The following is a 57,671-nucleotide window of genomic DNA, read 5'->3' as shown; positions in this document are numbered from 1 at the left end:
CGCTGCGAGCGATGCTGTCGGGGTCCTGCTGTGGCGCCGGGCCGGCAAGGGGCACAGGGAATGTCAGTGTCGGCGCGGGCAGGGTCGGGTCGAGTTTTTCCGTGCCGAATTCCTCCAACAGCAGCAGTTGCTGGGTATAGGGCTGCGCCCCGAACAATGGGCTGGGCTTGCCGTTGGTGGGGATTTTGAACGAAGTTTGCAGGCTGGGCGGCAGCACGTTGTCGGCGCGCGGGGTATTGCGGTCACCGTACGCGCCGTTGGGCAGGGCAATCGCGCCCTGGTTGGTCGACGGCATTGTTTTCAATGCTTCCAGCGCTGCCGCAGGGTCGGCGGGCGGATTGGTATACGCCGAGGGGTCCGTCGGTGGCGGCTGGCTGACATCGTCGAGCGGCACGGCATTGGCGGTGTTGAGAGTAAGGAGCATCGCACAGGGCAAACTTGACCTGCGCAGCAAGTCGATGGAATTGCATGGTGGTTTTGCGCGTTTCATTTTTCACCCCTCGCGTGATGCCCCGCCGTCTCCATGTTTGGGACGACAGCTAATGCGGTTACAAGGAGCGGAGCAACAAACGAGCCACTACAGCAGCGCGAAGAAAAAGTTCAATTTTATTGACTGGCGGCTGTGAGTGTGACAAGTGATCGTAAAACAGGGTGGGTGATATTCCTCAAATACGGTTGAAACTCCCCGTTTATGGTGGGTGTAGTGCCCCGGTTATGGGAATGGAGTTGCCCGTTTTCGACAGTGCAAAATCAGCGCCAGAGCGTTGAGAGTGGTTCAGTGGGAGGGTGATGAGCGGCGGGATTTGATGAATCAGAGTGACCCGGAAGTGGGGAGCCGGTCGGCCATCATTTGGCGCGACCGGCCGACCGGCGAACTTCAGTTGGTGACCAGCAGTTCCGGGCCAAGGTAATTGTTGATCTGGTCGATATCGTCGTCGCCAAGACTGCCCACCGAAGACGCCAGGCGTAGACGCGACATCAAATAGCGCAACTTGGCCTCGAACAGATCGTGACGCGCAACGAAGAGCAACTCTTCGGCGTTGAGGACGTCCGAGTTGGTACTGGTGCCGCCTTCCTTGAAGCCCTTGCGTGTCGAAGCCAGTGAGCGCTCGTTGGACTCCACGGCCCGCTTCAGCGCATGAATACGTTTGGCGCCGCTGTGTATGCCGGCATACTCGCGGGTGGTTCCGGAGATGACTTCCTGACGCGTGGCGTCGAGCTCGTCCAGGGCCTTGTAACTATTGGCGCTGGCTTGGCGTGCCAGCGCGCTGGTACCGCCACCGCTGTACAGCGGGAAATTGACTTCCAGCCCGATTGAGCCGTAGCGGTTGCGTTGATTGAGCTCGGAGATTGATTGGCTATCGCCCGCGGTGTAGCCAGCGACGAAATCCAGTGTCGGCCAGTGGCCAGCCCTGGCGCGCTTCACTTCTTCTTCAGCGAGGTTGCTGCTATGACGGCGCGCATGGATCAGCGGGCTATCGGTCTGAGCCTTGATCAGCCAGTCCTGCAGGTTGCTCGGCAGTAGCGGTGGTGTATCGAAGCCCGGACGCAAGGTGATCAGCGATTCGGGGGTTTCTCCGATGTGCTCCTCAAGCTTGCGGCGCGCATTGATCAGGTTGTCCTGAGCTTCGATCAGCTCGGCTTCGGCGAGGTCGCGGCGAGCGAGCGACTCGTCAATGTCGGTGACGGTGCCGGCCCCCAGCTCCATGCGCCGTTTCGCCGAAGCGAGTTGCTCATCGAAGGCGCTCAGCTTGGACTTGGCGAGGACGATGGTTTCGCTGGCCAAAAGCACGTCGAAATAGCTTTCGGCGAGGCGCACCGCGGCGTCCTGACTCTTGGCATCGAACACCGCGACGCTGTAGTCGGCTCGCTGATTACCTTGGCGGTACTCAGCCATTTTCTGTTTGTTGAACAGCGGCTGGCGCAGGCGCACGTTAGCGCCCTTGGAGTCGTAGTCCAGATCCCTTTCGATGCCGCTCTGGCGCTGGGTACCATTGACCTTGTTGTCGTAGGCCGAGGCACTGATTTGCGGCAGCAGGCCGGCCTGGCCGATGGCGCGGTTTTCCAGGCCGGCCTGTTTTTCATGTACGGCGGCGCGGTAGACGGGGCCCTGGTACTGCAACAGATCCCAGGCTTGTTTGAGGTCCATGGCGGTGGCCGGGAGGGACAGCGCCAGCAGGCAGAAGAACAGGCAATGACGGTCCATTTCATTGTTCCTTGAAGGAGCTGTCGACACGCTCGAGCATTGGTTTGAGGAGATAGCTCATCAAGTTGCGTTCGCCGGTCTTGATGGTGACGCTGGCGGGCATGCCGGGACGAATGTGATTGCTGCCAAGCAGGCTCATGCCATCGGGCGTGACTTCTACCTGAGCCAGGTAAAACGGTTGCTTGCTTTCCTCGTCGAGCAGGCGGTCGGCGGAGACGGTCTTCACGCGGCCAGGGATGTTGGGCGTCTGGGCATGGTTGAAGGCCGGGAAGGCAATGTCCACAGCCAGGCCGGGGACCATCTTGTCGATGGCCTGTACGGGAATCATCGCGTCGACCTGCAGCGGTTCGTTGTCCGGAACGATTTCCATGATTTTGAAGCCGGGCTGAATGATCCCGCCGATGGTCGCAATGCTCAGTGACTGGACCATGCCATCGATGGGCGAGCGAATCACGGTGTGGGTCACTTCATAGTCCAGCGCACGCAAGCGGTCGGCCAAGGTGGTGTTTTCCTTGGCGGTGTCGGTGAGCTGCGATTCGACCTCCTTCTGGTAATCATGCTGGCGCTGCAGGATGCGCAGTTTGATTTCGGTGGTCTGGCTACGTATGCGAGCGATGTTATTGAGGTTCTCGGCCTGGCCGGCGGAGAGGTCGGCATTGCTGCGTTCCAGCTCAAGCAGTCGGTTGCGCGGCACGTAGCCTTCGGCCGCCAGCACTCGGGTGCCTTGTAGTTCCTGGTTGAGGAAGTTGATCTGCGAGGCGCGGGCGCCATAGACCTGCTGCAGACCCTTGAGCTGCACCGCCGACGCTGCGAGATTTTCCTGCAGGATGCTGATTTCGCCAGCGAGGCCGGCGCGCCGGGTATCGAGCAAGCGTTGTTGCAGATTCATGGCGGCCACCAGGCGGTGGTCGTTCCCGAAGCGCTTGAGCAATTCGGGGTCGTAGGTCACGACATCGCGACCGTCACGTTCCGCTTCCAGGCGGTTTTCCACTGTCTTGCTGACGATGTACTGGGCGCTGACTGCACCCTGTTCGGAAACGGCACGCAGCGAGTCGAGGCGAACCACCTCCTGGCCTTTTTTCACAGCATCGCCTTCGCGAACAAGAATGGCCTCCACGGTGCCGCCGCTCAGATGCTGCACGGCTTTGCGATTGCTGGTGACTTTTACCGTGCCTGTCGCTACCACGCCGGCATCCAGCGGCGCCAGCCAGGACCACAGGAGGAAGCCGCCGAAGCCGGCGAGCACCAGCCAAATGCCCCAGCGCATGGGTTTGCCGACGTCCAGATCCACCTCGTTTCTGGGATCGGTACGAATCATCTCGATGTGTTGGTTCATTTGCATGATCGGTCACTCCCGTGCTTTGACGGAGGCCAGCGGAGTCGACGCGCCTGCAGGCATCACATTGGTCTTGCGCAGCGCTGCGAATACTTCGTCACGTGTGCCAAGCATCTGCACGCCGCCGTCGCGCAGCATCAGCACCTTATCGACGGCGCAGAGCACGTTGGGACGGTGGGAAATCAGAATGACGGTGGCGCCACGGCCCTTGAGTTGGGCCAGCGCATCGACCAGGGCCTTTTCACCGACGTCGTCGAGGTTGGCGTTCGGCTCATCCAGCACAATCAGATTGGGCTCTCCATACAGCGCGCGGGCCAGGGCGATGCGTTGCTTCTGGCCACCGGAAAGCGGGCTGCCATCGGTGCCCAGACGGGTCTCATAACCCTGCGTAAAACGCAGGATCATCTCGTGCACGCCAGTCGCTCTTGCGGCGCGGATGACCGCGTCGCTGTCCACTTCGCCAAAGCGCGCAATGTTGTCGGCGATGGTGCCCTCGAACAGCTCCACATCCTGCGGCAGGTAACCGAGCCAGGGACCAAGTTCACCCTTGTTCCAGGTGAATATGTCCGCGCCGTCCAGGCGCACCTTGCCGGCCTGTGCCGGCCAGACGCCGACCAACAGCCGGGCGAGGGTGGATTTGCCCGAGGCGGATGGACCGATAATGCCAAGGCTTTCGCCGGGTGAAAGGTTGAAGCTCACCCCGCGCAGAATCGTGTTGCTGGTGCCGGGGGCACCGGCATACACATTCTCCACCGCCAGCATGCCAAGCGGCCGCTGCAGCGACATGCTGGGTGGCCGGCGCGGAAAGTCTTCAAGCATCTCGTTGAGCCGGCCCCAGGCCGAACGGCAACCGAGCAGTTGTTTCCACGACGCGATGACTTGTTCCACCGGGGCCAGCGCTCGGCCGGTGAGGATCGAGCAAGCAATCATCATCCCGGGGGTGATCTTGCCTTCGATCGCCAGCAGTGCGCCGGCGCCGAGGATCAGCGATTGCAAAGTGATACGCACGAAGCGCCCGGTGCTGCTGATCAGGGCGGCGCGGTCGGAGGCCAGGGTCTGCATTTCCAGGATGCGCAAATGGCTTTGGTACCAGCGCTTGCCAATCGACGGCAGCATGCCCATGGCCTCGATGACCTCGGCGTTGCGCAGGTTGTTGTTGGCGTAGCAGGCGGAGGAGAGGGCGGCCTGATTGGCTTCGGCCAGCGGCTTCTGCGTCGCCTTTTCGGTGAGATAAGCCAGGAACACCAGAATCAGCGAGCCGATCAGGGTGATCAGTCCGAGTAGTGGGTGGATCAGATAGGCGACCAGCAGGTACATCGGCGTCCAGGGCGCATCGAAAAAAGCGAACAGGGCATTGCCGGTGAGGAACTGACGAACCTGCGACAGATCTTGCAAGGCCTGGGCCGGATTACCTCCGGCGCGGCTCAGGTTGCGCTCGAACGCAGCCGTGAAAATGCGTCGGTTGAGGTCCATGTCGAGGCAGTTGCCGACCCGGATCAGCACGCGGGTGCGGACCAGTTCCAGGGTGGACATCAGCAAGAACAGTCCTATCACCAGCAAGGTCAACATCGTCAACGTTGTGACGTTGCGACTGACCAGGGCCCGGTCATAGACCTGCAGCATGTACACGGCTGGCGTCAACATCATGACGTTGATGATGCCACTGAACCCTGCCAGCGAATAAAAACTGCGACGCAGGCGAAAAATCGCGTCGGCCAGTTCGGAGCGGGTACTCGAGAGCTTGTTCATTTGATAGTCCCTCACCGAAAAACCGGTTTTGCTTGCGGCAAGCAGCAGCAGCAAATGTTGTGGCAAACCATAGATGTAGTTGCAAGCGCGTCTCGTTGACACAAGCTGTAGCGCTCCTGGAAAAGTTCCCTAACTTTTTACGTTTACAAGCAGCAGCGTAGGTGGCGTTTGTCTCTCTAGCGATACAGTTTTAAATAACATTTCGCTCTAGCAGTTCTTATGAATCTCTATATCCCGTTCAAGAACAGTAAGTTGGCATGTCAAATGCCAATCGTCGTTTTTTGCGTCGTAATATTGACAGCGCATTGCTATGGAACTTTAGTCATGTTCAAGGGCGCCCGTCTGAAGCCTGCCATCGCTTCGAAAGTGCAAGGCACGGTGGCCCTGAAGGAGCACGGCATGTCGATCATTTCGTTCTGTAGCACCGTGACGGAGCTGTTCAGGAAGTTCGCTTCGACTTCCCGATTCCATGGCCCACCAGTGGCTCGGAATCGCTCTGCCTAATCGCTCAGCGAGCAATTCATCCAGCGAATTCCAGGCGCGCATTCACCGGCGCAGGGGACGGCTTTGCCTGCCCCACGCCTGCTCTCGCCAGACACTGAAACAACGAACTGCGCAAGCCAGCACGTGACTTGGCGCGGGAGGATTTATTCGTCCCGAGCCTTTCCCATATAGATCGAGGGCAATCGAAATGGCCAATTTCAACAAGTCGGACCTGGAATTCATCCTCAAGCAAATCTTCATCGCAGAAGCGCATGCCAACGGCACCAGCCTCAGTGATTTACTACCCAACAGTCAGGTGCCATTCGGCCTGCGAACCGTCGATGGCAGCTACAACAACCTGGTCGCCGGGCAAAGCGAGTTTGGCGCTGCGGACAATTCCTTCCTGCGCTTGCTTGATGCTTCGTATCGAGCGGCATATGCCGGGACAGGGACGGTGGTCGACCCGCAGCCACGGATCATCAGTAACCTGATCAACGACCAGACCGCCAACAACCCGGCCGCGGTTGCGGCGAACGGAGGTGCCAACCCGGTGATCAGCCCCGGTCTGGATGGCGTGTTCGGCACGGACGACGACAAGGAAGTGTTCTTTATCCCCAACGAGTCGCCGGACGTCGGTCTGACCGCCGGCTTTAACTCGTGGATGACCTTCTTCGGCCAGTTCTTCGACCACGGCCTCGACCTGGTCAGCAAGAGCAGTACCGACATCGTGTTTATTCCGCTGCAGCCGGACGATCCGTTGTTCATACCGGGCAGCCCGACTAATTTCATGGTGCTGTCACGAGCAGTGCGTACGGCCGGCGCGGACGGAATAAACGGCACTGCCGATGATGGCCAGCCCAATACCACCTCGCCATTCGTAGACCAGAGCCAGACCTACAGCTCGCACCCGTCGCATCAGGTGTTTCTGCGTGAGTACGTCCTGAACGCGGCAGGTGACCCTATTGCAACGGGGCGCTTGATTACCAACCGCGATCTCGGCGCCGATGGCAAGTTCGGCACTGCCGATGATGGCGACGGCGAAAGTGGCGGCATGGCGACCTGGGCGGTGGTAAAAGCTCAGGCCCGTGACATTCTCGGCATCAACCTGACCGACATTGATGTGCACAACGTGCCGCTGCTGGCAACTGATGCCTATGGCAACTTCGTCCGGGGGCCGAACGGTATGCCGCAGGTGGTGATGCGCACCAGTAACGGTGCCGACGGTATTGCCGGGACGGCTGATGACATCACGCAATTGGTCGAAGGCAATCGGGATGCTCCGATCAGTCTGGCCAGCGCCGTAAGCACCGGGCATGGTTTCCTCGACGACATCGCCCACAATGCCGCGCCGGTCGTCGTCGGTGGGGTTCTGCAGGCGGATACCGACGCCGATGTCGGCAATGCGCAGCCCGTTGGTGCGGGCGGCAAAAACCTGACCTATGACAACGAACTGCTCGACGCCCACTACATTGCCGGCGACGGCCGGGCGAACGAAAACATTGGCCTGACCGCCGTGCACCATGTGTTCCACTCCGAGCACAACCGCCTGGTCCAGCAATCCAAGCAAACCATCCTGGCCGCCGGCGATCTGGCGTTCCTCAATGAGTGGCTGGTGGACGACGTCGCCACAATGCCAACGACGCTCGCCGAAATCTCAGCCTTGGTGTGGGACGGCGAACGCCTGTTCCAGGCCGCCAAGTTTGGCACCGAGATGCAGTACCAGCACCTGGTGTTCGAGGAGTTCGGGCGTTCCATTCAGCCGCAGATCGATGCATTCCTTGCACCCAACGGGTATGACACCTCGATCAACCCGGCCATCCTCGCCGAGTTCGCCCACGTGGTGTATCGCTTCGGTCACTCGATGTTGACCGAGACCGTCGATCGTTTCGACCCCGAATTCAATCCGCTGCTCACTGACCCGAACAACCCGGACTCTCAAATGGGTTTGATCGCGGCCTTCCTCAACCCGCTGGCGTTCGCCGGCAGCGGGGCCACTGCGGACGAAGCGGCAGGAGCGATCATTCGCGGTGTGACCCGCCAGCTCGGCAACGAGATCGACGAGTTCGTCACCGAAGCGTTGCGCAACAATCTGCTCGGTCTGCCGCTCGATTTGCCGGTCCTGAACCTGGCGCGTGGTCGCGACACTGGCATCCCCACGTTGAATGAGGCGCGGCGTGAGTTCTACCAGTCAACCGGCGACAGCCAACTCAAGCCGTACATCAGTTGGGCTGACTTGGCAGACAACCTCAAGCACCCCGAGTCGTTGGTTAACTTCATCGCGGCCTACGGCACGCATGACACAATTACCGCGGCGACCACGCTGGCCGACAAACGCGCTGCAGCCTTGGCGCTGGTTTTCGGTGGTGCAGATGCGCCGGTTGACCGCCTGGACTTCCTCAACGGCAACGGTACCTGGGCCAACGTAACGAAGGCCGGCAAGGATGGGGTGCTGGGTACTGCAGACGACCTGACGGGTGTGACGATCACGGGTGTCGACGACATCGACTTCTGGGTCGGTGGCCTCGCCGAGCAGAAGATGCCGTTCGGCGGCATGCTCGGCTCGACGTTCAACTTCGTGTTTGAAACCCAGATGGAGGCGTTGCAGGACGGCGACCGCTTCTACTACCTGTCACGCACCGCTGGCCTGAACTTCGGCACCGAGCTGGAAAACAACTCCTTTGCCAAGCTGATCATGCTCAACACCGATGTGACCCACCTGTCGAACACCGTGTTCCTGACGCCTACGTACACCCTGGAAGTGAATCAGGCCAATCAGTTCACCGGCCTGGGCACCAACGGCGGCGCCGACCCGACTGGCGGCCTGATGATCAACGGCGTGGAAATCGTGCCACTGGTGATCCGAAACAACCCCGACACCGTTGGCGCGGACAGCAATTATCTGCAATACACCGGTGAAGACCATGTTGTCCTGGGCGGCACCGCCGGCAATGACATCCTCATCTCCGGTGACGGCGATGACACCCTTTACGGTGACGGTGGTAACGACCGTCTCGAAGGGGGCGCCGGGAACGATGCGGTACTGGGCGGCGCGGGCGACGACATCATCACCGACTCGTTCGGTGACAACCGCCTGGAAGGCAATGCCGGCAACGATGTGATCGTGGCCGGTAGCATGCTGGCTGGAGGCAATCTGATCCTGGGCGGCGATGGGCAGGACTTCATCGTTACCACCGAAGATGTCAGCACCACCTTCGGCGGGCAGGGCGACGATTTCATCCTGGGTGCCAAGACCAACCTGCCAGCCACCGGCAACGAAGGCGATGACTGGATCGAAAAGGGCACCCAGGACGGTGCGCCTGGCGATAACGCCTCGCCCTTGCTCAACGACGATGTGATCGGCAACGACATCTTTATAGGGGGTGCTGGCTTCGACGAAATGATCGGGGAGGGTGGCGATGACATCTTCGTCGGCAGCGATGCCCAGGACAATATGGACGGCATGTCCGGTTTCGACTGGGTGACCCACAAAAATGACAGGATCGGCGTCACCGTTGACCTGACCATGGCCACGCTGGCTCAGCCACACGGCAACGCGCCAAACCAGAACAACGGGCCGTTCAATCCGGTCGGCGCATCGCCGGCCTCGATCCTCGACCGGTTTGCCGAGGTCGAAGGCTTGTCCGGTTCGAAATTCGGCGATGTGCTCAAGGGCGATAATGTCGATGCGGCCACCATCATCGACCACGGTGGCACCACCGGTAGCGCGCTGACCAATGTGGCGTTGATTCGGGGACTGGCTCAGCTTCTGCAGGATGCCGGTTTGCCGACCACCGGCTTTGCCACCGGCAACATCATCCTGGGTGGCGACGGCAGTGACTTGATCGAAGGTCGCGGGGGCGATGACCTGATCGACGGCGACAAATGGCTCAACGTCAGGATTGCGGTTTATGAGCCTGGAGATGTCAACCATACCGGTCCAGAGATCGCCAGTTTCGACAGCATGGTCGACATGATCCCTTTCATGCTGGACGGTACCTATAACCCGGGCCAGCTCAAGGCGGTGCGGGAAATCCTGCCCGGGACCTCGACGGGCGGGGCGGCTTTCGATACCGCCTTTTACTCCGGCGTCCAGTCCGAGTATGTGGTGACACGGGACGATCGCGGCACGGCCAGCCTGGCGGACGATGTCTGGACGGTGACCGATACCGAAGTGGGTCGCGACGGCGTCGATACCCTGATGCATATCGAGCGCCTGCAGTTCGCCGATACCCAGCAAGTGCTGGTGCCGGGGCTTAATGCGCAACCCGTTGGCAGACCGACCATTGCCGATGGAAACGGCGGGGCGATTACGGTGGGCGACATGCTGACCGTCAGCGTGGCCGGGGTGACCGATGCCAACAATGTCGGGGGTACTCTGAACAATTCTTCAGTGTCCTACTACTGGCAGTTCGAGGCCGATCCAGGCACTGGCGTGTTCGAGGACATCATCCTGCTACCTGCCGGTGACCTGGCGTTCCAGAGTGCGGACGGCACCTCGTTCAAGGTCTCTCCAGATCTCGCCGGGTTGTCGTTGCGGGTCAAGGCGATCTACCAGGATGGTCATGGCACGACAGAAGTGGTGTTCTCGCAACCGACTGCCGTGGTCGCTCCCGGCGCCCCGGTTGTGCCGGTGGCGCAGGCACCTGTCGTCGATGCGACAGCGGGCGGTGAGGGCCTCAACATGGTCCGCTCCGACCTCAACTTCATTCTTGATCAGATCAAGATTGCCGAGGCTGACGCGGCCGGTCAGGACATCCTCTCGTTGATCCCGAATATCCGCGCACCCTTGGGCTTGCGTTCGGTCGATGGATCGAACAACAACCTGCTGAACCTCAATGGCATCAACAACACCCAGTATGGTGCTGCCGATAACGTCTTTCCGCGGCTGACCGATCCGGTGTTCAATCCGGCCGAAGGTGCTCCTGCCGGATTCTTCGGTCCCGGCTCGCCGGCCATCCCGGGATCGTCCTATCAGCAAACCAGCGGGGCTGTGTTTGACTCGCAGCCGCGCACCATCAGTAATCTGATCGTCGACCAGACGTCGAACAACCCGGCGGCCTATGCCACGGCTTACGACACGGGGGCGGACGGTGTGCTCAATTACGGCGTGCCGAACAATGATGACGTGCTCAAGGAGGGTGTGCGGATCGTCGCCAGCCCTGGCATGGATGGTCAGTTCGGTACTGCCGACGACCACGATGTGTACCTGTTCGAAAACACCACCGCGGATGCGGGATTGTCCGCGCCGTTCAACGCCTGGATGACCTTCTTCGGGCAGTTCTTCGACCATGGCCTGGACCTGCTCACCAAGGGCGGTTCGGGCACCGTCTACATTCCACTGCAACCGGATGATCCGCTGTATGTACCCGGCGGCCACACCAACTTTATGGTGCTGACCCGCGCGACCAACCAGCCCGGGGCGGATGGCGTGCTCGGCACGGCCGACGATGTCCGTGAGCACACGAATACCACCACGCCGTTCGTGGACCAGAACCAGACTTACAGCTCGCACCCCTCGCACCAGGTTTTCCTGCGCGGTTATGAGCTGACTGACAATGGCCCCATCGCGACCGGCAGACTGATCACTAACCGTGACCTGGGGACGGACGGCAAGTTCGGGACTGCAGACGACACCGAAATCGGTGGCATGGCCACCTGGAAGGTGGTCAAGGCGCAGGCCAATGACATTCTGGGTATCCGCCTCACCGATGCCGATGTCGATAACTCTCCGTTGTTGGCAACCGACGCTTATGGCAACTTCATCAAAGGGCCAAACGGCTTCCCGATGGTTGTGATGAAAGGGGCTGACGGTCTTGGCGGCACGGCTGATGACGTTCTGGTCGAAGGCAATCCGCTTGCTCCCGTCGACCTGACCAATGCGGTGCGCACCGGTCACCAGTTCCTCGCCGACATTGCCCACAATGCAGCGCCGGTGTTCAGCAGTGGCGTGCTCGTACCTGACGCGGATTCCAACATTGGCAACGCAGTGCCGGTCAATCCGCAGACCGGGGCCAACCTGGCCTACGACAACGAGTTGCTGAATGCGCACTACATCGCCGGCGACGGCCGGGTCAACGAGAACATCGGCCTGACTGCCGTGCATGCGATCTTCCACGCCGAGCACAACCGGCTGGTAGCGCAGACCATGGACACCGTGCTCGATTCGGCTGACGTGGCCTTCCTCAACGAGTGGCTGCTCACGCCTGTCAGCGCGTTGCCAGCCAACCAGGCTGAAATCGATGCGCTGGTGTGGAATGGCGAGCGCTTGTTCCAGGCGGCCAAGTTCGGCACCGAGATGCAGTATCAACACCTGGTGTTCGAGGAGTTTGCACGGACCATCCAGCCCAGAGTCGACCTGTTCTTCGCACCGACCCAGGTCTATGACGTCGACCTCGATGCCTCGATCGTCGCCGAGTTCGCTCATACCGTGTACCGGTTTGGCCACTCGATGCTGACCGAGACCGTCGATCGCTACGATGCCGATTTCAACGTGGTGGGCGATCCGAACAGCGCTGATCCCGATCAGCAACTGGGCTTGATCGCAGCGTTCCTCAACCCGTTGGCGTTCGCCGCCAGTGGCGTGACGCCAGAGGATGCGACCAGTGCGATCATTCGTGGGGTGACTCGGCAAGCCGGTAACGAGATCGACGAGTTCGTGACCGAGGCGCTGCGCAATAACCTGCTCGGCCTGCCGCTCGACCTGCCGGCGATCAACATCGCCCGTGGCCGCGACGTGGGGATTCCCTCACTCAACGCGATCCGCCGCGACATCTACAGCCAGACCGGTGATACCCAACTCAAGCCTTACACCAGCTGGGTCGACCTGGTGCAACACCTCAAACATCCGGAGTCGTTGATCAACTTCATCGCGGCCTATGGCACGCATGGCACGATCACGGCCGCGACCACTCTGGAAGCCAAACGCGCTGCTGCCATGGCGCTGGTATTTGGCGGTACGGATGCGCCGGCTGACCGTATGGACTTCCTCAACAGTACTGGCACTTGGGCCAACGTGACGCGTGCCGGCAAGGACGGGGTGCTGGGGACTGCCGACGATCTGAAGGGTGTGACCGTCACAGGCGTCGATGCCATCGACCTCTGGATCGGCGGCCTGGCCGAAGAGAAAACGCCGTTCGGCGGCATGCTCGGCTCGACCTTCAACTTCGTGTTCGAGAACCAGATGGAAAAACTGCAGGACGGCGACCGCTTCTATTATCTGGAGCGTACCTCCGGCCTGTCGATGAATGCCGAGCTGGAAAGCAACTCGTTCGCCAAGCTGATCATGGCCAACACCTCGGCCACGCACTTGCCAGGCCTGGTGTTCTCGGACCCGGGGTTCTATCTGGAAAGGGACCAGAGCAAGCAGTTCAACGATGGCCTGGGCAACGCCGATCCACTGGGCGAGAACGGCGAGCAGGTGGTGTTCCGCGACAACCCGCTGACCGCAGGGCCGGACTCCAACTACATCAGGTACACCGGTGATGAGCACATCGTACTGGGCGGCACCAACAACGCAGACATCCTTATCGCCAGTGAAGGCGATGACACTGTCTGGGGTGACGGCGGCAACGATCGCATCGAAGGGGGTGACGGTAATGACCAACTGCGCGGTGGCGCCGGCGACGACATCATCAGCGACCGCGGTGGCGACGATAACATCCAGGGTGGCGACGGCAACGACGTGCTGCACGGTGGTAATGGCGTCAACCTGATCATCGGCGGGTTCGGCAATGACTTCATCGTCACCGGCGAGGACGCTTCCGAGGCCATTGGTGGCCAGGGGAACGACTTCATCCTGGGCAGCAAAGCCAACGAACAGGACATGGGTAACGAAGGCGACGACTGGATCGAGAAGGGCACCTCGGACGGTGCACCTGGCGACAACTTCGACCCGCTCGGCAACGACCCTGTCATCGGCCACGACGTGTACATCGGCGCTGGCGAAAACGACAAGTTCAACGGCGAAGGCGGCGACGACATCATGGTCGGCAGTCTCGGCCTCGGTGACCGCTATATCGGTGGTTCCGGCTATGACTGGGCAACCTTCAAGGATCTCGCCCAAGGCGTGTCCATCGATTTCACCGACCGCTTTTTCGATGTACCTCCGGTGCCGGGCTCGGGTGCCTCGGCGCTCGTGCGTTTCGACATCATGGAAGGGTTGTCGGGTTCGGCGCACGGTGACTTCCTGCGTGGCGATAACGAAGACGCAACTTCGCTACCCGGCGCAGGAGCGACCGGCAGTGTGCTGACCAACATTAACCTGATCAACGGCCTGGCTGATCTGTTGCCAGACGGAGCGACGTTCTTCGACGGCGGCAATATTATCCTCGGTGGCAGCGGCAGCGACCTCATCGAAGGTCGCGGTGGTGACGACATCATCCATGGGGACAAGTGGCTGAACGTACGCATCAGCGTACGGGCAAACGCTGATGGTACTGGCCCGGAAATCGCCACGTTCGACAGCATGGAGCCGATGGTGCCGTTTATGCTGAACGGTACTTACAACCCAGGCCAGCTGGTCATCGTGCGGGAGATTCTGACCGGCAATGACCGCTTCGACACTGCGGTGTTCTCTGGCAATGCGTCGGAATACCTTGTCGAAGTCCAGGGCGACGACGTTATCGTGACCGACTTGGTGGCGGGGCGAGATGGCGTCGATCGACTGACGGGCATCGAGCGACTGCAGTTCTCTGACCAGGCGCAGGCATCCGGAGTGGGCACTGCCTTGAACGAAGGCCCATCGGGTCATCTGGCGATTCTCGACGATGCTACCGGCCTGCGTGACGATACGCCTGTTGCCGGCCAGTTGCTGCGCGTCAGCAATCGGTCGGTACACGATGCGGACAACCAAAGCCTGGCCAATCCAACCGGCGCGGTAACCGGTGCGGTGGCTTACTACTGGCAGGTGGAAAACATCCCTGGCACGGGCATCTATGAAGACATCACCGTTGTCGCTGCCGGCGAAGCTACAAGGGCGACCGGCACCACTTACCGGGTGGCGGATGATATAGCGGGCCTGAACATCCGCGTCCGGGCGGTATATCAGGATACCAAGGGCACACTGGAGATCATCGACTCGTCGGGGAACAGTACACCGACCGCAGGGCCGACCATAAATGGGCTTTTGGTGCAGAACCAACTGTTGACCGCTGACCCGTCGAGCATCATCGACATTGATGGTCTCAGCAATCCGCAGTTCACCTACCAGTGGCAGGCCACCAATGGGGTGAGCTTCGTCAACATCGTCGGCGCCACCGGTAACACCTTCACGCTGGGCCAGGACCAGGTCGGCGATCAGGTGCGCGTGGTGGTCAGTTACGTGGATGACTTCGGTGTGGCCGAAAGCGTCGCGTCCGACCCCTCGGACCCGGTGGCCAACGTCAACGATGCACCGACAGGCGCGTTGCTGATCAGCGACACGACGCCTGAACAAGGGCAGGTGTTGACCGCGCTGACTGCCGGGATTGCCGATGCGGACGGGTTGGGTACCTTCAGCTTCCAATGGCAGCAAGGTATCGGCACTTCCTTCACCAACATCACCGGCGCGACCGCTGCGACCTTCACCCCGGGTCTGTTGCAGAGCAATCTGCAACTGCGGGTGATCGTGCGCTATACCGATGGCTTCGGCACGCTGGAGTCGGTGACCTCTGCGGCGACCGCAGCGGTTACGGTGCCGCTCGGCCTTGTGCTGCTAGGTACCGCTTTGGCGGACACCCTCACCGGCGGCGCGGGTGCCGATGTGCTGCTTGGCCTGGGCGGGAACGATACGCTCAATGGTCTGGCCGGTATTGACCAGCTGTTTGGCGGCACTGGCAACGACATTCTCAACGGCGGAGACGACAACGACGTCCTCAATGGCGAGGACGGCAACGACACCCTCAACGGTGGGCTCGGCGCGGATGCCATGAACGGCGGTGCCGGCAACGACACATTCGTGGTGGACAATGTCGGTGACACCGTCATCGAGGCGCTGGGCGGTGGTACCGATCTGGTGCAAATCAGTCTGGCTAGCTACGTGCTCGGCGCCAACGTCGAAAACCTGACCTCTACCGGTGCCGGTAACTTCACCGGTACCGGTAATGCGCTGGCCAACACCCTCACCGGCGGGGTCGGCAACGATACCCTCAATGGCGGGGACGGCAACGACATCCTCAACGGCGGACTCGGCGCGGATGCCATGAACGGCGGTGCCGGCAACGACACCTTTGTGGTCGACAACGTTGGTGACACTGTCACCGAGGCGCTGGGCGGTGGTACCGATCTGGTGCAAACCAGTCTGGCTAACTACGTGCTCGGTGCCAACGTCGAAAACCTGACCTATACCGGTGCCGGTAACTTCACCGGTACGGGTAATGCGCTGGCCAACACCCTCACCGGCGGGGTCGGGAACGACGTCCTCAGTGGCGGGGACGGCAATGACATCCTCATCGGTGGGCTCGGCGCGGATGCCATGAACGGCGGTACCGGCAACGACACCTTTGTGGTCGACAACGCTGGTGACACTGTCACCGAGGCGTTGGGTGGCGGTACCGATCTGGTGCAAACCAGCCTGGCTAACTACGTACTGGGTGCCAACGTCGAGAACCTGACTTATACCGGTGCCGGCAACTTCACCGGTACCGGTAATGCACTGGCCAACACCCTCACCGGCGGAGTCGGTAACGACGTGCTCAATGGCGGTGCGGGTGCAGACCAGTTGGTTGGGGGCGCCGGCAACGATACCTACGTCGTCGATGTTGCAGCGGACGTGGTGGTTGAAGTGGCGGGTGGCGGTACGGATACCGTGCAGACGTCGCTGGCCAGTTACACACTGGGTGCCAACGTCGAAAACCTGACCTTTACCGGCGTCGGCAACTTCAGCGGCAACGGCAACGTGTTGAACAACGTCATCACCGGCGGTGCAGGTAATGACACCCTCAATGGTGATAGCGGCAACGACATCCTCAATGGTGGGCTCGGCGCGGATGTCATGAACGGCGGTGTCGGCAACGACACCTTTGTGGTCGACAACGTCGGTGACACCGTCATCGAGGCGCTGGGCGGTGGTACCGATCTGGTGCAAACCAGTCTGGCCGCCTACTTGCTGGGTGCCAACGTCGAGAACCTGGCCTTCACCGGGGCCGGTAACTTCACCGGTACCGGTAATGCGCTGGCCAACACCCTGACCGGCGGGGTCGGCAACGACGTCCTCAATGGCGGTGCGGGCGCTGACCAGTTGGTTGGGGGCGCCGGCAACGACACCTACATCGTCGATACAACCGCGGACGTGGTGGTAGAAGTGGCCGGTGGCGGTACGGATACCGTGCAGGCGTCGCAGGCGAGTTACACGCTCAGCGCCAACGTCGAGAACCTGACCTTTACCGGCGTCGGCAACTTCGCTGGCAACGGCAACGTGTCGAACAACGTCATCACCGCCGGGGCAGGTAATGACACCCTCAATGGTGGCAGCGGCGACGACATCCTCACCGGCAACGGCGGTAACGACACGCTCAATGGTGACCTCGGCAACGACACGCTGCTCGGCGGGCTGGGTGACGACCGCCTGGATGGCGGTACCGGCAACGATCTGCTCGAGGGTGGCGATGGCAACGACACGCTGCTCGGCGGTATCGGTAACGACACGTTGTTGGGTGGCATCGGCAATGACTTGTTCGATGGCGGTGCTGGCAACGATACGGTCACGGGTGGTGCCGGCAACGACATGATGGATGCCAGCAGTGGCAACGATATCTTCATGTTCGCAGCGGGCTTCGGGGCCGATCAGATCTTCGGCTTCGATGCCAACGCGGCGGGAGGCCAGGACCTGCTCGATATTTCCGCGTTCGGCGTCACAGCTGCGACCTTTGCCGCCATCGTCATCATCACCGATGTCGGTGCGGATACCTTGATCAGCTCCGCAGGAGCTGAGTCCATCCGCCTGGTCGGTGTGGCCGACGCAACAACGGTAACTGCCACAGACTTCATTTTGGCTACTTGAGGTCCTGATCAGTATTGTCGCAGGGAGCGTGAACAGAGGAGGGGGGGCAATGGATGCCCTCCCTTTTTTTTGTTTAGAAGAGGGTCTGGCCGTTCGACTTTTCCTTCTTATAGGAGGCAAAGCCGCTTCATGCTTTTTTCAAGTGATTTCGAGGCGACCTTGACCTAGGTCGCGGTCTTCCATGCTTTCTCCCTCGTGGCGTTGTGCAACATACCCGCCCGTCACCCCCAACAACCCAGCCCGCACTAACCCGAGGTTGCGTTGTCAGTATTCACGCCTGTAGCGACGAGGATCGTCTCTGATAGCGGCACGTCAGACTACGTCTATTTTTTTCCAATGCCTGAGGGCAAAAAGCTCGCGATGGATTGCGTCTTGGACCGACCATTCCTTTTGCGGGCGACACTCTATGGGTTTGCTTCTCGATCCACGGCATGACATTGATGCCGCTTTATTAAGCTATCGCCGTGTGTTCTGGTCGTTGGCGCTGTTCAGTGGTGTGATCAACCTGCTGGTGCTGGTGCCGTCGCTCTACATGATGCAGGTGTACGACCGGGTCCTCACCAGTCGCAACGAAACCACCTTATTCATGCTCACCTTGATCGCACTGGGACTGTTCATGTTCAGCGCCCTGATCGAGTGGGCACGGGGCGAGGTGATGATTCGCATGAGCGCCGGGCTGGACGAGGCCCTGGGCGAGCGGATTTTCGACGCCGCCTTCGCCCGCAGCCTGCGTGAGCACAACGCGAACCCGGCGCAGGTGCTCACCGATCTGGCGACGCTACGGCAGTTAATCACCGGCCAGGGCCTGATCGCCTTGCTGGATGCACCGTGGTTACCCATCTTCGTGCTAGTGGCGTTCATCTTTCATCCTTGGTTCGGCGTGCTGACGCTGGTTCTCGCGCTGGTACTGATCGGCCTGGCGCTGTGGGGCGAGTTAGCGACTCGCACACGCCTGGACGAAGCCAATCGCCTGGGCGTGCAGTCGTCGATCTATGTAAACAGCACGCTACAAAATGCCGAAGTCATCCGGGCTCTGGGCATGCTCGGGCCGTTGCGCCAGCGCTGGAGCCTGCTGCAGCAACGCATCATTGCCGCCCAGTCCCATGCCAGCGACCGCGGCTCGCGTATCACCGCGACGACCCGCTTCGTGCGCATCTCCGGACAGTCGCTGGCCCTGGGCCTGGGGGCACTGCTGGTGCTGGAAGGCCAATTGTCTGCGGGCATGATGATTGCGATGTCGCTGCTGCTGGGGCGTGCTCTGGCACCCGTGGAAATCGCCATTGGTTCGTGGAAGCAATTCAACTCTGGCCGCCAGAGTTACCAGCGCCTGAGCCAACTGCTTGCTCAGCAACCGCGCGAGCGCCTGCGCATGCCGTTGCCACCGCCCACCGGCGCGCTGCGCCTGGATCAGGTGTATGTCGGCCCGCCCGGCGCCTCGCAACCGATCCTGAGGGGCATCAATTTCAGCCTGACCAAAGGTGATGTGCTCGCCGTCGTTGGCCCCAGCGCCAGTGGTAAATCAACGCTGGCCAGGGCGCTGGTCGGGGTATGGCCGGCCATGGGCGGGTCGGTGCGCCTGGACGACGCCGAGATCAGTCAATGGTCCCACGACGCCCTGGGCCCGCACCTTGGATACCTGCCGCAGGACATCGAGCTGTTCGACGGCAGTGTGGCCGACAACATTGCCCGCTTCGGCGAGCAGGACGCCGACAAGATCATCGCCGCTGGGCGTCACGCCGGCATTCACGAGATGATCCTGAAATTCCCCAAGGGTTACGATACGCCGCTGGGCCCCGGCGGGCTTGGCTTGTCCGGTGGACAAAAGCAACGCCTCGGTCTGGCTCGCGCGCTCTATGGGCACCCGTCGCTGATCGTGCTCGATGAGCCCAACTCCAACCTCGATGAAGCCGGAGAGATGGCGCTGGTGCAGGCCATCAATGCGCTCAAGGCTGCTGGCAGCACCGTGGTGCTGATTACCCACCGGCCGAATGTGCTGGCGGTGGTTGATCACATCCTGGTGCTCAAGGACGGTACTCAACATGCATTCGGTCCAAGGGATCGGGTGCTCAAGGCATTGAGACCGGGGCCAAGACCGGCCGCGGTCAGGGAGGCTGGCGAAGATGCGTGATCTGACCCCAGAGGCACAAACGTATAGCGAGCAGGGGCTGAGTGTGCGCGGCACCACAGTGCAGCCACGCGCCAGTACCGACGCCGGGGGCGCTGCACGCTATGGTGTGGGTTTCCTGGTCCTGACACTGGGCGGCTTCCTGCTCTGGGCTTGTCTGGCGCCGCTCGACCAGGGTGTCGTGGGCAGCGGCACCGTGGTGGTGGCGGGCGAACGCAAGGCTGTGCAGTCGTTGGTCGGTGGGGTGGTAGAAAAGCTGCTGGTCAGCGATGGCGAGCGCGACACCCAGGGACAGTTGCTGGTCCAGCTCAATACGGTGCAGGCACAGGCGCAACGGGACGTGACCTTGGGCAAGTTGCTCAATGATCGTAGCGTCGAGGCGCGGTTGATCGCCGAGCGCCTGGGTTCAGCCGAGATCCAATGGCCCGTTGAACTGCTGGAGCGTGCCGACGAGCCGCGGGTCAAGGCCGCCATGGCCTTACAGAGCGAGTTGTTTCTGACCCGCCGTGCAGAACTGGGCAGCCGTTTGCAGATCATCGAACACGAAGCCGCGGCCTTGCAGCAGCAATTGCTCGGCTACGAGGGCGTCAAGCGAAACTACGACGCGCAGATGCGCTTCCAGCAGCAGGAGCTGGAAGGCCTGCGCAATCTGGCCCGTGAAGGTTACATTCCGCGCAACCAACTGCTCGAGGCCGAGCGCAATGCAGCCCAATTGGCTGGACAGATTTCCTCCGGAGTGGGCGATGTTGGCAGGACCCGCCAAGCGATCAGCGAAAGCCGGCTCAAGGCCTTGCAGGCGCAGCAGGAATTTCGCCGTGATGCCGAAACGCAGCTCAGCGAAGTCTCCGCCGAGGCGGCCGGTTATGCTGATCAGATTCATGCCTTGCAGTTTGAAGTCGACAACGGTGCGATCCGTGCGCCGGTATCCGGGCAGGTCATGGACGTGAGCATTCACACGGTCGGGGGCGTTGCGCAGGCCGGCCAAACCCTGATGCAGGTGGTGCCGCTGGATGCGCCGATGGCGATCACCGCGCGTTTCGAGCCTCTGATGGCCAATAAGTTACGCCCGGGTTTGCCGGTGCATGTGCATTTCACTGCCCTGCAACGGGTGGATACGCCGACGGTCACCGGCACTGTGACTACGGTGTCGGCGGACCAGTTGATCAATGAACAGACGCACCAGCCGTACTTTTCCGCCAAGGTCGAAATTCCCGCCGACACCGTTGCCTCGCTGCAGGCCGCTGGTCTGTTGGTACGCCCCGGCATGCTCGCCGATGTCACGGTGGTGACGGGGGAGCGAACCTTGATGAACTACCTGATGAAACCTTTGCGTGAGCGCTTGCTTGCGGCCTTCAAAGAGGAATGAGCGTTGAAGCCAGCCCTGCGCTGGCTGCGCGACTGGCCGTGGTGAATTGTGGCGAGGGGATAAATCCCCTCGCCACATTAGATTGTGTTGGTCTTTGATTTTCAGGAACCGAAAATTCCCTGCGGGAGCGAGCCTGCTCGCGATAGCGGTCAGTCAGTCAGTCAGTCAGCTTCCATGCTGAATGTACCGCCGTCACCGCGAGCAGGTTCCCTCACATCAGGTCAGGCTGTGAAATCGCTGGCCTGCAGCTCCCTGACGCCCACCATCTCGAATTCGAACTCGGGGGTGACGTTGGCGTTGACGCTGCCGGAGAGGATGCCATCGGCAAAGCGTATTTGGCCGGTGGCGTTTGTGGGGTCGAAGGCGTTGCTGCCAATGAACATGAAGGCGTCGACGGTGGCGGTCAGCGGGTTGGCGTCAAGGCTGGTGAAATCCAGATGATCACTCTCAGTGGTCTTGAAACCGCTAATCACATCGCGTAAAGCCCCGACGCCCATGTCCGACAGCGCACCAAACGCGTAGGTGTCCGCGCCAGTGCCGCCAGTGAGGTTGTCGGTGCCTGCGCCGCCGATCAGTCGGTCATCGCCCGAACCACCCACCAGCGTGTCGTTACCGGCACCACCGTCCAGGATATTCGCGGCGCTGTTGCCCGACAGACTGTCGGCGTTGGCGCTTCCCGTCACGTTTTCGAGGAATTTCAAGGTGTCGAGCCCGGACCCCGCGGTGTTTTGTTGTGCAGACGTCGACAGGTTTACAGTTACGCCCGCCAGGGCTCGCTCGAAGGACACTGTGTCGTTGCCATCGCGTCCATCCAGCACATTGTTGCCGGCACCGGCGAACAGCGTGTTGTCCAGCGCATTGCCTGTCCCATTGGCGGCTCCAGCGCTATCGACATACAGATTCTCGACGTTGCTGCCGAGGGTATATGCCGCCAGGCTGCTGTGCACGTTGTCGATTCCTCCAGGCACCGTATTGCTGTTGGTCTCGATCGCGGTGTCGTCGACATTGTCGACATAGTAGGTGTCGTCACCATCGCCACCGCTCATGCTGTCGGCCCCTGCGGCACCATCGAGCACGTTGTCGGCGGCATTGCCGGTGATGAAGTTGCGCCGCTCATTGCCGGTGCCGTCGATCTCCGACACGCCGGTGAGCACCAGATTCTCGAGATTGGCGCCTAGCGTCCAACTGACCGAGGCCTGCACGGTATCGATCTGCGCGGTTGAGGTGTTGGTTTCCTCCACACTGTCGAACGCGTTATCGACCACGTAGATGTCGTTGCCATCGCCGCCTGTCATCGTGTCGGCGCCCAAGTCGCCATCCAGTGTGTCGTTGCCCGAGCTGCCCACCAAGGTATCCGCTTGATCTGTGCCGGAAATCATCCCTCCCTGGTTCTGAGCGTTGTCGAAAATGGCCTGCACGCTGTTGTTGTCGTCGGGATTGCCCTGGAAGCCCAGGTCATTGGCAATGTAATCGGCCAGGCGTTGGCCAACGATTTCCGCTGATTCCTCGTGCAGGTGCCAGACGTCATCGGGATACACCAGCGGATCGACTTCGTAGCGCAAGGGCAGGTCGGTGTAGTCCACCGCCAGCTTGACGTCGGCGCGCTCGGCGGCGATGGCCTCCTGGGTGGCGCGGACATAGCCAACCCCCGTGACGATAGAGGCAATCTTCTCTTCCGAATAACCACGGGCACGCGCGGCGTCCTGCTCGTAGTGACCGGTTTCCATCATGTACACACTGAAGTTGCCGAACTGGGCGTGCAGGTAATCAAACACATTCAGGGTCGCTGCCTTGTAAGCCGCTGCAGCCGCGGCTTTATCCGCGGAGCGACCGATCTCCTGGGCGGCTTCCTCGCCCTGGCCCCAGATGATGCCCATGGTGACGTTATCGATGGATTTGAGTTCGGTGAGCTGGTCCTGCAGCAACGCCACGGCACGTAACAGTGCAGGCCCGGGTTGGTTAGTGTCGGTCAGCCACCAGCACAACTTGAGTTCCTCGGCGCCCAAGGTCGACAGGCCATTGACCGTGCTGCCACCCACCGCGATGTCGATGCCATTGCCATCGGCGTCGGTGAACTGGCTGCGCACGTCATAGGGGGTGTAGCGGTCCAGGTCTTTGACCAGCATCGAGGTGCCGGATTGATCGTCGTCCTCCGTCATGCGCAAAAGGCGCGCATTGGATTGGCCGAGAGTGGGCAGGTAGAGGATGTCTTGCTGGGCGCGCTCGCCGAACACGAAATCACTGGCGGTCAGGGTGTTGAGGTAGTTGCCGTTGAGGGCGATTTCGAAGCGATTGCCATCGGCGTCGGCCTCGGCGGATTTGATGTAGGTCTTGTCGCCGGCCGCGTTGAGGGTCATGTACAGCGTGCCATTGCTGCCATCGCCGAGGCCGAGAAAACCCAGCGCTGAAACGTCGATCTTGTCGACGCCCGCGGTGAAGTCGTAGACCGTGTCGGTCGCCGTGACACCCCCGGCGTCGTAGTCGCGGTAACTGTCGAGTACGTCGGTGTAGCGGAAGGTGTCGGCCCCGTCGCCGCCGTACAGCGAATCGCGTCCGCCGCCGCCGTCGACGATGTCCACGCCAGTGCCGGCCTTGATGGTGTCGTTGCCACCGAGGCCGAGGATCAGGTCGGCGCCCGCCGTGCCGTTGAGGCTTTCAGCGTTGTTGGTGCCGGTGATGGTGTTGGCGGGCGCATCGGCCACCACCAGGGCGAAGCTGTCGCTGACCGAAGCACCAGAAGGATCGGTGGCCTTGACCAGGACGTTGTAATTGCCCGACGCCGTGCTGATGGGCGTGCCGGAGAATGCCAGGCTGGTGGCGTTGAAACTCAGCCAAGCGGGCAGGGCGCTGCCGTCGGCGAGGGTCGCGGTGTAGGTCAGCACATCCTGGTTGGCGTCGGTGAAACTGTCGTGGGTGACGGTGTAGTTGAACGGCGAACTTTCGGTGGCGTTCTGGTCGAGGAGGGGGATGGCCACCACCGGCGCAACATTGCTAGGGGTGTTCTGGTCAGCGAAGACAAAATGACTGGCCGTCAGGCTGTTCACCAGGTTGCCCGCCAGCGACACTTCGAAACGGTTGCCATTGGCGTCGGCAGTGAGATCCTTGAGGTAGGTGCGGTTGCTCGAAGCGCTGTAGGTCACTTGCAGCGTGCCATTCAGGCCATTGCCCAAGGCCGTGTAGCCGAGCGCCGAGACATCGATTTTGTCGGCGTTCACGTCGAAATCGAGGATCTGGTCACTGACACTGGTGGAAGCGGTGCGGTAGCTGTCTAGTTTTGAGGTGTAGCGGAAAACATCGGCGCCCGCGCCGCCGGTGAGTTTGTCCGCGCCGGCGCCGCCGACCAGGATGTCGTTGCCGGCGCCGCCATTAAGGGTGTCGTTACCAGCGCCACCGAACAGTTGTTCGTTGGCAGCGGTGCCCGTCAGCGTGTCGTTGTTCGGCGTGCCATTGATCACAGTGGGTGCGGCGGGTACGTCCTGTACAGCCAGCGTAAAACTGTCGCTGACGGTTGCACTGCTGCCATCGGACGCGGTGACCTGTATGGCGTAAGTGCCCGACGCCGTGTCGCTTGGCGTGCCGCTGAAGGTACGGGCGGCGGCGTCGAAGGTTAGCCAACCGGGCAGGGCGCTGCCATCGGCCAGTTTGGCGGTGTAGCTGAGACTGTCGTTATCCGCATCGGTAAAACTGGTGGCCGGCACGACGTAGCTGAACGGGGTGTTTTCGGTGGCGCTCTGATCCAGCAACGCCGTTGCCACCACCGGCGCGTGGTTGACCGTTGGAGAAGTGGCAAAGACAAAATTGGCGCTGGTCAGCTTGTCGAGATAATTGCCATCCAGCGCTACCTCGAAACGGTTGCCATTGGCGTCAGCGGTCAGGGTTTTGATGTAAGTCTTGGTGCCGGCAGTGTTGAGCACCAGGTACACGGTGTTGTTTTTGCCGTCACCCAGGCCGGTGAAACCCATGGCCGAGAGATCGATCTTGTCGGCGGCGATATTGAAGTCAGTGATCAGGTCGCCAAGGTTGGCGCCGCCGGTGTTGTAGTTGCGGTAACTGTCCAGGCGGTTGGAGAACACAAAGGTGTCCGCCCCGGCGCCACCGGTAAGGGTATCCATGCCGGCGCCGCCGTCAATTTTGTCGTCGCCCGCACCGCCGCTGAGGCTGTCGTTGCCCGCCAGGCCGAGCAGGGTGTCGGCCGAATCGCTACCCAACAGCGAGTCGCTGCCGCTGGTGCCGGTGACCACCCGATTGAAAATGAAGTTGCTGGCAGTCAGGGTGCTCGCCAGGTTGCCCGACAGAATCAACTCGAAGCGATTACCGCTGGCGTCTGCATCGTAGTCCTTGATGTAGGTGCGGTCGTTGCTGGCGCTGTAGCTGACCTGCAAAGTGCCGCCTCGGCCATTGCCCAGGCCGGTGAAACCAAGGCCGGCGAGGTCGATCTTGTCCTGGGTGACATCGAAGTCGGTAATGGTGTCATCGAAGCTTGCGGTTGCATTGCGGTAACTGTCGGACTGGGCGACGAAACGAAACGTATCGGCACCCGTACCGCCGGAGAGTTTGTCGACGCCGGCACCACCCACCAGAGTGTCGCCACCGGCCCCGCCATTGATCGTGTCGTTGCCGGCTGCACCATAGAAAATTTCGCTGGCCGCGCTGCCCAGCAGAGTGTCGTTCCCAGCCGTGCCTTGCACGGTAGTCATTGGCACCGTAGCGCTGACGTAACTGCCGTCACCATAGACAAGTGTGGCGCCTTTGCTGGTATGGCTGATGGTGTTGCCAATGATGGCGTTGCGATCGGTGCCGTCTTCATTGCGCTCTGCAACACCGTAGGTCGACAGGTTGCTGCCGCTGATGATGTTGCCCTGGATTGTGTTGTCGCTGCCGTTGAAGTACTTGCCGGACACGCCCAGCGTGTCGTCGTAGGACTGGATGATGATTTCCGGTACGGGGTTGCCCAGAGAATTGTTGTTGAGCGTGTTGTCGATGATCTCGACATGGTTGCTGCCGTAGATGCGGATCCCGGCGCTGGCGTTGTCGTGAATATCAACACCGCTGACGGTTACATCGCTGGACAGCTTGACCAGCACGCCTTCAGCGCCGTTGCCGTACACCTCACCACCGGTGATGGTGATGTTGCTGGGGGAGGGGATGTCCTCGCTGCCGCGCTGGACCACGATGCCATTGCCGCCATTGTTGTAGGCAACGTTGTTGGTGAGGGTGAAGTCGTGGGTGCTGGTGACGACGTTGAAACCGTGGCGGTCATTGTCGTAGGCGACGTTGTTTTCGAAGGTGCTGTCGCTAAGGAAGTCCGCAACGAAGCCGTCCAGGCCATTGCCGTGGGACACACTGTTCTTGATGACCATGTTGACGGTCTGCTCATGGGGGTCGAAACCGTACCCGGAGCAATCCTTGATCTCGACGCTGTCGAGGGTGACGTTGGAGTCGTAACCTTCCTGACCGGGAATGTAGCCATTGAACCAACCGTCGACCTTGCCGGTGGTGTTGTCGCGGTTACCGTCGATAGTGAGGTTGCTGACGCCAAAGTCATGGGTTTCTTCGCCATAGGCCGAGCGGATGACCCCCGTGATTTTGGTGTCGGAGCCGTCAGCCACCTTAACGGTGGTATCGCCCATGCCGTCGCCGTACAGATAGACGTTGCTCTTGAGCATCAGGCAGCCGTCGGAGGGTTCTTCACCTCCCGAAACAATATAGGTCCCGGTCGGCATATACACCTGGCCACCGCCTGCAGCGGCCGCCGCATCAATCGCACTTTGTATCGCTGCCGTGTCGTCTGTGATGCCATCTCCTTTGGCGCCAAAATTTTGCACATTGAAAATCATTAGCTTATCTCCGTATCGGGTAAGAACCTCGCTAGACGCCAATATTCCATCGACGACCACCGTGTTAGGACCCAGCGGAGTGCAATAGTTGTGACCGCATATCGGGGGAGTGTCAAAAAACCGGACTTTACTGATCGGCGGTTGTGAAGTGTTTCAAAAAAGTAACGCTTTGTTGACGCTAATGACGGTGAGAATCCATCAATGGGAATTCCTCAACAGACACATCATTTAACATAATATACATTACACGTAACAGGATGTTTCGGGATTAGCCCGGTTACACGCAGATTTTGAAGCGCTCAATTCACCTCAGCCCCTCATTCTTGTGTCAGCCCTTCAATCAGCTCCGAATGCTCTGGGAACCGTTTGCCGAGCTTCTGCCGATGACCCAATTCCATATCCGCATAATCAAACCCTGGTGAAACCGCTTCACTGATCAATCCGTATCCCGCCAATCCATCTGACAGCCGCGAAGCTTTCCAGACACCGCCCGGTACGTGCAGCTGCAAACATTGTCCGGCGATAACGTCGCTGCCCATCACCACAGTTTTCAATGTGCCGTCTGGAAAGATCAGGCTGTACTGAATCGCGTCTCCCAAATGGTAGTAATGCACGATGTCTGACTGGTTGAGATGAAAATGACCTGTCGGTGCATCTTTGGTCAGCAAATAGTAAATGGATGTCATCAGGTAGCGCGGGCCGCTATCAGTTTCAACCATGGCATGGTGATCCGATTGGAAGGTCCTGCGATAGAAACCACCTTCCGTATGAGGCTCCAGATCCAGTGCTGCAATCAGAGCTTCAGCACCAGGATCGAGTGTTTTAAATACATTATTGATCATCTGGATTGAGCCCTTCCTTATAAAGGGACTATCAGCTTATATATATCTATAACTTATAACTATTCTAAATGTCTGTTTAGTTTAGTTATATGCAAGGTCTCTACCTTAGCGACCCACCAGCGAAGTTTCCAACAACGCCTTTAACCCCATCGGCTTGGCAAAATAATAACCCTGGGCCTGCCCTGCCCCCATTTCGCGCAGCAAGACAAGTGTCGCTTCATCCTCGACACCTTCGGCCACCACGCTGAGGTCCAGCGATTCGGCCATCCGCACGATTGCCCGCACGATCGCGCGACTGCGGGCGCTGGTGGTCAGTTCGAGGATGAATGACTTGTCGATTTTCAAACCGCTGAAACGGTATTGATGCACGTAGCTCAGGGATGAAAATCCTGCACCGAAGTCATCGAGCACTACAGACATGCCGTTGTCGGCCAACTGCTGCATGTTCAGCCGGGCAATCGCCGGCTCAGCCACCAATGCACCTTCGGTCAGCTCCAGGCAGATCCGCGACGGCGCGACCCGGTGCTGCGCCAACAGTGCAAGCACGTCGCTGGCAAAGTCCGGGCGCGTCATGCTGTAGCTGGAGCAATTGACATGCACCGCAGGCCAATTGGCGTGCTGGGGTTGTGCGAGGATCACGGCGACGCTGGTGAGCATGTACAGGTCCAGTCGACCGATCAGACGCAAACCCTCGACATTCGGCAAAAACTCCCCCGGCGCGATTACCCGGCCGCCCGGCTGATGCCAGCGGATCAGCGCTTCAAGGGCCAACAGTTCGCCACTTTCGACGCTGACAATCGGCTGGAAATACGGCAACAGTTCGTCGGTACGTTTAAGCGCATTGCGCAAGGCCCCTTCACGCTCGACCTGGTCCGAGACTTCGCGGCGCACTTCCTGATTGAACACCGCGTAGCTGTCGCGACCGGCACTCTTGACCCGATACATCGCCGCGTCGGCATCGCGCAGCAAGTCGGCGGGTTCGTCATGGAACTGACTGTCGGCACTGACAATGCCGATGCTGCAGGACGAAAAAACCTCATGGCCGTTGATAAAAAACGGAAGGTCAAACGCCACCAGGATCCGTTCGGCGATTTCGATCACCACGTCCAGTGGCGCCTCGGGAGCGAGCACCGAAAATTCATCGCCCCCCAATCGCGCGAGCATGTCAGTCTCGCGCAGGCAACTGCGCAAACGGTGGGCAGCCTGCATCAACAGCAGATCGCCAAAATGGTGGCCGAGGCTGTCGTTGACCATTTTGAAACGGTCGAGGTCGATGAACATCACCGCCAGGTGCCCGCCTTCGCTGCCGAATCGCGACCAGGCCTGATTGAGGTGCTGTTGCAGGTAGGTACGATTCGGCAGCCCGGTCAGCGCATCGTGAGAGTTTTCGTGTTGCAACTTGGCATTGGCGTGATCGAGCTCGCGGGTGCGGTTCTGCACTCGGGCTTCGAGCTTGAGGTTTGCGGCGTGGATCGCTTCGGCGGCCGTGCGTCGCGACAACGCTGTGTCGATGTGCCGCGACACGAAAGTCAGCAGTTCCTGGTCACGCAAGGTATAGCGCACCTGCGAGGTATATCTTTGCACCGCCAGCACGCCACGCACCACATCGCCATCGAACAATGGAATGCCGAGCCAGGAGTAGGACCGGACATATTCATCGGCCAGTTCGATTTCATCCTGCGCAGATAATCGTTCAGCCTCGCCGGGATCAATCAGGCACGGTCGACGCTGACGGATAACGTACTCAGTCAAGCCCCTGCGCCCACGCCGTGCCACCGGGCAGGTCGTCTGTCGCTCATCGACATAATAAGGAAAGGTCACTTCACCGGTTGCGTCGTCGAATAGCGCGATGTAGAAGTTCTGCGCGAACAGCAGATCACCGACGATGCCATGCAAGGTTTGAAAAAGTTCAGCCATGTCGCCAGGCTGGCTCGACAGTTCAGCAATCTGGAACAGCGCGCTTTGCAGATGTTCCGCGCGCTCTCGCTCTGCCACTTCCTGCCTCAATGCGTCGTTGAGTGCCGAAAGCTCCTGGGTGCGGCGCATCACCGTCGCTTCCAGGCCCTCTCGGTGCAGAATCCGGTCCAGCGCCATGGCCACGTGGCGGGCTACCACCAGAAACAGCGCGCGGTCTTCAGCGCTGTAGGTACGGGAAACGTCGTAGACCTGCATCGCCAGCATGCCAAACACTTCATCCGAGGCATTTTTCAGCGGCGCGCCCATCCAGAACTCGGGACGATCACCCACGCAGTAGAAACGCCCGTCGGCCTGGGCCGCGCGAATGCCGGCGGCGTCGATCAGCAACGGCTGGCCACTGGTCAGCACCTGGCCGGTCAAGGACAGGTGCGTAGGATCAAGGTATTCGTAGTGCGAGGACTCCACAGCATCAACGTCGATGATGTCGACGTAATACGGATAGTCAATCTTGCCACTGTGCGGGTCATATAGCGCGAGATAGAAATTCTCGGCGTCGATCAGGCTCGCCAGCAGCCGGTGAACCCCCACCAGAAACACCGACCGGTCGCGGGTGGAACTGGCCAGGTAGGTAATTTCATACAGCACACGCTGAGTGATTTGCGCACGGGCAAGGGTATTGGTTTGTACCTGTATGCCCAGGCACCGGGCAAACTCGGTAAGCGCCGGTTCCTCGGCATCGTTGACGGGCGCGAGTAGCCAACCCAGCACACTTTCACCTCTACCGGTCGGCCAACGGTGCAAGCGCCGGGTCCGGCAAAAGGCTTCAAAATCTTCATTCGCAACGCTTGAGGGCCACTTCACCTGCGGGTCGCCCTGCCCGACCAAATGCATTTGTTCACCCGCGCGATACACCGCCCATGCGGTGGTGTGGGCCCAGTGACGCGCAGAGGCCAGCAATCGTTCGACCGCGTCTTCGTTGCCTGCGTAGGCCATACCGACAGTATCCGAACTACCTTTTAGTTGAGAGACGACAACGTCGCAATCAATCGATTGCCGCGGGGAGTCGGTCAATGGACTAACACTCATCAGCGCTCCCTGAGCCAAAACTGGCGGCACGCACTTATTATTTTCCAGCAGTATGCCGGTGAGCTTCCCGTTTAAAGCTTATATAAGTTTTTTTCAATCGTTTTATTCGCTTTAGTGCCAACTTGATGCGTGCCTCGAGTCGGCGGGTCTGTTCCTGTGGGCTGACTTCCAGCCGATGGTTAAAAAGAACTACACAAAACAAATGTGGGAGCGAGCCTGCTCGCGATGGCGACATAACATTCAACATCAATGTTGACTGATAGTCCGCTATCGCGAGCAGGCTCGCTCCCACAGGTTTTTGCTTCACATCATGACCTGACTCAGCAGATCAACAACACTTTGGCCCAGCCTTGCTCCCGTAACGAGCTTCCTGTCGTTCCCGAAAGAACACCTCGTAGCTCATCACCGGTTTGTCCGGGTGTTTGCTCTGCATATGTTCGACGTAGGTGTCGTAGTCGGGCATTCCGACCATCAGGCGCGCGGCCTGACCGAGGTATTTGCCGAGACGACTCAAGTCATTGAACATGGGCGCCCTCCTCCGTCACGCTTGTCGCGGCAGCGCCTGGTACGGTGCTTCTTTATCCGTACGCTCTTTGCTGCCCCAAGCGGCAATGCCAACCTTGAGCGCAAAGAACAAGATGCTGAAGACCACCAGCAGGAACAGCGCCGTCAGCGTTGCGTTGGTGTAGGCGTTGTAAATCACGTGATGCATCTGGTCGATGCTCTTGGCCGGAGCGAGGATCTGACCGTTGGCCAGCGCGTCGCTGTATTTCTTGGCCAAGGCCAGGAAACCGATCGCAGGGTTGGCATCGAACAGCTTGATAAAGCCTGCGGTGGTGGTGCAGATCAGCAGCCATACCGCTGGCAACATGGTCACCCAGACATAACGCTGGCGTTTCATTTTGATCAGCACAACGGTCGCCAACATCAGCGCGATACCGGCCAGCATCTGGTTGGAGATGCCGAACAGTGGCCACAAGGTGTTAATGCCGCCCAATGGGTCGATCACGCCCTGGTACAACAGATAACCCCACATCGCCACACAACCGGCGGTTGCGATCAGGTTAGCGGTCCAGGATTCGGTGCGCTTCAGGGATGGCACGAACGAGCCGAGCAAATCCTGCAGCATGAACCGTCCGGCACGGGTACCGGCGTCGACTGCGGTCAGGATGAACAGCGCTTCAAACAGAATCGCGAAGTGGTACCAGAACGCCATGGTGTTTTCACCTGGCAGAACGTGGTGCAGGATCTGCGCGATACCGACTGCCAGGGTCGGCGCACCACCGGCACGTGCCAGGATGGTGGTTTCACCGATGTCCTTGGCCACCGCTTGCAGCGCTTCCGGGGTAATTGCAAAGCCCCAGCTGCTGACCGTCTGAGCAACCGAAACAGCATCCGAGCCGACCAGCGCCGCCGGGCTGTTCATGGCGAAATAAACGCCCGGCTCGATGACCGAAGCCGCGACCATCGCCATGATGGCGACGAAGGATTCCATCAACATGCCGCCGTAACCGATGTAACGGGCATGGCCTTCGCTGGCCAACAGTTTCGGCGTGGTGCCGGAAGCAATCAGAGCATGGAAACCCGAGACCGCGCCACAGGCGATGGTGATGAACAGGAACGGGAACAAGCCGCCTTTCCACACCGGACCGGTGCCGTCGATGAACTGGGTCAGTGCCGGCATTTTCAGGTCGGGCATGGTGACCAGAATGCCGATCGCCAAGGCCACGATGGTGCCGATCTTCAGGAAGGTCGACAGGTAATCACGCGGGGCCAGAATCAGCCACACCGGCAAGACCGCTGCGACAAAACCGTAGCCAATCAACATCCAGGTGATCTGAATGCCGGTGAAGGTGAAGGCCTTGGCCCAGACCGGATCAGCGGCGATCAGCCCACCGAGCCAGATCGAACCCAGCAGCAACAGCACGCCGACAATCGAGATTTCACCGATGCGGCCCGGGCGGATGTAGCGCATGTAAATGCCCATGAACATCGCGATCGGGATGGTCGCCATCACCGTGAAAATACCCCAAGGGCTTTCGGCCAGGGCTTTCACCACGATCAACGCCAGCACCGCGAGGATGATGATCATGATCAGGAAGCAGCCAAACAGCGCGATGGTCCCGGGGATGCGGCCCATTTCCTCACGGACCATGTCGCCCAGCGAGCGGCCGTTGCGGCGGGTGGACATGAACAGGACCATGAAGTCCTGAACGGCACCGGCCAGCACCACACCGGCAATCAGCCACAGCGTGCCGGGCAGATAGCCCATCTGTGCGGCCAATACCGGACCGACCAGCGGACCCGCGCCGGCAATGGCGGCGAAATGGTGACCGAAAAGTACATGTTTGTTGGTCGGCACGTAGTCCAGGCCATCATTATTGATGACGGCGGGCGTGGCACGATTGGGGTCGAGTTGCATCACCTTGGTGGCGATGAACAGGCTGTAGTAGCGGTATGCGACGAGGTAGATAGCGACTGCTGCGACTACGATCCAGAGGGCATTGATCGCTTCGCCGCGGCGCAGGGCCACGACACTCAGCGCAAACGCTCCCAGGACAGCCACGGCAAACCAGGCAAGGTGTTTAGCCAGACGGGGCATAGCGTGTCTCCTGCCGACAGCCAGTGACTGCGGCGGTAATTTTTATAATTGTGTCCGCGGTGCGGAGCTGGCCCAATATCCCCGCATGCCGTCTACAAATAAATCCGCGTTACTACGTACGTGGCGCCTACGTAGTTCTACGTAGATGCCACCGATCTGTCAGCTGAAATGCAATACCCCTGTGGGAGCCAGCCTGCTGGCTCCCACAGGGGGTTTGTATTTACGATTGGCGGACGCCGCAGGTCATTCCGTCCAGCACCGCTACTGGGCGCGCGTATCTTTGGCATATGATGCCGGCCTTCGCCTTCCCTCGGTCCGGTCAGGAGCCAAGATGCAGCTCAAACACAAAATCGTCGCGCTCGGGATTCTGCCGCTGGTGTTGGCGATCGCTGTGATCTGCGCGCTGGTGATTTCCCTGAATCGTCAACTCGGCGATCAACAGGCGCAACTGATCGAAGACAGCATTCTGGCCAGCAAGCGTGCCGAACTTAAAAACTACGTGGAAATGGCGCAAAGTCTGATTGCGCCGCTATACGACGACGGCCACGGTGACGAGCACGCCCAGCAACAAGTGCTGGAAGAATTGCGCAAGCTCAGCTTCGGCATCAACGGCTACTTCTTCGTCTATGACCGCGAGGGTCGCAGCCTGATGCACGCGCGCCAGTCCGAACTGGTGGGCAAATACCTGTGGGACATGAAGGATCCGCACGGTTTGCCGGTGATTCAGGCGCTGCTCAAAAGTGCGCAGTCCGGTGAAGGTTTTCAGCGCTACGCCTGGAACAAGCCCTCTTCTGGCCAGGTGACCGACAAACTCGCTTATGTGGTGATGCTGGATCGTTGGGGCTGGATGCTCGGCACCGGCATCTACCTGGAAGACGTTGAACGCGCCACTCAACAGGCGCGCGACGAAGTGGCTCAAGGCATTCGCAAGACCATGCTGGCGATTGCCGCAGTGGCCCTCGTGGCCGTGCTGTTTGTCTTCGCCAGCGGCATGACGCTCAACGTCAGCGAGCATCGTCTGGCGGACAAAAAGCTTCAGCGCCTGACCCAGCGGATCGTCAGCCTCCAGGAAGAAGAGCGATCACGGGTTTCCCGGGAGCTGCACGACGGCATCAGTCAGGTGCTCGTCTCCATCAAGTTTCAGTTCGAACTGGCCAGTCTGCTGCTGGAGAATGACCAGGCGCGAGACAAGGGCTTGAGTACGCTTAAAGATGCCACGACGCGCCTCGGCGACGCGATTGGCGAGGTACGCAGCCTCTCTCACGACCTGCGTTCGTCACTGCTCGATACCCTGGGCCTGCCGGCGGCGATCGGCCAACTCGCCGCAGAGTTCGAGCAGCGCAGCGGCCTCACCGTGACCTACGACGACAATGAATTCGACTGTGATCTGGTCGATGGCGCGGCGGTTTCGCTGTTCCGGATTGTGCAAGAAGGCCTGACCAACATCGAACGCCACGCGCAGGCTAAAAACGTTTCGATTACCCTGCACGGGTCGGGAGAAACTGTGCGGCTGACGGTGGTCGACGACGGTGTCGGTTTCAACGTCGCCCAGGTCGAACGTCGCCACGCGGGTATTGGCCTGCGTAACATCCGTGAGCGTGTCGAACATTTTGGCGGGCGTTTCGACCTGATATCGATGCCCGGAAGAAGTGAGCTGGACGTGTTGCTGCCGATGAAAATGCCCGGCGCAAAACGCTGACTCACCCCATTACAACAAGAGTGAATACCCGCGATGAACCTGCCCTACCCGATCCGCGTCGCCCTGGTCGACGATCACTCCCTGGTCCGCGACGGGATCAAAGCGCTGCTCGCGGTCATGGCGCCCCTGGAAGTGGTGGGCGAAGCCGAGAGCGGCGCGGATGCCATCGAGATGGTCGGGCGCTGCCAGCCAGACTTGTTGCTGGTCGACATCAGCCTGCGCGACATGAACGGGCTTGAACTGACCCGCGTGTTGCGCAGCCAGTACCCGGCGCTGAAGGTGTTGGTGCTGAGCATGTACGACAATTATGAATACGTGAGTGAATCGGTTCGCGCCGGTGCCAGCGGCTATGTGCTGAAAAACTCACCGTCGCGGGAAATCATTGCGGCCATCGAAGCCATCGCCAGTGGCGGAACGTTCTACAGCGCCGAAATTGCCCAGCGGCTGATTGCCGACAAAAGCACCGACAACGAGCTCACCCCCCGTGAAAGCCAGGTGTTGTACAAGATGGCCCAAGGGCTGAACAACAAGGAAATGGCCCGCGAGCTGGACATCAGCGTGCGTACGGTTGAAACCCATCGCCTGAGCATCCGTCGCAAACTCAACATCGACAAACCCGCGGCCCTGGTCAAATACGCGATCGATCACGGGATCATTACGCGATAAAGGCCAGACTCACACAGTATCGGGACTGACGACCCGGGCTGTGCGGATAAACAACGCCCGCACCTTCTCCCAGAAATTGCCCCCCAGCACAAAAAAGCTGCCGATCAGCATCGCGTCGCCCAGCACCTGCAGTTGCCACAGGTTTGGTCTGAGCCCAGGCCAGAATGTGTCGATGTAGGGTTCAAGAAAGGCTGAGATCAGCGGCAGACAAAACATCACGATGCCGATCCGATGACGGATCGGACCCACTTCGGTATCCATGGACGGCGCCAGGCCGGATACGTAACCGAACAGCTTGCTTTTCAACTGCTGGAACCCGGCCTTGCCCATGACGGCGATGACGAGGATCAGCAGGACTTTGTTACTGATGAACAAAACGCCAGTCAGCGCGGCGATTCTTGAGCCTGGAATGTCGAGCGCCGCGGCGATCGGCACCATCAGCCACGAGCCCAACATCAAACAAATAATGGCGATGCCTACTTTGAAGCGCCAACCAGCGGAATGGGGTTCAGCCTGACCTTGGGGGTTACTCATGAGTGTCCTGCCTATAAGTGATCGCAGAAGGTTTGAGGGTGCTTGAGAAGCTTAGCAGTCGGTTGCTCATTTGGACGGCTATGCTCCAGTGACCTTCCCTGGTTGGACGATACACAATGCATCGAGGCCGTTCCCTGCTGAGGCTGCCAGGCCACCTCTTCCTGTTCGGCGTACTTGGCCTGAGTGGCTGCGTGCGGCTGGGGCCGGATTTCCAGCCACCGGGCGAAACCTGGGTCGAACACTGGAACACCGCCGCCCTTGAACACACCAGCCAACGCGGGACGTACCCGGATATTCGCCAGTGGTGGGAGGCCTTCGACGATCCGCTGCTCAATCAGTTGATTGCCGAGTCAGATGCCCATAACTCCAGCCTGAAAATCGCCGGCCTGCGCGTGATGGAAGCCCGTGCCCAGTTGGGCATTGCGCAAAGCGGGCTCTACCCGCAATTGCAACAAGCCAGCGCCGATAGTTTGTACTTTAACCGCCGGCAATCGGGTGGCACCAATCCACAAGACAGCCATTTCTGGCAATACAGCGCCGGGTTTGACGTTGGCTGGGAGCTGGACTTCTGGGGGCGTTTCAGCCGAGCCATTGAATCGTCCGACGCCAGTTACTTTTCGGCCCAGGCCAACTATGAAGATGTGCTGGTGTTGCTGCGCGCCCAGGTCGCAGACACTTACTTCTCGTTGCGCACCACCGAGGCGCGATTGCGCGTTGCCCGGGAGAACGCCAAGCAGCAAAAACGCAATTTTGAAATCACCGAAAAGCTGTTCAACAGCGGCCAGCAAGCCGAACTCGACCTGCAACAAGCCAAAACCCAATACCTCGGCACGCTGAGCACCATCCCCACCCTCGAAGATCAGCTACAACGAACCCGCAATGCGTTGGCCGTGCTGATCGGGCAACCGCCCGGTACATTGCCGCAGGTGGCGGAAAACCAAGGGCTGATCCCGCTGGTCGATCGCGTCGTGCTCCAGGATGTACCGGCCAATCTGCTGCTGCGTCGGCCCGATGTGCGTGCCGCCGAGCTGAATGTCGCTGCCCAGTCGGCATTGATCGGCGTGGCCGAAAGTGATTTCTATCCGTCACTGACCTTGCTCGGCAGCATCGTCTGGTCGGCTGACACCCTCAACGGTACGTCCAGAAGCCTGGACCTGATCGGCGGCCCCAGCCTGCGCTGGAACCTGTTCGACCATGGCCAGATCAGCAACAACGTGCGCGTCCAGGATGCGCGGTTGCAGCAACTGATCGAGACGTATCGCGACAAAGTCCGCCAGGCTGCGCGCGAAGCTGACGATGCCGCCACAGGCTTGATCAAATCGCTGGAGCGCGAACGCATCCTGAGCGAGGCCGAAGTCGCCGCCAAACGCTCGCTGGTGCTGGCCAGCGCGCAGTACCGCGAAGGTTATTCGGACTTTCAGCGCGTGCTGGATGCACAGCGCGCATTGCTCGAACAACAGGACAACTACCTGGTCGCCCGCAGCAACGCCGTGAGCAATCTGATTGCCCTGTACAAATCACTGGGCGGTGGTTGGTACAGCGCCCAGCCCAAAGTCGATCAAGCCACCCGCCAGCAGATGGAAAAACGCACCGACTGGGGCGACCTGCTGACCGAGCCCGCCGCCCCCCCTGCCCCACAAGGTAAACAGCCATGAGTGAAGCCGCGCAGCCTGTCCCCGAGGCGCCCTCCCCCCAGCCGCCAGCGCCTGCCGCCGACCCGGCGAAAAAAGGCATTAAATGGGTGCTGCTCCTGATTCTCCTGAGCCTGGCGTGGTACCTGTCGGCCGATCGCTTCACGCCCTATACGCAACAAGCGCGGGTGGGTGCCTTTGTGATTCCGGTCGCCTCGGAAGTCGCCGGCCGGGTGATCCGCGTCAACGTGCGCAACAATCAAGACGTCCAGGCCGGCGACGTGCTGTTCGAGGTGGACCCGCAGCCGTACCAGATTGCCGTCGACCGCGCCCGCGCAGACCTTGAATCGACACGTCGACAGATCGGCGCCAGCACCGCCGGCATCGCCTCGGCACAAGCCAACTTGCGGGCCGCGCAGGCCAACGAACTCAAGGCGAAACAGGACAATCAGCGCCTCGAAGGCTTGTACCGCGAAGACCCCGGCACCATTTCCGTACGCTTGCTCGAAGTGTCTCGCGCCAACCGTGAACAGGCGGTCAGTCAGGTCGCTGCCGCCCGCGCCGAAGTGCAACGGGCGCGCGAGCAAGAAGGCGGCAGCGAGGAAGACAACGCCCTGTTGCGCAGCGCCGCCACGGCACTGTCGAAAGCCGAACTGGATTTGTCCAACACGCAGATTCGCGCACGCTCGGCGGGGCTGATCACCGATTTGCGCACCGACGCCGGGCAGTTCGCCGCGGCCGGTGGGGCGGTCATGACCCTGATTGCCATCCATGATGTATGGATCAGCGCAGACATGACCGAAAACAACCTCGGTCTGGTGGAGGTTGATACGCCGGTGGCGATCGTACTGGATGCGCTACCGGGCGAAGTGTTCGAGGGACGTGTGCGCAGTGTCGGTTACGGGGTCAGTGTCGGCCTGTCCCCTGCGCCCGGCACCTTGCCCAGCGTGCAAAACAGCCGCGACTGGCTGCGGCCGGCCCAGCGTTTTCCGGTGATTATCGAGTTCTCCGAGGACGCCAGAAAAAACTTGCGGGACAGCCGCGCCATTCGTGCCGGCGGGCAGGCTGAAGTCATGGCCTTCCCCACCCAAGGCAACCCGCTGAACCCGCTGGGCCGGATGTTTGTGGGGTTCATGAGCTGGCTTTCGTATGCCTACTAAACATACGCCCCGGGAACAGCGCGCACTGCGACTCGCCACCGGCACGGCGTTGTGCCTCGCCGCCAGCTTTGGCCTGGGATTACCGATCCCCTTTCTGGCGCCGGTGTTGTGCCTGATCCTGCTGGCCTCGATCAATCGCCCGTTGCCATTAAAAGCGGCCGTGGTGCTCGCAGTGGCCGCGATGTTGACCACGGGCCTCGGCCTGTTGTTGATTCCGATCCTGCGTTATTACCCCGTCACGGGCGTACTGCTGATCGGCCTGAGTCTGTTCCTGGTGTTCCGTTTCGGTTTGCGCGGCGGCAATGCCCTGATCGTGACCTTTCTGGTGATTGGCCTGACCATGATTTCCTCGGCCGGCGTCGCCGAATTCGATCTGGCGGCGCTGGTTATCGGTGCCCTGGTCAAGGGGCTGATGCTCGCCGTTGCGGTCGTGGCGCTCAGTCACGGGCTATTCCCGGATCCGCCGAATGCCCCTTCCCCGCCACCCGCGCCACCCCTGCCCGCCGAAGAGGTCAGCCGAGTGGCGCTACGTGCAACCCTGATCGTGTTGCCGACGTTTCTGCTGGCCCTGGTTGACCCGGCCGGCTATCTGCCGATCATCCTCAAGGCCGTCAGCCTGGGTCAGCAAAGCTCAACCACAAACGCCCACAACGCCGGTCGTGAACTCGTCGGGTCTACCTTGCTCGCCGGTTTGTTGGCGATCCTGTTCTGGAGCGCCCTCAGCCTGTTTGTGCACCTGTGGATGTTCTATTTGTGGATGCTGTTGTTCGGCCTGGTGCTGGCGCGCAAGATGTATGCCCTGAGCCCGACCCGGTTCACCCCGGGGTTCTGGCTCAACACGTTGATTACGCTGATTATCCTGTTGGGCCAGTCAGTTCAGGACAGCATCGCAGGCAAGGACGTATACACCGCGTTTGCGGTGCGCATGGGCTTGTTCCTCGCCGTCACGTTGTATGCCTGCCTGATGGTTTATCTGCTTGAGCAGCGGCCGCAAAAAGCTCAGGGATTAACCTGATAGCCCTTGCCTTGCAGGCAACTGCTGTACGCCGTTGAAGTGTTCGCGGTACTGGTTTTCTCTTGTGCCCGGCGCTCCTGACGCTGTCGCGAACCGCCGACCACCGCCCCCGCCGCAGCGGTCTCTTTGGCGCGATTCTGCCGATAGTCCTGCTTCACGTCGTCATCGACGCGGTCATAAGCCTCGTCATGCCGATTCCCACGCACTTGCGCCCCGGCCGCTCCGGCGGCGGCCCCCACGGCAGCACCTTTCAGACGCCCTCCGGAGGGAGGCGGCGCCGTCGACGCAGCCTGGCTGGCCGCGATGCTGTTGCATTCATTGATGTCCAGTTGGGTCTGTTGCGAACTCTGCCCCTTCATCGGAACGACCGTTGCAGCCCAACCCTGGGTGCATGAAACCGACAAGAGAACCCACAAGCCAAGGGACGATACATTGCTCATATGACCTCCAACGCAGCTCGTCACTCTGCAAGAACGCAGGCTGGATAAACCGCTGACGGTTGATGACGGGCTCGATTCAGCAACAAGAAGTGTAGATCACCCAGCACCCGCTCTCTGTGGATGTTCTTTCTGTTGAGGCTGCTAGTCGAGGGCCTGAACCCGCCCCTTAAGGGGTCACCTGATATCCCTTCCCCAGCAGACAGTTTGTATACGCCAGCCTCGTGGCGTCATCGCCCCCCTCATAAAACTCGTCATGCTGACGCCCGGGCTGTTCAGCCACGGTTGTACCTGCAGCAGGCGCCGCCGTAGTGCCCTGGCTGAGCGCTACGTCATGGCAGTCATCAATATCGAGTTGGGCTTGTTGCGAGGTCTGTCCCTGCATCGGCACGACCGTTTGGGCCCAGACCCGGGTGCATGAAACCGACAATAGAACGCACAGGCCAATAGACGAAAGCTTGTTCATGGTGACCTCCCCGGGGCCTTGTTGAGCAACCAAGAGTGTAGATCACGCGGCATCCACTCCCCGCGTGGTATTGCCGGATCCGGACGGTGAACAGGATTCTTTTCGATCGTTTTGGCGTGATGGCCTAACCTCATAGGTTGAGCGACCCACAACAGAGTCGAGCACTCCCATGCGTAATGCATTGAAGTCAATAATGTTCGTCGTGCTCACGCTGCTTGGAACCAGTGGCGGAGCGCTGTCGGCCGCCGACATACCGGCGACTCTAGCCGCGACGTCGGGCACTTCGTCGTTTGCAGTCTCCCAGAGTGATCTGCAAAACCTGCAAATCCGCCTTGACCGAATCAAGCAACAGATTTCGCTGGCCAATAACCTCACCCAGATGGTCGGCCTGCAAGACTCCGTTCAATTGTTTATCAATGATGTGGATAGTCTGCAGTCATCCTTGCTGCCCGAACAGAAGCAACTGCAAGCCCAACTTGATGTGTTGGGCCCGGTATCACCGGAGGATGTCGGGTCGGAGGAGTCGGATATTTCGACGCAAAGAACCTATCTGTCCGAGCAAAAGACCAAAGTCGACTCCAACCTTAAAACCCTGACGGCACTTAGAAACAATGCTGCCGGCCTCATCACTCAAATTGCCGGTATTCGACGCAGCCTGCTGGAAACCGAAGTCACGCTGCGCAGCGGCAGTATTCTGGGGTCGGCGTTTTGGGCGCCGTTGTTTAATCCGCTCAAGGAGGACCGCCAGCGCCTGAGCGATTTTATCCAGCAGGCCTCCAGCGCAATCAAGGCAGCCTGGCAACCCGGCGAGCGCCTGTTTGCCGTCTTGTTGATCGTGCTGGCCGTGGGCATTTGGTCCTGGGGCCGAAGAGTCGCAGAGCGCGGGCTGACCTGGCTTTGCATTCATCGAATGCCTGAGGGACGTTTGCGTCGAAGTACGCTCGCACTGGCGTCTGTCGTGGCCACGCTTTTAACCACCGCCGGTGCGATGCATCTGCTGTTTTATGCGCTCACTCGACAACTACCGTTGACACCGCTGATTCAGAACTTTGCTGATGAATTCGAAAAAGTCATCTATGTCTGCATCCTGATTACCGGTCTGAGCCGGGCGCTGCTGTCGACCAACCATCCCTCCTGGCGGCTGCCGGCTATCGCCGATCCCGTGGCACTGGCGATCAAGCCCTTCCCCAGGGTATTGGCCGTCACGCTGCTGATTCTGGTAGGCCTGGCACAAATCACCAACGTCACCGGCATGAGCGCCCCCGCCATCCTCTTTGGCCGAGGGGTGATCGCGTTTGTGGTCACGCTGATTATCGGTGCGTTGTTCCGGCGTGCCAGCAAAGCCCGAAGAGCGGTGGTAGCCACCGGTGAAGCACCCGAATCAAGCACTACCCTCGCCGGCCTGATCTATTCGTTTGCCGGCATTGCCGTTTTTGTCGCGATGCTTTCGCTGCTGATCGGCTATGTCTCCCTGGCAAGGTTCATCACTTACCAACTGGTCTGGGGATTTATCATCCTGTCTGGCTTCTACTTGCTGACTCAATTGCTGAAAGACAGTTGTGAGTACCTGTTTTCACCCAAGAGTCCCAGCGGCAAGGCGTTCAAACAATTGCTCGGGATTGGCGATGTGCGCCTTGAGCAAGTGTCGGTCATCTTGTCCGGGGCCGGTCGCGCCGCTTTACTGCTGTTTGGCGTCATTTCACTGTTTGTGGGTGGCGTCGGCACAACGCTCGGGCAACTATTCACCCAGATGTTTGCCATCCTCGGCGGCGACGGCCTGCGCAAGTTCAATATCATCCCGGGCCACTTGTTGAATGCGGTACTGGCCCTGTTGATCGGCATCTACCTGATCCGATCACTGCGCCGATGGCTGGATAACGAGTTCCTGCCGAAAACCGACATGGACCCCGGCATGTGTGCCTCCCTCAGCACACTGTTCGCCAATATCGGCTACGCCCTGGTGATTCTGATGACGTTGTCATCCCTGGGCATCAAGTGGACCAACCTGGCGTGGATCGTCAGCGCCTTGTCGGTGGGGATCGGTTTCGGTTTGCAGGAAATCGTCAAGAATTTCGTCTCCGGGCTGATTCTCCTGACCGAACGCCCGGTCAAGGTCGGCGACCTGATCAGCATCAGCGGTGTCGAAGGCGACATCCGCCGCATCAACGTCAGGGCCACCGAAATACAACTCAGTGACCGCTCGATCGTCATCGTGCCCAACTCCCAACTGATTTCACAAAACCTGCGCAACGTCACCCTCGGCGGCAGTGCACAAGGGGTGGCGACACTTGAACTGGTGTTCCCGCTGGACATCGATCCCGAGCAGGTACAAAACCTGCTGTACGACACCTACGCAGAGCACGAAACCATCCTCGATAAACCGGCGCCCTTCGTTCGCTTCAGCAAACTGAGCCCCGATGGCATCACGCTGACGGTCACCGGTTACGTCAGCAGCCCGAGAATCGTCGGCACGACCAAGAGTGATCTGCTGTTTGAAATCCTCAAGCGGTTGGGCGCGGCGGGTATTGAACTGGCGAAACCAGCAGCTACGGTCTGAGATCAAAAGATCGCAGCCTCGTTTCACTCGACAGCTCCTACAGGGGAACGCGCACACCTGTAGCAGCTGTCGAGTGAAACGAGGCTGCGTTTAATGGCCTAGTTGATCAGCGTGCTGTTGTAGTCCCCCGACAGCCCCTCAAGATGATTCCTGTACCGCGTCAGCAATCTGGACAGCCCAGCCTGGTTGTATTCCAGGTTTTTCAGCGTCTCAAGGTGCATTGAAAACCCGCGCCACACACCCGCCACGACAATGATCTCTTCACCGGCAGTCCTGCGTCGGCGGCCTATTTCCGCGACGGCGCTGATATCGGAAAAGAGGTCTTCGGCACTCTGAAGCTCGTTATTGAGGCCTTCGACCAACCGCGTAATTGACTCAATCTCCAGGTCCAGATTGTTGCGTGAGGTCGCGAGCTGAGTGTATTTGATGCCGTCAGAGACCACCCCCAGTACCTTCCTGACCAGTTCAATGCCTTGTTTGACGGCTTCCTTTTTCGGATTGGCCATGTCCAGACCGTCCAATATTTTTCCGTCAGGAATGTAATTCTTGTACATGTCGGCCAGGTTGAATTCGCGAATCACGTCCTGTGCCTTGATCAACGTGTCCCGCTGCTCCACGCACGTCGCTTTATTGAGGTGGTGATCATTAAGCTGGGCCAGAATCCTGGCTTTGCGGTCGCGCGCGACCTTCAGAGGTTCATCTGTGTGCTCGCCGATTTCGATCTTGTAAAGGCTTTGGACTTCGCTCTCAAGCAGCCGCGAGCGTGCGATGAATTTCGCCTCAACGCCCTCCAGCAACGCCTCGATGTTACCTTTGACATTCGCCAGTTCGTCGACCACCAGCGCCCGATCTTCCGGGGTCAGGTCATACCTGGCCAAGGCGCCATTCAATTCATCAAGCACCTCAAACCACTGTTGCCCGGAGGCGTTGTTCAGTGCGGTCAGCAAGACCGGGAATGATTCACGCAGGGCGGTATCGATATTGTTCAAATACGCGACCACACGATGTGCTCGCTCCTGCAGCACGTCTGGCCGATCGTTTCTGAAGTTCGCCAGCCTGGAGATATCACGAATGGTTTGAATGATGTTTTTTACGTCAATGACCGGAATAACCGGGGCGTCGATCTGCGTCACGCTGCTCATGGCAATAATCCTTTTGTCCGCTGGGCAAATCAGTTGAAGGTTTTTTTGTATTCTTCGAGGGCTTCGTTAAACACCGTCACCAAATCACCTGCAGTGTTCTTTACGTCGCGCCACGGATCGATCACCTGCGCGAATTCGGCGACAAACGAGGTCAGGCGCAAGGCGTTGTTGATGCGCCCGAACTGATCGGCCGATGAATCAACCTTGCTCAGAATGGTTTGCCACATCGTGTTCAAGATATTGAGTGCCGCTTCAGCGCCGGCCATGCGGATGCCGATATCACCGAAGTTGGACATGGAACTTTCGATGGCGCTCTGCAAGTTCTCCTTGCCACTGACGGCCAGTTCCAGCGCGTCGATCTCGGTTTTAAGGGCATTGCGCTCTTTACGGGCGGTCTCGGCTTTCGGGCCGAAGATCGAACCTGAAATCGGCCAGAAAATCGGCAGTCCTCCCGAGAACGACATGCCGACGTAATAGTCGTAATCCTTGTCGAGCTGGGTGATCCGCGCCTTCTTTTCCTTGATCGTTTCTTTGGTACTGGCGATGGATGCGAGCAAGTTGTTGCGTTCCATCAATTCGTACTTGCCCTTCACTTCGGACTGCAAGCCAAAGACCCGTTTACCCCCGGACAGCTCGCCGCCCGAGAGCTCGATCTTGAAATTGGACAGACGATCTTTCAGCTCCTGGGTCGCGCTTTGCTGGCGTTTGATATCGACCTTCATCAGCTCGATGATTTCCGTCACGGCAGACGCTACTTCGCCGTCGTCAGACGTATAGCGGATGCCTTCGAGATCGTTTTGGCTCATCTCGCCCAACGTCGTCCGGACGCGGTCCATGATGGGCATTTCCTTGATGACGGAAATGATTTCGCTGCCACTGCTGACGATGTTTTTGGCGGCGGAACTCAGGTCAATACTTTGCTGGACGATTTTGTCTTCCACCGCATCCCAGCTGGCGGCATGAATTCTGATTTTCTTGAACAACACCTGGATATCGCTGGGTTCCAGCCCGGCGATGTCCACGCGGGTGTACTTCAGGTATGACTCAACCTGCGGCAACTCGCTGGGCAGCGCGAGGCCTTTTTTTACATACTGCTTTATCTGGATCACATCTTCTTTGGTAAAGATCCCGGCGCTGCGGGCCGCGCCGGGAAACTCGCCCGAGATAAGTTGCAGTACCGCTTTTGGAAGGTCATGGCTGGTTTCTGATTCATTCAACAGCACAGTCATTGTGTTTGCCTCGGTTCGTTCAAATCGATACACGACTTGTATCGACGAGCAGAAACCTAGATGACCTTTGCGCCTGACTCAAATCAGCTTAAATACAATACAGATGACGTAACTGATTGATCTTCAACTAATAAATATCAGAATTGAAGAATCTCGAAACATCGAGCCACACTTGCAGGAAATGACCTACAGACGAGGATTATAGAAAACGCCTGAACTCGTACAAGAATTTCAAGTTTGCAATAACCGCTTCTTTTATTAGTGCGATCAGCGTTGACTAGTGCGTTTTAGGGTTTCGCTCGGCAACTCTTTGAACAACGCCCGATAACTGCTGGAAAACCGCCCCAAATGCCAGAACGACCAATTCATCGCCACTTCGGCAACGGTGGTGTCATTCGGCGTTCGAGCGAGCAATTCGCGGTGGGCGCTGTTGAGTCGGCGCAGGCGCAGCCAGTGGGTCGGTGTCATCCCGGTGAAGGCCTTGAACGCGTGCTGCAACTGACGCAGAGAAACCCCGGCCACCTGCGAAAGCTCCATCAGATTGAGGGTTTCTTCCGGTGAATCGGCGGCCCACTCGCCGATGCGTTTCATCACCGCGCGTTCTTCGGTGCGGCGTTGCAGGCCGCCCCGATCGAGGCACACGCAGGCGTTGTCGAGGATGTACAGGCAATCCTCGAGCAATTGCTGAGTCAGCGCTTCTTTGCTGGGTGGGTCGAGGGTTTCGGCGAGCCGGGTCAAGGTGCCGCTCAACCAGCGGCTGAACAATGCGTTCTGCCCCGAGTTCAGCGGCGACATGAACAACCCTTCCAGCCGCGCAACATTCAAACCGTGACGCTGCACGAACTCCGGACCGAACACCACGGCGATTTCCTGGTAGTTCTCCGGGGTGATCCAGATGTTGCGGCTTTCGCCATTCAACACGTACAGCGCGTTGTCGCTGCGATCAAAACAGAACGCCAGCGAACCCTCAGGCGCACTGAAATTCTGTTCGACCCGGGTGTTCATCTGCTCTTCGTAAATCTCCACGCCTTGCAGGTCCAGGTAGCGCACGCGCCCGGCGAAATGCCCCGGCGACATCTGCTGGTAATGCTGGACCCAACCCGGCGTGGCGCGAATTTGCGCGGCGACATCGTCGGTGTTGAACGCTTGAACATGGATCGGACTGGACGCTGACATGAAGACCTTACGCACTTATTTGGTGCGTTTTGGTGCTGCTTAAAGTGGATAGATGGAACCGCAAGGCTCGCCCAAGATAGTCGTCAACGCGTCTCAGGGGAAGTGTGTGGTGGATGAAACCGCCCTCCCCGGCGTTAAAAACCAATAACGAGGTCTTTATGAATGTCCCTTTCGATCAGCTGTTCACGTGGCTGAAAGATCACAAGATTACCGAAGTCGAGTGTGTGGTCAGTGACTTGACCGGCATTGCACGCGGCAAAATTGCACCCACCAACAAGTTCCTGCATGAGCGAGGCATGCGCCTGCCGGAAAGTGTGCTTTTGCAAACGGTAACCGGGGACTTTGTCGACGACGACATCTACTACGACCTGCTCGACCCCGCCGACATCGACATGGTCTGCAAGCCCGTCGCGGACGCGGTCTACGTAATCCCATGGGCCATCGAACCGACCGCCATTGTGATCCACGACACCTTCGACAAGTTCGGCAACCCGATTGAGCTGTCGCCGCGCAACGTGCTGAAGAAAGTGCTGCAGCTGTACACCGACAAAGGCTGGCGGCCGATTGTCGCGCCGGAAATGGAGTTCTACCTGACCCAGCGCTGCGAAGACCCTGACTTGCCGCTCAAGGCACCGCTGGGTCGTTCGGGGCGGGCGGAAAGCGGTCGTCAGTCGTTTTCCATCGATGCGGCCAACGAATTCGATCCGCTGTTCGAAGACGTCTACGACTGGTGCGAACTGCAAGGCCTGGACCTTGACACGCTGATCCACGAAGACGGCCCGGCGCAGATGGAGATCAACTTCCGGCATGGCGATGCGCTGGACCTGGCCGACCAGATCACCGTGTTCAAACGCACGATGCGTGAGGCGGCGCTCAAGCACAACGTCGCAGCGACCTTCATGGCCAAGCCGATTGGCGACGAGCCCGGCAGCGCCATGCACATCCACCAGAGCGTGGTCGACATCGCCACCGGGCAGCCGATCTTCGCCAATGCCGACGGCACCATGAGTGAGCTGTTCCTGCACCACATCGGCGGCTTGCAAAAGTACATCCCGAAAGTGCTGCCGATGTTCGCACCCAACGTCAACTCGTTCCGCCGCTTCCTGCCGGACACTTCGGCACCGGTCAACGTCGAATGGGGCGAAGAAAACCGCACCGTCGGCCTGCGTGTGCCGACCTCCACGCCGGATTCGATGCGCGTGGAAAACCGCTTGCCGGGGGCTGACGCCAACCCGTACCTGGCGATTGCGGCCAGTTTGTTGTGCGGTTACCTGGGCATGGTTGAGCGCATCGAGCCGAGTGCGGCGGTGCAAGGTCGAGCCTACGAGCGCCGCAACCTGCGCCTGCCGATCACCATCGAGGATGCGCTGACACAGATGGAAGAGTGCGAAACCATCGGACGGTATCTGGGCGACAAATTCGTACGGGGTTATGTGGCGGTCAAGCGTGCCGAACACGAGAACTTCAAGCGGGTGATCAGCTCCTGGGAGCGTGAGTTTTTGATGCTTAGTGTCTGATGTTGATGCCCCATCGCGAGCAGGCTCACTCCTACATTTGGAATGCATTCCCCTGTGGGAGCGAGCCTGCTCGCGATGGCGGCCGCCCGAACACCAAAGAAACGCCGGAAGAATCCAATAATTAGAAGAGGTGTCGAATGCGTCTATTGAAACCCATGGTTCCGGCCGCGCTGGCCGTGCTGTTCAGTGCCGTTGCCCAGGCTCAGCCTACCGTCAGCGTCTACAACTGGACCGATTACATCGGCGAAACCACCCTCGTCGACTTTCAGGCCAAGACCGGGATCAAGGTGATCTACGACGTATTCGATTCCAACGAAACCCTTGAGGGCAAATTGCTCGCCGGCCGCACCGGGTATGACGTGGTCGTGCCGTCTAACCACTTCCTCGCCCGTCAGGTGAAGGCCGGCGCGTTCCTCAAGCTGGACCGAGCGCAGTTGCCCAATTTCAAGAACCTCGACCCGAAACTGTTGGCGCTGCTGGAGAAAAACGATCCGGGTAACGAGCATTCCGTGCCGTACCTGTGGGGCACCAACGGCATTGGCTACAACGTCGACAAGGTCAAGCAAGTGCTCGGCATCGACCGCATCGATTCCTGGGCGGTGCTGTTCGAACCGGAAAACATCAAGAAGCTCAGCCAGTGCGGCGTGTCGATGATGGACTCGGCCGATGAGGTGTTCCCGGCGATTCTCAATTACATGGGCCTGGACCCGCGCAGCGAGAACCCCGAGGACTTCAAAAAAGCCGAAGCCAAGCTGTTGAGCATCCGGCCTTACATCACCTATTTCCACTCGTCCAAGTACGTCTCGGATCTGGCCAACGGCGATATCTGCGTGGCCTTTGGCTATTCCGGTGACGTGTTCCAGGCCGCGAACCGGGCCAAGGAAGCCAAGAACGGCGTGAACATCGCCTACGCCATTCCGAAGGAAGGCAGTAACTTGTGGTTTGACCTGCTGGCGATTCCCGCCGATGCCGGCAACCCGAAGGACGCCCACGCTTTCATCAACTACCTGCTGGATCCGCAAGTGATTGCCAAGGTCAGCGCCTCGGTCGGCTACGCCAACCCGAATTCGGCCGCCAAGCAATACATGGACGCTGAGCTGGTGAACAACCCTGAGGTTTATCCACCCCAGGAAGTTCTCGACAAACTCTACATTTCGACCACCCCGCCCCAGGCGATCATGCGACTGATGACCCGTTCCTGGAGCAAAGTGAAGTCCAACAAATGAATAACGAACACGCACATTCCTATTACGCGGCGACAGCCAATAGCCTGACGCCCTACCCCACGCTGGCCTCGGACCTTGTGGCCGATGTCTGCGTGATCGGCGGCGGTTTCACCGGCGTCAACACGGCGATCGAACTGGCTCAACGCGGGCTCTCGGTCATTCTGCTGGAGGGTCGGCGGATCGGCTGGGGCGCCAGCGGGCGCAATGGCGGGCAACTGATCCGCGGCATCGGGCATGACGTCAGCGGTTTCACCCGTTACGTCGGTGAGGACGGCGTGCGCTATCTGGAGCGTGCGGGTATCGAATCGGTGGAACTGGTGGGCAATCGCATCCGTGAACACGGGATTGAGTGCGACCTGCGCTGGGGGTTCTGCGAGCTGGCCAATACCAAGGCACAGTTCGTGGCGTTCCAGGCGGAGCAGGTAAGTCTGGCCGAATCAGGTTACGCCCATGAAACGCGCCTGGTCGGGCCGGAGCAGATCCGCGAGCAAGTGGTGAATTCAGGCGTCTATGCCGGCGGTCTGATCGACATGGGCTCGGGCCATTTGCACCCGCTCAATCTGGTGCTGGGCGAAGCAAAATTGGCGCAATCCCTTGGCGTGCAGATCTTCGAGCAGAGCCCGGTGCTGGAGTTGATCCATGGCAGCACGGTGCAGGTTCGTTGTGCCGGCGGCACGGTGCGCGCCGGCAGTCTGGTGCTGGCGTGTAACGCACACCTGGAAGAACTCGAACCGAAACTCAGCGGCAAGGTGCTCCCGGCGGGCAGCTACATCATTGCCACCGAACCGTTGGCGCCTGAGGTTGCAGCGCAACTGATCCCGCAGAACCTGGCGTTGTGCGACCAGAAAGTCGGCCTCGATTACTACCGGCTCTCGGCGGACCGGCGCTTGCTGTTCGGCGGTGCCTGCCACTATTCCGGGCGCGATCCGGCCGATATCACCGCGTACATGCGCCCGCAGATGCTCAAGGTCTTCCCGCAACTGCGCGATGTGCGCATCGACTATCAGTGGGGCGGCAGGATTGGCATCTCCGCCAATCGTTTTCCGCAGGTCGGGCGCTTGAGTCAGCACCCGAACGTGTTTTATGCCCAGGGTTACTCCGGGCATGGGCTGAACGTGACGCATTGGTGCGCGAAGCTGTTGGGCGAAGCGATCCATGCCGGGCACAGTAAAGGGTTCGATGTGTTTAGCGCGGTGCCGCACATGACCTTTCCGGGTGGGCCGATGCTGCGCTCGCCTTTGCTGGCGCTTGGGATGTTCTGGTATCGCCTGCGTGAGTTGGTTGGCTGAATATCAGCCGTATGCAAAACCTGTGGCAATGGGGCTTCTGTGGCGAGGGGGCTTGTCGGACCGCCGCACCGCCCCGTTGGAGTGCGAAGCGCTCCCAAAATTTTTGACAGTTGCCAAGATTTTTGGGGCTGCTGCGCAACCCAACGGGGGCAAGCCCCCTCGCCACAGAAGCCCCCCCCGGACCACAGGTCCTCGTCTATCCCAATGAATTGTTTAGGCCTTTCGATTTGCTCAATCGCAAGGCACTTCTATATTGAGGGTGTGCTCTGACTTTCCTGCTTCCTGGCGAGTGCGGCCTATGGCTACGACTGACCAACTGATCATCTGCGAGCACTGCGACTGCGTGTATGAAAAAGTCACGCTCGCCAAACATCAAAAAACCCTGTGCACACGCTGCGGCGGCGTGCTTCAGCGCTATAACGGCCTGACGGTGGAGCAACGCCTGGCGTTGACCTGGACCGCGTTGGTGCTGTGGATTTTCGCCAATTTCTACCCGGTCATGAGCATCAGCCTCAAAGGCCTGAAAAACAGTGCAACACTCTGGGATTCAGTAATAGCCCTGAGTCTTGGGCCTATTACGTTCATCGCCATGGTGGCGGCAATCGCGATGATCATCGCACCGATTTTCCAGCTGTTGCTGCTGATCTGGGTGCTGAGCTACGCCCTCGCCTCCCGGCGCTCACCCGGTTTTAAATTCTGCATGCGCTGGCTGGAAACCTTGCGGCCGTGGAGCATGCTGGAAGTCTGTCTGTTGGGGGCGATGGTCGCGGTCATCAAGCTCGCCGGGCTGCTGGATGTGCTGCCCGGCATCGGCCTGTTCGCCCTGGCCGTGCTCAGCCTGATGATGATCCGCATCGCCGGGCGCGATGTCCGTGATCTGTGGGACACCTTATGACAAGGCCTCCGATCGCCAGCGAACTCAACCTGTGCCTGTGCCACAGTTGCGGACTGGCCTGTGACATAACCCTGCATCCTCACGAATGCGAACGCTGCGGCGCACCGCTGCATCAACGCAAAACCAACGCGCTGGCCCGGACCTGGGCCTACCTGTTGGCCTCCCTGGTGTTTTACATCCCGGCCAATCTGTTGCCGGTCATGAACACCAAAATGGTTGGCAATGGCGCCGACAGCACAATTATGAGCGGCGTGCTGGATTTCTGGCAGCACGGCGCCTGGGACATCGCCCTGATCATTTTTATCGCGAGCATCGCGGTGCCGGGCATCAAGTTCGGCGCCCTGATGCTGCTGCTGATCACGGTGCAGCGCGACAGCCTGTGGGCGCGCAAAGAACGATCGAAGCTGTACCGTTTCGTCGAAGTCATCGGTTACTGGTCCATGCTCGACGTGATCGTGGTGGCCCTGGTCGCTTCGCTGGTGAAGTTTCAAGCCCTGGCCGATATCGAACCGCGCCCGGGCATTCTGTTTTTTGGTCTGGTGGTGGTGTTCACCATGCTGTCAGCGATGAGCTTCGATCCGCGAATGATCTGGGATAAAGAGCCGTCGGATAAACCACACAACGAGGAGACCATGGATGAAGTCGCAAGCCACTGAAGGGGCACAGCCCCCTGGACAGGCCCCAATCAAGACTCGTCGTTTCAGCGTCTCATTGGTCTGGATCGTGCCCATCGTCGCGGTACTGGTGGGGATTTCCCTGGTAATCCACAGCATCATGCAGGAAGGCCCGACCATCACGGTCACGTTCAAGACCGGCAGTGGTCTCACCGCCAACAAAACCGAGGTCAAATACCGCAATGTGGTGATCGGGCATGTCTCGGACGTGGAACTGAGTAACGACCAGAAGAGTGTCAACGCCACGATCAAACTGGCCAAACAGGCGGAAAGCTTCACCCGCGAAGACTCGCAATTCTGGGTGGTGCGTCCGCGTATCGGTGCCGGCGGCGTGTCGGGCATCGATACCCTGCTTTCTGGTGACTACATCGGCGCCGATATCGGCCAGGCGAACAACCGCGCGAAGAACTTCACAGGGTTGGAAAACCCGCCGCCCATCACCTATGGCGAGCCGGGCAAGCGCTTCACCTTGCACACCCAGGACCTCGGGTCGCTGGATATCGGCTCGCCGGTGTATTACCGAAAAATTCCGGTCGGCCAGGTGGTGGCCTATGCCCTCGACCCTGACGGCAAAGGCGTGAACATCGACCTGTTCATTCACTCCCCCAATGACGCCTACGTCACCGAAAACACCCGGTTCTGGAACGCCAGCGGCATCGATGTCAGCGTCGGCGCCAATGGTTTTGCGGTGAAGACCGAGTCGTTGTCCTCGCTGTTGGTGGGCGGCATCGCCTTCCGCGCGCCGGAGTACAGCCCCAGCGATAAACCGGCGCCTGAAGAGTATGCGTACGAACTGTTCCCCGATCAGCAAACCGCCCTCGCCCCGCCCAGTGGCAAGGGTCAATACCTGAGCCTGCGTTTCGACCAGGCCCTGCGCGGCCTCAAGGTCGATGCCCCGGTGGAGTTCCTCGGCGTGGAGTTTGGCAAAGTGGTGTCGATCAATCTGGATTTCGATGCGAAAAAACGCACCTTTCCGGTCAACGTTGGGATCATGATCTACCCGCAGCGCCTGGGTCAGGCCCACACCAAAATGCTCCAGGCGCTGAATCATGATCCCAATGATGAAGCCGCGGGTGTGCGGTTGATGGGCACTTTCGTCGAGAACGGTCTGCGCGCCCAGGCCCGCAGCGGCAATCTGCTGACCGGCCAGCTGTATATCTCACTGGATTTCTACCCCAAGGCCGAAAAAGTCGCGTTCAATCCGAGTGCCCGTCCGGTCAGTATTCCGACCGTTCCCGGCAGCCTCGAACAGTTGCAGGAAAAACTTGAAGGCATGGTCGACAAGATCAATCAACTGCCGATCGGGCGGATTGCCGGCAATCTGGACAGTAACCTCGTCGAACTGCGCAAAGGCCTGACCCAGTTCAATGCCAAGACCCTGCCCGGCGTGCAAACCACCCTGGCCGACGTCAGCAAGACGTTGCAATCGGCCAGTTCGACGCTCGCCGAAGACTCGCCGCAGCGGGAACAGTTGACCCAGACCCTGGACGAACTCGGGCGCATGTCGCGCTCCTTGCGTGAACTCTCGGATTACCTCGGGCGGCATCCGGAATCGTTGATTCGCGGCCGGCCCAACAACGCCGCACCAATAGATATGCAGGCGCCACCGCGCAACTGACCAAAGGAGCAACACCCATGGCTTTATCGCTGAAGATCACCTTGGTCACCGCGCTGTTACTGCTCACCGCTTGCCGCAGTGATCCGATCCAGTTTCACACGTTGATTCCAGCGCAATTGAGCGCCAATTCGAGGGGTGGTGCCGCAGAGATTCAGATTGAAGGCATCAGCGTTCCGCCCCAGGTCGATCGGCCGCAGATCGTTATTCGCCAGGGCAACAGCGGCCTGGCAATACTCGAAACTGAATGGTGGGCCGCCAGTCTCGTGGATGAATTGCGCAGCGCCATGGTCGATCAACTGGTCAACAGCAATCCTGCGCGCAAACTGTCCGTGCGCCTGGATGTGCAGCGTTTCGACTCGATTCCCGGGCAATACGCCTTGATTGACGTCAAATGGCGCCTGCGCGATCTCGGCGAAAGCGATACCACGCTGGTGACCTGCCGCAGCACGTTGCAGACACCTTCAGGGCCCAGCGTTGACGAGTTGGTGGCGGCGCATCAGAACAACGTCAAGCGTTTGGCCGCTGCGATCAGTCAGGCTGCCGGCGGAGCTTCGAAAGGCTGCCCATCCAGTCAATGACGACATCGTTTGATTCAGATCCATCGGGCAAGGGGCCGAGTCGCTGCTAATCTGAATGAAAATGACATGTATTAACGGTCTCTTTGACGTTTTTTTCTCATTTTGCGCTCTACATTCCCTGCGACTTGCACCATGCAAACGGTTCGCATCGATTTGCCAGCGAATTGACGTGCATGCCTTCTAAAAGAACTGGAGCTGCCGACAGAATGATCACCCCTACCCCTTCATTCCTCAAAACGGCCTTGCTGGCCACTGCCCTGCTCAGCGCCGGACAGGTGTTTGCAGCGGACACCGACGGCATCGTGGTCTACAACGCGCAACACGAAAGCCTGACGAAAGCCTGGGTCGAAGGCTTTACCCAGGAAACCGGCATCAAGGTCACCGTGCGCAATGGCGACGATAGCGAGATGGGTAACCAGATCGTGCAGGAAGGCGCCGCTTCTCCGGCCGATGTGTTCTTGACCGAGAACTCCCCGGCCATGGTGCTGGTAGACAACGCGGGGCTGTTCGCACCGGTTGCGCCGGCCACCCTGGAACAAGTCGATGCCGCTTATCGTCCGGCCCACGGCAAATGGGTCGGGATCGCCGCGCGCTCCACAGTGTTTGTCTATAACCCGAGCAAACTGCCCGAAGCCGACTTGCCAAAATCGCTGATGGACCTCGCAACCCCGGCCTGGAAAGGTCGCTGGGGCGCTTCGCCGGCCGGTGCCGACTTCCAGGCGATCGTCGCGGCCGTACTGGAACTCAAGGGTGAAGCGGCAACGCTGGAGTGGCTCAAAGGGATGAAAACCAACTTCACCGCCTATCGCGGCAACAGTTCGGTGCTCAAAGCGGTGAATGCCGGACAGGTCGACAGCGGCGTGATCTATCACTACTACAGCTTCGGCGACCAGGCCAAGACCGGCGAAAACAGCAAGAACACCGCCCTGCACTACTTCAAGCACAAGGACCCCGGTGCGTTTGTCAGTGTCTCGGGGGGCGGCGTTCTCGCGTCCAGCCAACACAAGGAACAGGCCCAGGCATTGCTGAAATGGATCACCGGCAAGGACGGCCAGGAAATCCTCAGGACCGGCAAATCGTTCGAATACGCCGTGGGCAAAAACGCACAATCCAACCCGAAACTGGTGCCTTTGCAGCAGCTCGACGCCCCTGCGGTCGATGCTTCAAAACTCGACAGCAAAAAAGCCGTGGAGCTGATGACTCAGGCGGGACTGCTTTAAGTGATGCCTGAAACCCTGCCAACGGGTATCCCCACGGCGATACCCGATAACCTGCGACGCCGCGCCCGTGGCGTCTTCGCCGGTCGCGGTGGCGCGTGGGTGATCGGTTTGTCAGTGCTGGTTTCGTTGCTGGCGCTGATGCCGATTGCCTTCGTCATCGGCGTGTCGATACAAACCGGCTGGGCAACGCTGGTGCCGCTGGTATTCCGTCCACGGGTCGGCGAGTTATTGATCAACACGGTGTTGCTGGTGGTGATCACGATTCCCCTGTGCGTTGCGCTTGGCCTGGCCCTGGCCTGGCTGACAGAACGCACCAACCTGCCGGGTCGACGTGGCTGGTCGTTGCTGGCCACCGCGCCGCTGGCGGTGCCGGCCTTCGTACACAGCTATGCGTGGGTCAGCCTGGTTCCACCGATTCATGGGCTGTTTGCCGGGGTGCTGGTCTCGGTGATCGCCTACTTCCCTTTCCTGTACCTGCCTATTGCCGCCACCCTGCGCCGGCTCGATCCGGCGATCGAAGACGTCGCCGAATCCCTGGGGCTCAAGCCTTGGGCGATCTTTTTCCGCGTGGTGTTGCCGCAGCTGCGCCTGGCCATTTGCGGCGGTGCCTTGTTGGTGGGCCTGCACTTGCTGGCCGAATATGGCCTGTACGCGATGATCCGCTTCGACACCTTCACTACGGCGATCTTCGATCAGTTCAAATCCACCTTCAACGGCCCCGCCGCCCACATGCTGGCCAGCGTGCTCGCGCTGTGTTGCCTGGTAATGCTGACCGCCGAATCCGCCGCTCGCGGTACGGCGCGTTACGCCCGAGTGGGCTCCGGCAGCGCACGGGAGCAGCGGCTGGTGTGTCTTGGCGCGCAAGCCACCGTGCTTGGATTGATGCTGCAAATCAGCACCTGCGCACTGGCACTGGGTGTACCGCTGATCACTTTGGGCAAATGGTTGATCGCAGGCGGCACGCAAGTCTGGGACCTGGCGGAGTTGATGCCGGCGCTGGAACAAACCCTGCTGCTGGGGATTTGCGGCGCAGTCCTCACCACCTGCGCTGCCATCCCGATTGCGTGGCTGTCGATCCGCTCACCGGGCCGGCTGCAACGATTGCTGGAAAGCTGCAACTACATCACCAGCTCGTTGCCCGGGATCGTTGTGGCCCTGGCCTTGGTCACCATCACCATCCATTTCGCCCGGCCGATTTACCAGACCACTGTCATGGTGCTGCTGGCGTATCTGCTGATGTTTTTGCCCCGTGCGTTGGTAAGTTTGCGTGCAGGCATTGCGCAGGCGCCGATAGAACTGGAAAACATGGCGCGCAGCCTCGGTCGCTCGCCTGCGCGGGCCTTGTGGCTGATCACCCTGCGCCTGGCCGCGCCCGGTGCTGCCGCCGGCGCCGCGCTGGTGTTTCTGGCGATCACC

At 59.8% G+C, this 57,671-nt stretch carries 33 protein-coding genes (2 of these 33 cut by a window edge); 18 read left to right on the top strand and 15 right to left on the bottom strand.

Features of this window, described 5'->3' with window-relative positions; all coding sequences use genetic code 11:
• The 4 genes from ACA070_RS15370 to ACA070_RS15355 all read right to left on the bottom strand — a co-directional run.
• Positions 1-424: the beginning of an Ig-like domain-containing protein gene (locus ACA070_RS15370; RefSeq protein ID WP_497451867.1), read on the bottom strand. It extends 2,606 nt beyond the left edge of the window; the window shows 424 of its 3,030 coding nt (coding positions 1-424); the start codon lies at positions 422-424; its stop codon lies beyond the left edge, outside the window.
• 453 nt (positions 425-877) lie between these two features.
• Entirely contained in the window at positions 878-2,206 is a 1,329-nt protein-coding gene (locus ACA070_RS15365) for a TolC family outer membrane protein (RefSeq protein ID WP_497451866.1), read from the bottom strand.
• Between the two features lies 1 nt (position 2,207).
• The gene (locus tag ACA070_RS15360) at positions 2,208-3,548 is read right to left on the bottom strand and encodes an HlyD family type I secretion periplasmic adaptor subunit (protein ID WP_497451865.1); all 1,341 of its coding nucleotides are present in this window, start codon (positions 3,546-3,548) and stop codon (positions 2,208-2,210) included.
• Between the two features lie 6 nt (positions 3,549-3,554).
• The gene (locus ACA070_RS15355; RefSeq protein WP_497451864.1) at positions 3,555-5,291 is read right to left on the bottom strand and encodes a type I secretion system permease/ATPase; all 1,737 of its coding nucleotides are present in this window, start codon (positions 5,289-5,291) and stop codon (positions 3,555-3,557) included.
• A gap of 691 nt (positions 5,292-5,982) precedes the next feature.
• Between ACA070_RS15355 and ACA070_RS15350 the strand changes: the two genes are divergently transcribed.
• The 3 genes from ACA070_RS15350 to ACA070_RS15340 all read left to right on the top strand — a co-directional run bounded on the left by ACA070_RS15350 (position 5,983) and on the right by ACA070_RS15340 (position 21,242).
• Entirely contained in the window at positions 5,983-17,751 is an 11,769-nt protein-coding gene (locus ACA070_RS15350) for a peroxidase family protein (RefSeq protein WP_497451863.1), read from the top strand.
• 406 nt (positions 17,752-18,157) lie between these two features.
• Complete coding sequence (locus tag ACA070_RS15345; protein ID WP_497451862.1) at positions 18,158-19,879, top strand: type I secretion system permease/ATPase; 1,722 nt, start codon at positions 18,158-18,160, stop codon at positions 19,877-19,879.
• Entirely contained in the window at positions 19,872-21,242 is a 1,371-nt protein-coding gene (locus tag ACA070_RS15340; protein ID WP_497451861.1) for an HlyD family type I secretion periplasmic adaptor subunit, read from the top strand. Before ACA070_RS15345 ends, ACA070_RS15340 begins: the two co-directional genes overlap by 8 nt.
• Positions 21,243-21,463: 221 nt before the next feature.
• Here ACA070_RS15340 and ACA070_RS15335 read toward each other — a convergent pair whose 3' ends face one another.
• The 5 genes from ACA070_RS15335 to ACA070_RS15315 form a co-directional block, all read right to left on the bottom strand.
• Positions 21,464-27,079 carry a putative Ig domain-containing protein gene (locus ACA070_RS15335; protein ID WP_497451860.1) on the bottom strand — a complete coding sequence of 1,872 codons (5,616 nt, stop codon included), beginning with the start codon at positions 27,077-27,079 and terminating at the stop codon, positions 21,464-21,466.
• 317 nt (positions 27,080-27,396) lie between these two features.
• Complete coding sequence (locus tag ACA070_RS15330) at positions 27,397-27,921, bottom strand: cupin domain-containing protein (RefSeq protein WP_497451859.1); 525 nt, start codon at positions 27,919-27,921, stop codon at positions 27,397-27,399.
• 105 nt (positions 27,922-28,026) lie between these two features.
• Complete coding sequence (locus ACA070_RS15325) at positions 28,027-30,924, bottom strand: sensor domain-containing phosphodiesterase (RefSeq protein ID WP_497451858.1); 2,898 nt, start codon at positions 30,922-30,924, stop codon at positions 28,027-28,029.
• A 328-nt stretch (positions 30,925-31,252) separates the two neighbouring features.
• A complete protein-coding gene (locus ACA070_RS15320; protein WP_109631600.1) occupies positions 31,253-31,450 on the bottom strand; it encodes a YbdD/YjiX family protein in 198 nt (65 codons plus the stop codon).
• A gap of 15 nt (positions 31,451-31,465) precedes the next feature.
• Positions 31,466-33,526, bottom strand: coding sequence for a carbon starvation CstA family protein (locus ACA070_RS15315; protein ID WP_497451857.1), 2,061 nt, complete (start codon positions 33,524-33,526; stop codon positions 31,466-31,468).
• 331 nt (positions 33,527-33,857) lie between these two features.
• Between ACA070_RS15315 and ACA070_RS15310 the strand changes: the two genes are divergently transcribed.
• Both ACA070_RS15310 and ACA070_RS15305 read left to right on the top strand, forming a co-directional pair.
• A complete protein-coding gene (locus tag ACA070_RS15310; protein ID WP_497451856.1) occupies positions 33,858-35,225 on the top strand; it encodes a cache domain-containing protein in 1,368 nt (455 codons plus the stop codon).
• Between the two features lie 33 nt (positions 35,226-35,258).
• Positions 35,259-35,891: a response regulator gene (locus tag ACA070_RS15305; RefSeq protein WP_497451855.1), complete on the top strand. Its 633-nt coding sequence runs from the start codon at positions 35,259-35,261 to the stop codon at positions 35,889-35,891.
• A gap of 9 nt (positions 35,892-35,900) precedes the next feature.
• Here the strand turns inward: ACA070_RS15305 and ACA070_RS15300 are convergent, their stop codons facing one another.
• A complete protein-coding gene (locus tag ACA070_RS15300) occupies positions 35,901-36,425 on the bottom strand; it encodes a transporter suffix domain-containing protein (protein ID WP_497451854.1) in 525 nt (174 codons plus the stop codon).
• Positions 36,426-36,541: 116 nt separating this feature from the next.
• Between ACA070_RS15300 and ACA070_RS15295 the strand changes: the two genes are divergently transcribed.
• From ACA070_RS15295 to ACA070_RS15285, 3 genes are read left to right on the top strand one after another with little or no spacing between them, the layout of a single operon-like run.
• Positions 36,542-38,080 carry an efflux transporter outer membrane subunit gene (locus ACA070_RS15295; RefSeq protein WP_497451853.1) on the top strand — a complete coding sequence of 513 codons (1,539 nt, stop codon included), beginning with the start codon at positions 36,542-36,544 and terminating at the stop codon, positions 38,078-38,080.
• Positions 38,077-39,216, top strand: coding sequence for an HlyD family secretion protein (locus tag ACA070_RS15290; protein WP_497451852.1), 1,140 nt, complete (start codon positions 38,077-38,079; stop codon positions 39,214-39,216). Before ACA070_RS15295 ends, ACA070_RS15290 begins: the two co-directional genes overlap by 4 nt.
• Positions 39,206-40,231 carry a DUF2955 domain-containing protein gene (locus ACA070_RS15285; RefSeq protein ID WP_497451851.1) on the top strand — a complete coding sequence of 342 codons (1,026 nt, stop codon included), beginning with the start codon at positions 39,206-39,208 and terminating at the stop codon, positions 40,229-40,231. Before ACA070_RS15290 ends, ACA070_RS15285 begins: the two co-directional genes overlap by 11 nt.
• On the opposite strand, the gene ACA070_RS15280 is transcribed toward ACA070_RS15285, so the two are convergent.
• Both ACA070_RS15280 and ACA070_RS15275 read right to left on the bottom strand, forming a co-directional pair.
• Positions 40,216-40,671: a hypothetical protein gene (locus tag ACA070_RS15280; protein ID WP_497451850.1), complete on the bottom strand. Its 456-nt coding sequence runs from the start codon at positions 40,669-40,671 to the stop codon at positions 40,216-40,218. The genes ACA070_RS15285 and ACA070_RS15280 overlap by 16 nt on opposite strands.
• A gap of 166 nt (positions 40,672-40,837) precedes the next feature.
• Positions 40,838-41,134, bottom strand: a complete 297-nt coding sequence (locus ACA070_RS15275; protein ID WP_497451849.1) for a hypothetical protein — start codon at positions 41,132-41,134, stop codon at positions 40,838-40,840.
• Between the two features lie 169 nt (positions 41,135-41,303).
• On the opposite strand from ACA070_RS15275, the gene ACA070_RS15270 reads away from it, so the two are divergent.
• Positions 41,304-43,691 (top strand): DUF3772 domain-containing protein, encoded by a 2,388-nt coding sequence (locus ACA070_RS15270; protein ID WP_497451848.1) that lies wholly within the window; start codon positions 41,304-41,306, stop codon positions 43,689-43,691.
• Between the two features lie 98 nt (positions 43,692-43,789).
• On the opposite strand, the gene ACA070_RS15265 is transcribed toward ACA070_RS15270, so the two are convergent.
• The 3 genes from ACA070_RS15265 to ACA070_RS15255 form a co-directional block, all read right to left on the bottom strand.
• Positions 43,790-44,833: an alpha-xenorhabdolysin family binary toxin subunit B gene (locus tag ACA070_RS15265; RefSeq protein ID WP_497451847.1), complete on the bottom strand. Its 1,044-nt coding sequence runs from the start codon at positions 44,831-44,833 to the stop codon at positions 43,790-43,792.
• A 29-nt stretch (positions 44,834-44,862) separates the two neighbouring features.
• The gene (locus tag ACA070_RS15260) at positions 44,863-46,062 is read right to left on the bottom strand and encodes an alpha-xenorhabdolysin family binary toxin subunit A (RefSeq protein WP_497451846.1); all 1,200 of its coding nucleotides are present in this window, start codon (positions 46,060-46,062) and stop codon (positions 44,863-44,865) included.
• A gap of 267 nt (positions 46,063-46,329) precedes the next feature.
• A complete protein-coding gene (locus ACA070_RS15255; RefSeq protein WP_497451845.1) occupies positions 46,330-47,238 on the bottom strand; it encodes a helix-turn-helix domain-containing protein in 909 nt (302 codons plus the stop codon).
• A 158-nt stretch (positions 47,239-47,396) separates the two neighbouring features.
• On the opposite strand from ACA070_RS15255, the gene ACA070_RS15250 reads away from it, so the two are divergent.
• From ACA070_RS15250 to ACA070_RS15210, 9 genes are all read left to right on the top strand, one after another.
• On the top strand, positions 47,397-48,755 hold the full coding sequence (locus ACA070_RS15250) for a glutamine synthetase family protein (protein WP_462027219.1): 1,359 nt from the start codon (positions 47,397-47,399) through the stop codon (positions 48,753-48,755).
• A gap of 137 nt (positions 48,756-48,892) precedes the next feature.
• A complete protein-coding gene (locus ACA070_RS15245; protein WP_497451844.1) occupies positions 48,893-49,981 on the top strand; it encodes a polyamine ABC transporter substrate-binding protein in 1,089 nt (362 codons plus the stop codon).
• A complete protein-coding gene (locus tag ACA070_RS15240; RefSeq protein WP_497451843.1) occupies positions 49,978-51,270 on the top strand; it encodes an NAD(P)/FAD-dependent oxidoreductase in 1,293 nt (430 codons plus the stop codon). Before ACA070_RS15245 ends, ACA070_RS15240 begins: the two co-directional genes overlap by 4 nt.
• A gap of 298 nt (positions 51,271-51,568) precedes the next feature.
• Positions 51,569-52,165: a paraquat-inducible protein A gene (locus tag ACA070_RS15235; RefSeq protein WP_497451842.1), complete on the top strand. Its 597-nt coding sequence runs from the start codon at positions 51,569-51,571 to the stop codon at positions 52,163-52,165.
• Entirely contained in the window at positions 52,162-52,821 is a 660-nt protein-coding gene (locus ACA070_RS15230; RefSeq protein WP_497451841.1) for a paraquat-inducible protein A, read from the top strand. The genes ACA070_RS15235 and ACA070_RS15230 overlap by 4 nt, the downstream gene beginning before the upstream one ends.
• Positions 52,802-54,457: a PqiB family protein gene (locus ACA070_RS15225; RefSeq protein ID WP_497451840.1), complete on the top strand. Its 1,656-nt coding sequence runs from the start codon at positions 52,802-52,804 to the stop codon at positions 54,455-54,457. The genes ACA070_RS15230 and ACA070_RS15225 overlap by 20 nt, the downstream gene beginning before the upstream one ends.
• Before the next feature lie 17 nt (positions 54,458-54,474).
• Complete coding sequence (locus tag ACA070_RS15220) at positions 54,475-55,035, top strand: PqiC family protein (RefSeq protein WP_497451839.1); 561 nt, start codon at positions 54,475-54,477, stop codon at positions 55,033-55,035.
• A 206-nt stretch (positions 55,036-55,241) separates the two neighbouring features.
• On the top strand, positions 55,242-56,255 hold the full coding sequence (locus tag ACA070_RS15215; RefSeq protein ID WP_497451838.1) for an iron ABC transporter substrate-binding protein: 1,014 nt from the start codon (positions 55,242-55,244) through the stop codon (positions 56,253-56,255).
• 3 nt (positions 56,256-56,258) lie between these two features.
• On the top strand, positions 56,259-57,671 hold the 5' portion of the coding sequence (locus ACA070_RS15210) for an ABC transporter permease (protein ID WP_497451837.1). Its footprint extends 186 nt past the window's final position; only the first 1,413 of its 1,599 coding nucleotides appear in the window; it begins with the start codon at positions 56,259-56,261; its stop codon lies beyond the right edge, outside the window.

The organism is Pseudomonas sp. LBUM1678 (genome assembly GCF_059695575.1).
This window is presented reverse-complemented; position numbering and strand designations above follow the sequence as displayed.

Bases quoted from the DNA above. Each gene is read 5' to 3' on its own strand.
- ACA070_RS15315 (WP_497451857.1), bottom strand. From the start codon at position 33,526: ATGCCCCGTCTGGCTAAACACCTTGCCTGGTTTGCCGTGGCTGTCCTG.
- ACA070_RS15265 (WP_497451847.1), bottom strand. From the start codon at position 44,833: ATGAGCAGCGTGACGCAGATCGACGCCCCGGTTATTCCGGTCATTGAC.
- ACA070_RS15230 (WP_497451841.1), top strand. From the start codon at position 52,162: ATGACAAGGCCTCCGATCGCCAGCGAACTCAACCTGTGCCTGTGCCAC.
- ACA070_RS15285 (WP_497451851.1), top strand. From the start codon at position 39,206: ATGCCTACTAAACATACGCCCCGGGAACAGCGCGCACTGCGACTCGCC.
- ACA070_RS15270 (WP_497451848.1), top strand. From the start codon at position 41,304: ATGCGTAATGCATTGAAGTCAATAATGTTCGTCGTGCTCACGCTGCTT.
- ACA070_RS15350 (WP_497451863.1), top strand. From the start codon at position 5,983: ATGGCCAATTTCAACAAGTCGGACCTGGAATTCATCCTCAAGCAAATC.
- ACA070_RS15220 (WP_497451839.1), top strand. From the start codon at position 54,475: ATGGCTTTATCGCTGAAGATCACCTTGGTCACCGCGCTGTTACTGCTC.
- ACA070_RS15305 (WP_497451855.1), top strand. From the start codon at position 35,259: ATGAACCTGCCCTACCCGATCCGCGTCGCCCTGGTCGACGATCACTCC.
- ACA070_RS15355 (WP_497451864.1), bottom strand. From the start codon at position 5,291: ATGAACAAGCTCTCGAGTACCCGCTCCGAACTGGCCGACGCGATTTTT.
- ACA070_RS15250 (WP_462027219.1), top strand. From the start codon at position 47,397: ATGAATGTCCCTTTCGATCAGCTGTTCACGTGGCTGAAAGATCACAAG.
- ACA070_RS15215 (WP_497451838.1), top strand. From the start codon at position 55,242: ATGATCACCCCTACCCCTTCATTCCTCAAAACGGCCTTGCTGGCCACT.
- ACA070_RS15295 (WP_497451853.1), top strand. From the start codon at position 36,542: ATGCATCGAGGCCGTTCCCTGCTGAGGCTGCCAGGCCACCTCTTCCTG.
- ACA070_RS15330 (WP_497451859.1), bottom strand. From the start codon at position 27,921: ATGATCAATAATGTATTTAAAACACTCGATCCTGGTGCTGAAGCTCTG.
- ACA070_RS15290 (WP_497451852.1), top strand. From the start codon at position 38,077: ATGAGTGAAGCCGCGCAGCCTGTCCCCGAGGCGCCCTCCCCCCAGCCG.
- ACA070_RS15280 (WP_497451850.1), bottom strand. From the start codon at position 40,671: ATGAGCAATGTATCGTCCCTTGGCTTGTGGGTTCTCTTGTCGGTTTCA.
- ACA070_RS15345 (WP_497451862.1), top strand. From the start codon at position 18,158: ATGGGTTTGCTTCTCGATCCACGGCATGACATTGATGCCGCTTTATTA.
- ACA070_RS15225 (WP_497451840.1), top strand. From the start codon at position 52,802: ATGAAGTCGCAAGCCACTGAAGGGGCACAGCCCCCTGGACAGGCCCCA.
- ACA070_RS15260 (WP_497451846.1), bottom strand. From the start codon at position 46,062: ATGACTGTGCTGTTGAATGAATCAGAAACCAGCCATGACCTTCCAAAA.
- ACA070_RS15325 (WP_497451858.1), bottom strand. From the start codon at position 30,924: ATGAGTGTTAGTCCATTGACCGACTCCCCGCGGCAATCGATTGATTGC.
- ACA070_RS15320 (WP_109631600.1), bottom strand. From the start codon at position 31,450: ATGTTCAATGACTTGAGTCGTCTCGGCAAATACCTCGGTCAGGCCGCG.
- ACA070_RS15340 (WP_497451861.1), top strand. From the start codon at position 19,872: ATGCGTGATCTGACCCCAGAGGCACAAACGTATAGCGAGCAGGGGCTG.
- ACA070_RS15365 (WP_497451866.1), bottom strand. From the start codon at position 2,206: ATGGACCGTCATTGCCTGTTCTTCTGCCTGCTGGCGCTGTCCCTCCCG.
- ACA070_RS15240 (WP_497451843.1), top strand. From the start codon at position 49,978: ATGAATAACGAACACGCACATTCCTATTACGCGGCGACAGCCAATAGC.
- ACA070_RS15300 (WP_497451854.1), bottom strand. From the start codon at position 36,425: ATGAGTAACCCCCAAGGTCAGGCTGAACCCCATTCCGCTGGTTGGCGC.
- ACA070_RS15360 (WP_497451865.1), bottom strand. From the start codon at position 3,548: ATGCAAATGAACCAACACATCGAGATGATTCGTACCGATCCCAGAAAC.
- ACA070_RS15255 (WP_497451845.1), bottom strand. From the start codon at position 47,238: ATGTCAGCGTCCAGTCCGATCCATGTTCAAGCGTTCAACACCGACGAT.
- ACA070_RS15275 (WP_497451849.1), bottom strand. From the start codon at position 41,134: ATGAACAAGCTTTCGTCTATTGGCCTGTGCGTTCTATTGTCGGTTTCA.
- ACA070_RS15235 (WP_497451842.1), top strand. From the start codon at position 51,569: ATGGCTACGACTGACCAACTGATCATCTGCGAGCACTGCGACTGCGTG.
- ACA070_RS15310 (WP_497451856.1), top strand. From the start codon at position 33,858: ATGCAGCTCAAACACAAAATCGTCGCGCTCGGGATTCTGCCGCTGGTG.
- ACA070_RS15245 (WP_497451844.1), top strand. From the start codon at position 48,893: ATGCGTCTATTGAAACCCATGGTTCCGGCCGCGCTGGCCGTGCTGTTC.
- ACA070_RS15335 (WP_497451860.1), bottom strand. From the start codon at position 27,079: ATGATTTTCAATGTGCAAAATTTTGGCGCCAAAGGAGATGGCATCACA.